Source organism: Bradyrhizobium tropiciagri, from assembly GCF_018130505.1.
In the GTDB taxonomy this organism is placed as follows: domain Bacteria; phylum Pseudomonadota; class Alphaproteobacteria; order Rhizobiales; family Xanthobacteraceae; genus Bradyrhizobium; species Bradyrhizobium tropiciagri_B.
The window spans coordinates 115,344-172,732 of the sequence record NZ_JAFCKH010000015.1 but is presented as its reverse complement, the minus strand read 5'-3'; the positions used below and the strand labels follow the sequence as shown (position 1 = coordinate 172,732).

Annotated in this window: 52 protein-coding genes (2 of these 52 cut by a window edge); 29 read left to right on the top strand and 23 right to left on the bottom strand. The window is 65.0% G+C overall.

Features of this window, described 5'->3' with window-relative positions; all coding sequences use genetic code 11:
- The 6 genes from JQ633_RS31960 to JQ633_RS31935 all read right to left on the bottom strand — a co-directional run.
- Positions 1 to 101 carry the beginning of a hypothetical protein gene (locus tag JQ633_RS31960; RefSeq protein ID WP_211989714.1) on the bottom strand. It extends 223 nt beyond the left edge of the window, so the window shows 101 of its 324 coding nt (coding positions 1-101); its start codon is at positions 99 to 101; its stop codon lies beyond the left edge, outside the window.
- Positions 102 to 351: 250 nt separating this feature from the next.
- Positions 352 to 702 carry a hypothetical protein gene (locus tag JQ633_RS31955; RefSeq protein ID WP_211989713.1) on the bottom strand — a complete coding sequence of 117 codons (351 nt, stop codon included), beginning with the start codon at positions 700 to 702 and terminating at the stop codon, positions 352 to 354.
- 235 nt (positions 703 to 937) lie between these two features.
- Positions 938 to 1,453, bottom strand: coding sequence for a YkgB family protein (locus JQ633_RS31950; RefSeq protein WP_211989712.1), 516 nt, complete (start codon positions 1,451 to 1,453; stop codon positions 938 to 940).
- Between the two features lie 64 nt (positions 1,454 to 1,517).
- On the bottom strand, positions 1,518 to 2,054 hold the full coding sequence (locus JQ633_RS31945; RefSeq protein WP_211989710.1) for a carboxymuconolactone decarboxylase family protein: 537 nt from the start codon (positions 2,052 to 2,054) through the stop codon (positions 1,518 to 1,520).
- Between the two features lie 186 nt (positions 2,055 to 2,240).
- A complete protein-coding gene (locus tag JQ633_RS31940; RefSeq protein WP_211989708.1) occupies positions 2,241 to 2,915 on the bottom strand; it encodes a peroxiredoxin-like family protein in 675 nt (224 codons plus the stop codon).
- A gap of 181 nt (positions 2,916 to 3,096) precedes the next feature.
- A complete protein-coding gene (locus JQ633_RS31935; protein ID WP_211989706.1) occupies positions 3,097 to 3,975 on the bottom strand; it encodes a LysR family transcriptional regulator in 879 nt (292 codons plus the stop codon).
- 227 nt (positions 3,976 to 4,202) lie between these two features.
- Here JQ633_RS31935 and JQ633_RS31930 point away from each other — a divergent pair, with 227 nt between their 5' ends.
- The gene (locus JQ633_RS31930) at positions 4,203 to 5,366 is read left to right on the top strand and encodes a patatin-like phospholipase family protein (protein ID WP_211989704.1); all 1,164 of its coding nucleotides are present in this window, start codon (positions 4,203 to 4,205) and stop codon (positions 5,364 to 5,366) included.
- Between the two features lie 49 nt (positions 5,367 to 5,415).
- Here the strand turns inward: JQ633_RS31930 and JQ633_RS31925 are convergent, their stop codons facing one another.
- On the bottom strand, positions 5,416 to 6,537 hold the full coding sequence (locus JQ633_RS31925) for an FUSC family protein (protein WP_211989702.1): 1,122 nt from the start codon (positions 6,535 to 6,537) through the stop codon (positions 5,416 to 5,418).
- Between the two features lie 496 nt (positions 6,538 to 7,033).
- On the opposite strand from JQ633_RS31925, the gene JQ633_RS31920 reads away from it, so the two are divergent.
- The 6 genes from JQ633_RS31920 to JQ633_RS31895 all read left to right on the top strand — a co-directional run bounded on the left by JQ633_RS31920 (position 7,034) and on the right by JQ633_RS31895 (position 12,543).
- Complete coding sequence (locus tag JQ633_RS31920) at positions 7,034 to 8,293, top strand: aromatic ring-hydroxylating oxygenase subunit alpha (RefSeq protein WP_211989701.1); 1,260 nt, start codon at positions 7,034 to 7,036, stop codon at positions 8,291 to 8,293.
- Positions 8,293 to 8,787 (top strand): aromatic-ring-hydroxylating dioxygenase subunit beta, encoded by a 495-nt coding sequence (locus tag JQ633_RS31915; RefSeq protein WP_211989699.1) that lies wholly within the window; start codon positions 8,293 to 8,295, stop codon positions 8,785 to 8,787. Before JQ633_RS31920 ends, JQ633_RS31915 begins: the two co-directional genes overlap by 1 nt.
- A 74-nt stretch (positions 8,788 to 8,861) precedes the next feature.
- Complete coding sequence (locus tag JQ633_RS31910) at positions 8,862 to 9,656, top strand: enoyl-CoA hydratase/isomerase family protein (protein WP_211989695.1); 795 nt, start codon at positions 8,862 to 8,864, stop codon at positions 9,654 to 9,656.
- Between the two features lie 3 nt (positions 9,657 to 9,659).
- Positions 9,660 to 10,418: an SDR family NAD(P)-dependent oxidoreductase gene (locus JQ633_RS31905; protein ID WP_211989694.1), complete on the top strand. Its 759-nt coding sequence runs from the start codon at positions 9,660 to 9,662 to the stop codon at positions 10,416 to 10,418.
- A gap of 143 nt (positions 10,419 to 10,561) precedes the next feature.
- Positions 10,562 to 11,353, top strand: a complete 792-nt coding sequence (locus JQ633_RS31900) for an alpha/beta hydrolase (protein WP_349631643.1) — start codon at positions 10,562 to 10,564, stop codon at positions 11,351 to 11,353.
- Positions 11,350 to 12,543, top strand: coding sequence for an acyl-CoA dehydrogenase family protein (locus tag JQ633_RS31895; RefSeq protein ID WP_211989688.1), 1,194 nt, complete (start codon positions 11,350 to 11,352; stop codon positions 12,541 to 12,543). Before JQ633_RS31900 ends, JQ633_RS31895 begins: the two co-directional genes overlap by 4 nt.
- 338 nt (positions 12,544 to 12,881) lie before the next feature.
- Here the strand turns inward: JQ633_RS31895 and JQ633_RS31890 are convergent, their stop codons facing one another.
- From JQ633_RS31890 to JQ633_RS31860, 7 genes are read right to left on the bottom strand one after another with little or no spacing between them, the layout of a single operon-like run.
- Positions 12,882 to 14,036 carry an ABC transporter substrate-binding protein gene (locus JQ633_RS31890; RefSeq protein ID WP_211989687.1) on the bottom strand — a complete coding sequence of 385 codons (1,155 nt, stop codon included), beginning with the start codon at positions 14,034 to 14,036 and terminating at the stop codon, positions 12,882 to 12,884.
- Between the two features lie 41 nt (positions 14,037 to 14,077).
- Complete coding sequence (locus JQ633_RS31885) at positions 14,078 to 15,124, bottom strand: branched-chain amino acid ABC transporter permease (RefSeq protein ID WP_211989686.1); 1,047 nt, start codon at positions 15,122 to 15,124, stop codon at positions 14,078 to 14,080.
- Positions 15,125 to 15,128: 4 nt separating this feature from the next.
- On the bottom strand, positions 15,129 to 16,001 hold the full coding sequence (locus JQ633_RS31880) for a branched-chain amino acid ABC transporter permease (RefSeq protein WP_211989685.1): 873 nt from the start codon (positions 15,999 to 16,001) through the stop codon (positions 15,129 to 15,131).
- A complete protein-coding gene (locus tag JQ633_RS31875; protein WP_211989684.1) occupies positions 16,001 to 17,932 on the bottom strand; it encodes an AMP-dependent synthetase/ligase in 1,932 nt (643 codons plus the stop codon). The genes JQ633_RS31880 and JQ633_RS31875 overlap by 1 nt, the downstream gene beginning before the upstream one ends.
- Positions 17,932 to 18,726 carry an ABC transporter ATP-binding protein gene (locus JQ633_RS31870; RefSeq protein WP_211989682.1) on the bottom strand — a complete coding sequence of 265 codons (795 nt, stop codon included), beginning with the start codon at positions 18,724 to 18,726 and terminating at the stop codon, positions 17,932 to 17,934. Before JQ633_RS31870 ends, JQ633_RS31875 begins: the two co-directional genes overlap by 1 nt.
- Positions 18,723 to 19,571 (bottom strand): ABC transporter ATP-binding protein, encoded by an 849-nt coding sequence (locus JQ633_RS31865; protein WP_211989680.1) that lies wholly within the window; start codon positions 19,569 to 19,571, stop codon positions 18,723 to 18,725. The genes JQ633_RS31870 and JQ633_RS31865 overlap by 4 nt, the downstream gene beginning before the upstream one ends.
- 5 nt (positions 19,572 to 19,576) lie before the next feature.
- Positions 19,577 to 20,887 carry a phytoene desaturase family protein gene (locus JQ633_RS31860; RefSeq protein ID WP_349631642.1) on the bottom strand — a complete coding sequence of 437 codons (1,311 nt, stop codon included), beginning with the start codon at positions 20,885 to 20,887 and terminating at the stop codon, positions 19,577 to 19,579.
- A 230-nt stretch (positions 20,888 to 21,117) separates the two neighbouring features.
- On the opposite strand from JQ633_RS31860, the gene JQ633_RS31855 reads away from it, so the two are divergent.
- From JQ633_RS31855 to JQ633_RS35550, 12 genes are all read left to right on the top strand, one after another.
- Positions 21,118 to 21,753, top strand: coding sequence for a TetR/AcrR family transcriptional regulator (locus JQ633_RS31855; protein WP_211989678.1), 636 nt, complete (start codon positions 21,118 to 21,120; stop codon positions 21,751 to 21,753).
- Positions 21,754 to 22,135: 382 nt separating this feature from the next.
- Complete coding sequence (locus tag JQ633_RS31850) at positions 22,136 to 23,221, top strand: transporter substrate-binding domain-containing protein (protein WP_249159796.1); 1,086 nt, start codon at positions 22,136 to 22,138, stop codon at positions 23,219 to 23,221.
- Positions 23,218 to 23,859, top strand: coding sequence for an ANTAR domain-containing response regulator (locus JQ633_RS31845; protein WP_211989674.1), 642 nt, complete (start codon positions 23,218 to 23,220; stop codon positions 23,857 to 23,859). Before JQ633_RS31850 ends, JQ633_RS31845 begins: the two co-directional genes overlap by 4 nt.
- Before the next feature lie 127 nt (positions 23,860 to 23,986).
- On the top strand, positions 23,987 to 25,237 hold the full coding sequence (locus tag JQ633_RS31840) for a transporter substrate-binding domain-containing protein (RefSeq protein ID WP_211989672.1): 1,251 nt from the start codon (positions 23,987 to 23,989) through the stop codon (positions 25,235 to 25,237).
- Positions 25,238 to 25,366: 129 nt separating this feature from the next.
- Entirely contained in the window at positions 25,367 to 26,236 is an 870-nt protein-coding gene (gene urtB / locus JQ633_RS31835) for an urea ABC transporter permease subunit UrtB (protein ID WP_211989670.1), read from the top strand.
- 12 nt (positions 26,237 to 26,248) lie between these two features.
- Positions 26,249 to 27,385: an urea ABC transporter permease subunit UrtC gene (urtC, locus tag JQ633_RS31830; RefSeq protein ID WP_211989668.1), complete on the top strand. Its 1,137-nt coding sequence runs from the start codon at positions 26,249 to 26,251 to the stop codon at positions 27,383 to 27,385.
- On the top strand, positions 27,382 to 28,134 hold the full coding sequence (urtD, locus tag JQ633_RS31825; protein ID WP_211989664.1) for an urea ABC transporter ATP-binding protein UrtD: 753 nt from the start codon (positions 27,382 to 27,384) through the stop codon (positions 28,132 to 28,134). Before urtC ends, urtD begins: the two co-directional genes overlap by 4 nt.
- On the top strand, positions 28,127 to 28,819 hold the full coding sequence (gene urtE, locus JQ633_RS31820; protein WP_211989662.1) for an urea ABC transporter ATP-binding subunit UrtE: 693 nt from the start codon (positions 28,127 to 28,129) through the stop codon (positions 28,817 to 28,819). Before urtD ends, urtE begins: the two co-directional genes overlap by 8 nt.
- Before the next feature lie 37 nt (positions 28,820 to 28,856).
- Positions 28,857 to 29,894 (top strand): aliphatic amidase, encoded by a 1,038-nt coding sequence (locus tag JQ633_RS31815; RefSeq protein ID WP_211989660.1) that lies wholly within the window; start codon positions 28,857 to 28,859, stop codon positions 29,892 to 29,894.
- 83 nt (positions 29,895 to 29,977) lie between these two features.
- Positions 29,978 to 30,997, top strand: a complete 1,020-nt coding sequence (locus JQ633_RS31810; RefSeq protein WP_211989659.1) for an alpha/beta fold hydrolase — start codon at positions 29,978 to 29,980, stop codon at positions 30,995 to 30,997.
- Positions 30,998 to 31,046: 49 nt separating this feature from the next.
- Positions 31,047 to 31,859, top strand: coding sequence for a CbbQ/NirQ/NorQ/GpvN family protein (locus JQ633_RS31805; protein WP_283812842.1), 813 nt, complete (start codon positions 31,047 to 31,049; stop codon positions 31,857 to 31,859).
- Positions 31,860 to 31,974: 115 nt separating this feature from the next.
- Complete coding sequence (locus JQ633_RS35550; protein ID WP_211989657.1) at positions 31,975 to 34,266, top strand: nitric oxide reductase activation protein NorD; 2,292 nt, start codon at positions 31,975 to 31,977, stop codon at positions 34,264 to 34,266.
- 85 nt (positions 34,267 to 34,351) lie between these two features.
- Here JQ633_RS35550 and JQ633_RS31795 read toward each other — a convergent pair whose 3' ends face one another.
- Both JQ633_RS31795 and JQ633_RS31790 read right to left on the bottom strand, forming a co-directional pair.
- Entirely contained in the window at positions 34,352 to 35,236 is an 885-nt protein-coding gene (locus tag JQ633_RS31795; protein ID WP_211989655.1) for an intradiol ring-cleavage dioxygenase, read from the bottom strand.
- 45 nt (positions 35,237 to 35,281) lie between these two features.
- Positions 35,282 to 36,361, bottom strand: coding sequence for a maleylacetate reductase (locus JQ633_RS31790; protein WP_211989654.1), 1,080 nt, complete (start codon positions 36,359 to 36,361; stop codon positions 35,282 to 35,284).
- Between the two features lie 197 nt (positions 36,362 to 36,558).
- On the opposite strand from JQ633_RS31790, the gene JQ633_RS31785 reads away from it, so the two are divergent.
- Positions 36,559 to 37,536 (top strand): LysR family transcriptional regulator, encoded by a 978-nt coding sequence (locus JQ633_RS31785; protein ID WP_211989653.1) that lies wholly within the window; start codon positions 36,559 to 36,561, stop codon positions 37,534 to 37,536.
- On the opposite strand, the gene pyk is transcribed toward JQ633_RS31785, so the two are convergent.
- The 5 genes from pyk to JQ633_RS31760 all read right to left on the bottom strand — a co-directional run bounded on the left by pyk (position 37,520) and on the right by JQ633_RS31760 (position 42,577).
- Complete coding sequence (gene pyk / locus JQ633_RS31780) at positions 37,520 to 38,935, bottom strand: pyruvate kinase (RefSeq protein ID WP_211989652.1); 1,416 nt, start codon at positions 38,933 to 38,935, stop codon at positions 37,520 to 37,522. The two genes, JQ633_RS31785 and pyk, sit on opposite strands and share 17 nt — an antisense overlap.
- A 3-nt stretch (positions 38,936 to 38,938) precedes the next feature.
- On the bottom strand, positions 38,939 to 40,234 hold the full coding sequence (locus JQ633_RS31775; RefSeq protein WP_211989651.1) for a glycerate kinase type-2 family protein: 1,296 nt from the start codon (positions 40,232 to 40,234) through the stop codon (positions 38,939 to 38,941).
- 42 nt (positions 40,235 to 40,276) lie between these two features.
- Positions 40,277 to 41,059 carry a fumarylacetoacetate hydrolase family protein gene (locus JQ633_RS31770; protein ID WP_211989648.1) on the bottom strand — a complete coding sequence of 261 codons (783 nt, stop codon included), beginning with the start codon at positions 41,057 to 41,059 and terminating at the stop codon, positions 40,277 to 40,279.
- 5 nt (positions 41,060 to 41,064) lie between these two features.
- A complete protein-coding gene (locus JQ633_RS31765) occupies positions 41,065 to 42,084 on the bottom strand; it encodes a 2-dehydropantoate 2-reductase (RefSeq protein WP_211989647.1) in 1,020 nt (339 codons plus the stop codon).
- 76 nt (positions 42,085 to 42,160) lie between these two features.
- Positions 42,161 to 42,577 carry a CBS domain-containing protein gene (locus JQ633_RS31760; RefSeq protein ID WP_211989646.1) on the bottom strand — a complete coding sequence of 139 codons (417 nt, stop codon included), beginning with the start codon at positions 42,575 to 42,577 and terminating at the stop codon, positions 42,161 to 42,163.
- A 235-nt stretch (positions 42,578 to 42,812) separates the two neighbouring features.
- Here JQ633_RS31760 and JQ633_RS31755 point away from each other — a divergent pair, with 235 nt between their 5' ends.
- From JQ633_RS31755 to JQ633_RS31740, 4 genes are all read left to right on the top strand, one after another.
- On the top strand, positions 42,813 to 43,664 hold the full coding sequence (locus JQ633_RS31755; RefSeq protein WP_211989639.1) for an IclR family transcriptional regulator: 852 nt from the start codon (positions 42,813 to 42,815) through the stop codon (positions 43,662 to 43,664).
- 183 nt (positions 43,665 to 43,847) lie between these two features.
- Complete coding sequence (gene gcl / locus JQ633_RS31750) at positions 43,848 to 45,635, top strand: glyoxylate carboligase (protein ID WP_211989637.1); 1,788 nt, start codon at positions 43,848 to 43,850, stop codon at positions 45,633 to 45,635.
- A 38-nt stretch (positions 45,636 to 45,673) separates the two neighbouring features.
- The gene (hyi, locus tag JQ633_RS31745) at positions 45,674 to 46,459 is read left to right on the top strand and encodes a hydroxypyruvate isomerase (protein ID WP_211989630.1); all 786 of its coding nucleotides are present in this window, start codon (positions 45,674 to 45,676) and stop codon (positions 46,457 to 46,459) included.
- A 24-nt stretch (positions 46,460 to 46,483) separates the two neighbouring features.
- A complete protein-coding gene (locus JQ633_RS31740; protein ID WP_211989628.1) occupies positions 46,484 to 47,371 on the top strand; it encodes a 2-hydroxy-3-oxopropionate reductase in 888 nt (295 codons plus the stop codon).
- A 481-nt stretch (positions 47,372 to 47,852) separates the two neighbouring features.
- On the opposite strand, the gene JQ633_RS31735 is transcribed toward JQ633_RS31740, so the two are convergent.
- On the bottom strand, positions 47,853 to 49,058 hold the full coding sequence (locus JQ633_RS31735; protein WP_211989791.1) for an ABC transporter substrate-binding protein: 1,206 nt from the start codon (positions 49,056 to 49,058) through the stop codon (positions 47,853 to 47,855).
- A gap of 59 nt (positions 49,059 to 49,117) precedes the next feature.
- Positions 49,118 to 50,257 (bottom strand): acyl-CoA dehydrogenase family protein, encoded by a 1,140-nt coding sequence (locus tag JQ633_RS31730; RefSeq protein ID WP_211989627.1) that lies wholly within the window; start codon positions 50,255 to 50,257, stop codon positions 49,118 to 49,120.
- Between the two features lie 92 nt (positions 50,258 to 50,349).
- Between JQ633_RS31730 and JQ633_RS31725 the strand changes: the two genes are divergently transcribed.
- The 5 genes from JQ633_RS31725 to JQ633_RS31705 form a co-directional block, all read left to right on the top strand.
- Positions 50,350 to 51,216 carry a FadR/GntR family transcriptional regulator gene (locus JQ633_RS31725; protein ID WP_211989626.1) on the top strand — a complete coding sequence of 289 codons (867 nt, stop codon included), beginning with the start codon at positions 50,350 to 50,352 and terminating at the stop codon, positions 51,214 to 51,216.
- Positions 51,217 to 51,274: 58 nt separating this feature from the next.
- Positions 51,275 to 52,084, top strand: a complete 810-nt coding sequence (locus JQ633_RS31720; RefSeq protein WP_211989625.1) for an enoyl-CoA hydratase/isomerase family protein — start codon at positions 51,275 to 51,277, stop codon at positions 52,082 to 52,084.
- 11 nt (positions 52,085 to 52,095) lie between these two features.
- Complete coding sequence (locus JQ633_RS31715) at positions 52,096 to 54,333, top strand: acyl-CoA dehydrogenase (protein ID WP_211989624.1); 2,238 nt, start codon at positions 52,096 to 52,098, stop codon at positions 54,331 to 54,333.
- A gap of 10 nt (positions 54,334 to 54,343) precedes the next feature.
- Entirely contained in the window at positions 54,344 to 55,540 is a 1,197-nt protein-coding gene (locus JQ633_RS31710) for a CaiB/BaiF CoA transferase family protein (RefSeq protein ID WP_211989623.1), read from the top strand.
- A gap of 342 nt (positions 55,541 to 55,882) precedes the next feature.
- Positions 55,883 to 57,389 carry the 5' portion of an AAA family ATPase gene (locus JQ633_RS31705; RefSeq protein WP_211989622.1) on the top strand. It continues 1,685 nt past the right edge of the window, so 1,507 of the gene's 3,192 nt are visible here — the first part of the coding sequence; it begins with the start codon at positions 55,883 to 55,885; the stop codon falls past the right edge of the window.

The window sequence follows — 57,389 nt, the reverse complement described above, 5'->3', positions numbered from 1 at the left end:
TCCCAGAGGCTGCCGTGAACCCATTCGTGTCCGGTTCGATCTTGGGCCTCAGCCGCGATCGCACACTCCTCGATCAGCGCATTGCGTTCTGCCTCGGTCATGCCGCGCCTCCCTTCACCGGAGAGGCGATAGGGCCGGCCGCCTTCAGATGGTTCTTCCGCGGACAGCCGGGGTTCTCACAGGTCTGTTCGCTCGTTGGCGGGCAGATGCAGCCGACCGGCGGGATGGGCCATCCGTACTGCGGCTGCGGCTGCCTCAACGGGTCCGGGTTCGGCGCATAGTAGGGGCGGGGACTGCACGCCGAGCAATTGCCGGCGGTGTCCATGTAGCAAGGGACGCGCATGCAGACGTTCATGCCCGGCCTCCCGCGCTCACCGCCACCCTCGGTTTCCACTCAGGGAGCCAGGAGAGGGTGGGGTCACGTTCCGCCAGTTCCGCCGCCTGCTGGCGCATGAGCACCACGATCGCGTAAGCGTGGTCGGCGTTGGCGGCATCGGGGAGGGTCTTGGCCAACCCCTCGAGGTTGGCGGCTCGGCCGCGCCTTCCCCTCGTTTCGTCGTCGTCCCCCTGCGCCTTGATGACGTAGCCGTGGAGGAAGGAGGCGAGATCAGACAGAGAACGGGGCTGTGCCAATCCAGTGTCAATCTGGGTGCCGTCTAGCTCCGAATCATGCCGTTCAAATGCCGCTTGGTGCCGTTTCATTGGGTTGAGCCTCTGTTTTGGTTGAGGTTCTTCTCTGTCCGACCGGAACTATGTTCACGGCCGGAGAACTACGGGCATTGCATGCATAAGCCAATGTCGCGCGAACCGGCATCGGGATCGGAACGGATTGGCAACCGCGGCGCATTCGCCATATCGGGCAATGCCTTATTCGCAACGCGCAATCGCCGGCGAGCTAGCGGGCTCGCCGGCGACGCACCGCCATTCGCAGGGCCACCTATTGCCGCGTCAGGCGAACCAGATCCTGCTTGAGGAGGTAGAGCGAGACGGCGAGCAGGACGACGTCCTTCATCAGGAACGGCACGTTGCCGGTCATCGCAGGGAAACCGCCGGCCGCGACGTCCCAGCCCTCGGGCATGAACGGGATGATCGTGACGGTCGCGATGAAGGTCCCGGTCGAGCCGAGGGCGCCGAGCACGCCGAGCCGCTTGTCGAAGAAGCCGGCGAACAGCAGCGCGCCGAAGGTCCACTCCGAGACGCCGAGGAAGTAGCTGGCGCCGGCGTGGCCGAACACCGGGTAGAGCCACCAGATCAGCGGCCCGTTGCTGATGAACGGGACCAGCCGTTCGAATTCGTAGGGAAACCACTTCTGGTAACCGAAGAAGAGAAACATGATCACCATCGCGGCGCGCACGATGTGGTAGTCGATGTCCCCGGCCAGCAGGCCCGACCTATCGAGCGCGCGGAGAAGCGGATTTTGCGGATTTTGCGTGGTGGTGGAAAGCGTGGTCATGGTCGTGTTCCTTGTGCGAGCGACATGATGCAGCGGCTTGATGGAAGCGGCTTGGCGCGGTGCTTCACGCGACCGCGGGGAAGTCGATGTCGGTGTCGTTGATGCGGTTGAAGACGTTGGTGAAGACGGTGGTCGCGAATGCGAGGCTGATCTCGACCAGTTGGGCATCGCTGTAGCCCGCGGCCCTGATCGCGGCGAAATCGGCCTCGCCGACCGTACCGCTCGACTGCGCGAGCTTGCGGACCAGTCGAACCAGCGCATCGCGCTTGGGATCGCCGGTCTGCTCACCCTCGCGGATCTGCCTGAGCACATCAGGATCGACGCCGGCGAGCTTGGCAAGATGCGAGTGCGCGGCGACACAATAGTCACAGCCGCCGGCATCGCTGATCACGAGCTTGATGATCTCCTGATCGCGCTTGGTCAGGCTGCCGCCGGCCAGCACCGCATCGGCGGCAAGCACCGACTTCAGCGCGGCGGGGCCGTGCGCGGCGATCGCCGCAAAGGTGTTCGGCACGCTGCCGATCGCCTTCTTGATCTGGGCATAGACCTGGCCCGACGGGCCGTTGTCGGTTTCGAGATTGGGGACTGCAAGACGGGACATGGTGGCTCTCCGTGTTGGGGTGGTGGACGATCACGGACAGACGATAGGTTAGGTAAATGAGACAATGAATGTCAGAAAATATCTAGTATATGCTCAATCGTCTCGTCCGCATGAGATGTCGCCGGCGCAGGTGGCGCAAGATGAAAGCGGCCGACGATGATCTTCCATCAGCCGCTTCAGACGCCGTCATGCCTTGACGGACGTTGCCTGCTGCAGAACCGGGATCATGTCGTCGGGTTCTGGGCGATGGGTGTAGTCCGGGTTCACCTCGGAGTAGAGGATCACGCCGTCCTGCCCGATCACGTAGCGGGCCGGCATCGGCAGCGTCCAACTCGGATCGTCGTTGAAAGTCGGCAGATCGTTCTTCAGCTTCTTGTAGAGCTCGACCAGATAGTCGGGCAGGTGGAAGCGCAGTCCGAAGGCCTCGCCGACCTTGCCTTTCGCGTCGGACAGGATCGGGAATGACAGCTTGTTCTGGCGCACGGATTTGCGGCTGTTCGGCGCGGTCTGCGGCGAGATCGCGACCAGCGATGCGCCGTATCTGTCGAACTCCGGCCTGGCCGCTTCCAGCGCCTGCAGCTCCATGTTGCAATAGGGACACCAGACGCCGCGATAGAAGCTGAGCACCAGCGGGCCGCGCTTGAGCAGATCGGCGGAGCTGACGATGTTGCCTTCCGGATCGGTTAGCGAGAAGGACGGGGCGACGTCGCCGGCCTTCAGGGCGCGTTGCGCGGCGCCGGATGCGATCAGCTCGGCGGTGGCGCGGTGCATGATCTCGATGACTTCGCGCGGTACGCTGTAGGGCGGCTTTCCGGCTTCGAAATCGGCTTTGAATGCGTCGAGCTTGGCTTGAAGCGACATGGCGGTTCTCCTTCTTTTTGCGTGAGGGACGGCGGCGCCGTCCGTTCGTCACGCGAAGGAAAGTAGAGGAGACCGTCACGGCGGGTAGCGAGGCCGTCGGACTAGCGATTATTCCTCGACGGAATAAATGTGGCGCGCGATCGGGAGTCGCTCAGGACGGCGCGACTGCCGGCCGGCATCGTCACATGTTGAACGTGCGCTCGAAGAAGCTGACGAAGGCGCGTGCCTTCGCCGTCGCGGCGCGTCCGGTCGGCAGCACGGCCCATAGATCGAGCGCCGGCAGGCTCCACTCCGGCAGCACCGCGCGCACTGCGCCCGATTGCAGCTCGGGGCTGAACATCCACTCGGACGCGATGGCGATGCCTGCATCGGCGAGCACCGCGGCTCGAACACCTTCCGCAGCGGTCACCCGCAGCCGGCTTTGCACGGTGACGGCCAGCTCCGTGCTCTCGCGCCGGAACGACCACACGCTGCCTTCGCGGAGATAGATCACGGCCTGGTGCCGGCTCAGCTCGCTCGGCGTGGCCGGCGTGCCGGCACGCTTGAAATAGGCCGTCGTGCCCAGCACCAGGCGCTTGCATCGGGCGATACGGCGCGCTGTCAGCGTCGAATCCGTCATCCTGCCCATCCGCAACGCCACATCGATGCCCTCCTGCACGAGGTCGATCTGGCGGTCGTCGAGCACGACCTCGAGCTCCAGCTCCGGATTCTGCGCGAGGAATTTCGGCAGCATCGGGATGAGGTGAAGGCGGGCGAAGGTGACCGCGGCGCAGATCCGCAAGCGTCCCTTGAGGTCGGCGCTCGCGCCGCGTGCGGCGAGCTCGGCTTCGGCCGCCTCCTCGAGCGCCCGTCTGGCGCGATCGAGATAGCCGAGGCCGGCCTCCGTCGGGGTCAGCCCGCGGGTCGAGCGGATCAGCAGCCTGACCCCGAGATACTCCTCGAGCTGCGCAACGGATTTCGAGACCGCGGGCTGGCCGACCCGAAGCTGCCGGGCCGCGCCAGAGAAGGAGCCGGTCTCGACAACCCGCACGAAGGTCTCCATCGCCGCCAGCCGGTCCATGCTATTCTCCGCCGGAATGAGCGTATCGCCGGGCCTGTTTGCCACGATCGGCGACAATTGGCCATGTCTCGATAGATCCGGTTGACGATGGCGTGCGGTGATGATCGCGTTCACGCCGGTATGAACAAGCGGGCCGCGCCGGGCGCTGTACGATTGACAGGACCGCGCAACGCATTCAATCAGCCACGGCGGGCGCGCAAACCGGACATCACAGCAGGAGGCCTTGAATGGAGCGACCGACGAAATCTGCCGGTATCCGGGATTTCCCGCGCAACGCGCCGGGCGCACTGCCCGGTCAGGTCGTGCTGGTGCTGCAGGGCGGCGGGGCGCTCGGATCATATCAGGCGGGTGTCTATCAGGCGCTGCATGAAGCCGGCATTGAACCCGATTGGATCGTCGGGACGTCGATCGGCGCGATCAACGCCAGCCTGATCGCCGGGAACGCGTCGCAGGACCGCCTGGCGCGGCTGAACGAATTCTGGAGCCGCATGCAGCGGCCATCCGGCTGGGATATCGGGAGCGCGTTCTCGGGAGCACATGGCAACTGGTCCTACTGGGCGACGCTTACCCAAGGCATTGCCGGTTTCTTCACACCCAATCCGTTCGCCTATGCGGGCAACGGCTTTCCGCTCGGCGCCGATCGCGCCGGCTATTATTCCACGACGCCGCTCGAAGCCACGCTCGGCGAACTCGTGAACTTCGAACGCATCAACCAGGGGCGCCCGCGCCTGACGGTCGGTACCGCGCATGTGCGGACCAGCCAGATGACCTATTTCGACAGCGGACGCTGCAAGCTCGACGCGAGGCACATCATGGCGTCGGGCGCGCTGCCTCCCGCGTTTCCTGCGGTGCGCATCGACGGCGAACTGTACTGGGACGGCGGCATCCTCTCCAACACGCCGACCGAAGTGGTATTCGACGACAATCCGCGGCGGGACTCGCTGATCTTCACGGTTCACCTGTGGAATCCGCTGGGCGGCGAGCCGGCGACCATGGCCGAGGTGCTCAACCGCTACAAGGACGTGCAGTATTCGAGCCGGATCGCCAGCCAGATCACGCGCCATCAGCAGACCCATCGCTTGCGCCACGTCATCAACGAGCTTGCGGCGAGGTTGCCGGAAGCCGACCTCGGCCTGCCCGAGGTCAGGGAATTGATGAGCTATGGCTGCCAGACGCGGATGCATGTGGTGCAACTGCTGGCGCCGCAGCTAACGCGTGAGGATCATACCAAGGACGTCGACTTCAGCGCGGCCGGCATCAGGCAGCGCTGGGACGCCGGCTACGCGCACACCAGGGCGGTGCTGGCGCGCAAGCCCTGGGTCGGCGAGTTCGACGCGCTCTCAGGCGTGATCCTGCACGAAGCCAGATACGGCGCGTTCGCGGCCGAATAGCGCGAGCATCGAGCGACGAATACAAGCCAAAGGCCGGACCGCGCCGGGATCACTCTCCCTCGTTCGTCGATGCTGCCTGCTCGCGGGGAGGTTCGCGGCTCGGCGCAACCAGATGCCAGGCCAGCAACACCGGCTCGAGCACGACGAGGCCCATCAGGATGCCGCTCAGCCGCTCCAGGGCAGGGTCGATCCGCATCTGGGCGTAGCTATCCGGGACCAGCGCGACGAGCACGACCAGCACGAACTGCGTGCCGGCATAGGCGATGGCTGTGCCTCCGTTCTCGATGTGACGGCCGACGATCACGCCGACGAGGGTGCCCAGGATCAGAATGACCACGGACGCATGGGATGACGACGCGAACAGAACGAGCGCTGCAAACAGGCATCCGGCCACGCAGCCGAGCGTGCGATAGAGCAATCGGCGGCTGACCGGCACGAGACCGCTGCGTCCGACGCTCGCAACGGGAACCAGCATCACGGCCAGGATGGTGATGCTGCTCTGCGACAGTTCGGGCAGTCCAAGAAGCGCAAGGCACGGCAATACGCCGAGGGCGATGGCACCCTGCGCGGCATGGCGAGCAGCGTCGGGATGCCAGCCGAACCGGGCGACGGCAGCCGGCGCGGGCGCCGGCCAGTATCGGCGCGCCGTCAACGTCGACAGCGCACTCACGATGACGCAGGCCGACGTCCCGGCGATCACCTCGGCCACCCGGGTCAGCGCGAAGGTCGTGACGGCGAGCTCGCGATGTTGAACCTTGTCGAGCAGGATCATCTCGAAGGTGATGCCGACGAAAAGCCATGCATAGGCCCGCCTGGCGGTGAGCGCCGCGTAGAGCATCGTGCCCCCGATCGCCGCGCTCGCCAGCATTTGGGCCGTCACGTGATCGAGGACCAGCGGCGTCAGGACGACGGCAATCCCGGCGCCGGCGCAGGTCCCGAGAATCCGCAGCACACCGCGCAGGGTGCTTTCGGCCACGTGGCCGCGCATCACCATGTAGCCGGAATAGGCAGCCCACGACACGTTGGCAACGCCAATGGCATGCGCAAACAGGATCGCCAGCAGCACGGAGAACGTGCATTCGAGCTCGTCGACGAGCCGCGCATCCAGCGAGAACAGGTTCCTCAGCTCGCGCTTGGCCAGCTCACGTATCGGCGCTTGATCGACGGCCATACCTTCCTTGCCTCCGGCACAAACGGCGCCGCTACCGCCGTCCTGGTCTCACGGTGGAGCAAGTCGCGCGGCAACCGTTCACTGGCCGGTGCGCGCGGGTGAAGGCAGGACTGTTCATGGAGTCTTGATCTCCGGCGTTGCTCATGACCGCAAACGTCATGGCATTGCTATGTACCGAGACGGAGATAGTGCTTCAACACCCGCAGCGCTGCGGATCCGGTTTGGGGCACTGACGAATAGGCATGCAGATATGTTGCAAGTTCGCGCCGGGCTTTGGTCGCGCGAAAAATGGGCGCATCGATAGGCCTGCAAAATATCTCGATGCCGCGCCAAACGTCACGGCAGAGGCGACGACGCCATAAATCGGCAGGCGCCGGAGAGCCCAAAACAGGGCTTGCGGCCGCAACCGCCTGTGCTATTATCTAAACGGCCGGTCGGATTATTATTTGATCGGTGTAGCTGAGGCTGCTTGGACCCTTAGAGGCGGGAGGAGGCGATGAACGTCGCAATGCGCGCGCCGCAGTGGGATGGCTTGATCCGGCGCGACCGGGTGCACGGCTCGCTGTACACCGATCCCGCGGTCTTCGCGGCCGAGCTCGAGCAGATCTGGTACCGCACCTGGGTCTATGTCGGGCATGAGAGCGAGGTGCCGAACGCGAACGACTACGTCGTGAAGTCGATCGGTCCGCAATCCATCATCATGACGCGCGATGAAGCCGGCAAGATCCATCTCCTGCTCAACCGCTGTTCGCATCGTGCCAATCAGGTCTGCTCGTTCGACCGAGGCAATGCGCGCTCCTTCACCTGTCCGTTCCACGCCTGGACCTTCGCCAACGATGGTCGCCTGGTCGGCTATGCCTTTCCGGACGGCTATGAGGGGCAGGACCGCGCGGGACTCTCGCTCGCGCGCGTCACGCGGATGGAGTCCTATCGCGGTTTCATCTTCGGCTCCTTCGCCGCCGAAGGCCCGACGCTGAAGCAGCATCTCGGCGGTGCGGCCGAGACGATCGACCGGCTGGTCCGCACCTCGCCGGAAGGCGAGGTCGAGATTACCGCGGGCTTTCTCAAGCACCGCGTCAAGGCGAACTGGAAGTTCATTCTGGAAAACGAATGCGACGGCTATCACCCGGCATTCGTTCACACGTCGATCTTCGGCGTCGCCGACAGCGCGATCGGCAAGCTCTATGGCGGCGCGTCGACGGCACTGACGCGCGATTACGGCAACGGCCATACCGAGATCGACCTGCGCCCGGAATTCCGCAAGCGCGATCAGCCGCTGAGCTGGTTCGGCACCGCGGAGGACCGGCTGCCGGATTATGCGGCGCGCATGAAGGCTGCCTACGGGGACAAGACCGCGCGCGAGATCATGATCGACGGCACGCCGCATGTCATGATCTTCCCGAACCTCTTCATCGCGGAAATCCAGATGTTCGTGATCCAGCCGCTCGCTGTCGACGACAGCGTGCAGCACGTCACGGCGCTGCAGTTCAAGGGCGCGCCGGACCTCAATCGGCGGCTGCGGCAGCAGACCATGGGGTCGGTCGGGCCGGCCGGCTTCCTGCTCGCCGACGATTCCGAGATGTATGAACGCTGTCACCGCGGCGTGCAGGCGCGCAATCCCGAATGGGTCTATCTCGGGCGCGGCGAGAAGCGCGAGCGGCGCGACGAGCTCGGCTTTACCGTCGGTCATGTCACCGACGAGGTTCCCTCGCGCGGCATCTGGGATCATTACCGCAAGCTGATGGAGCCGGTCTGATGCTGTCGCGCGAGAGCAGCGCCACGCTGTTGGCCGCCGTCACTGCGTTCCTCTACCGCGAGGCGCGGCTGCAGGACGAGCACCAATACGAGGCGTGGGAGAAGCTCTGGACCGAGGACGGCGTCTACTGGGTGCCGGCCAACGGGGCCGACATCGATCCCGAGAAGGAGATGTCGATCATCTACGACAACCGCTCGCGGATCGCGCTGCGCGTGCGGCAATTGATGAGCGGCAAGCATTACACCCAGACGCCGCAATCGAACCTGCGCCGGCTGATTTCGAACATTGAGCTGATGGACGAAGAGGCGGGCGAGGATATCGCCGTTGCCAGCAACAGCATGATCTTCGAGTCCAGTCTGCGCGACGACACCTTGTGGGCGGCCCGCAACGACTACCGGCTGCGTTACGTCGATGGCGAGTTGCGGATGGCCTACAAGAAGGTGACGCTCGTCAACAACGGCAAGGCCATCTACACGCTATCGTTCCTGGTCTAGCGCATGATCCGGAAAAATGGGAACCGGTTTTCCGGAAGGATCATGCGCAAACGAAGGCGAAGGAGGCTTACGCTGTGATCGACAAGGGACCGGTACTGCTCGATATCACCGACGGCATCGCGCGGCTGCGCCTCAATCGCCCGGACGCCGCGAACGGCATGAGCGTCGAGCTGCTGCGCGCGCTGTGCGATGCGATCATGGTCTGCCATGGGCATCCGGATTTGCGCGTGGTGCTGCTCTCGGGCGAGGGTGCCAATTTCTGTGCCGGTGGCGATGTCCGGGCCTTTGCGTCCAAGGGCGAGAGGCTGCCCGACTACATCCGTCAGGCCACCGCCTATCTGCAGAACGCCGTGACCGGGCTGCTGCGTCTGGAAGCGCCGGTCATCGCTTCGGTGCAGGGATTTGCCGCCGGCGGCGGCGGCTTCGGGCTGGTTTGCGCGTCTGACATCGTGATCGCCGCCGAGTCGGCGAAGTTCCTTGCCGGTGCAACGCGCGTGGCGATGGCGCCGGATGCCGGCGTCTCCGTCACGCTGTCGCGGCTGGTCGGGCTGCGCCGCGCGATGTCGATCCTGCTGACCAATCCGGTTATTCCGGCAACCGAAGCGCTGCAGCTCGGCATCGTCACCAAGGTCGTCCCTGACGACGAACTCGCCGATGCTTCGTTGGCGTTGGCGAGGGAATTGGCGGCCGGTGCGCCGAAGGCGCTTGCGGCGACCAAGCGGCTGGTGTGGGCCGGCACTGCCATATCGATCGAGCAGTGCCTTTCGGAGGAGGCGCGCACGGTCGCCGAATTGTCCGGCACGGCGGACGCCCGAGAAGGCCTTGCCGCAGTGATCGAACGGCGCAAGCCGCATTTTACCGGACGCTGAGCCGTGTCGGCGACGGGCCAACGCGCATTCGGCCGGCTCGATGGCAGGCGCGCCTTCGTCACCGGCGGCGCGCAGGGGATCGGCGCCGCCATTGCGCACGGCTTCGCGAGCGCCGGCGCGCAGGTCGTGATCGCCGATCTCGATATCGCCGCGGGCCCGCTCCTTGCCGAACGGATCGGGGCGCGCGCAATCGGGCTTGACGTCAGCGACGCCGCAACCGTGCGCGCTGCGGTCGGGCAACACGGGCCGTTCGACATTCTCGTCAACAATGCCGGCATCGACCAGCACGCCTTCTTCACCGAGACGTCGGAGACCGATTGGGCCCGACTCATCGGCGTCAACCTTGTCGGCGTGCTGGCCTGCACGCAGGCCGTGCTGCCCGCGATGCAGGCGGCGGGCTTTGGCCGCATTATCAACATCACCTCGGAGGCGGCGCGGCTCGGCTCGAAGGGCGGCGCGGTCTATTCGGCCGCCAAGGGCGGCGTGATCGCGTTCACCAAGAGCCTGGCACGTGAGAACGCCCGATTCGGCATCACCGCAAATTGCATCGCGCCGGGGCCGATCCGCACGCCGATGCTGGAGCAGGCGGTCGCGACCGGCGGCGAGCGTCTGCTGCGCGCGATGACGGAGGCAACGCTGCTGCGGCGGCTGGGCGAGCCCGAGGAGGTCGCGTCGGCCGCGCTGTTCCTTGCGTCCGACCAGGCCGGCTACATCACCGGCGAAACGCTCGGCGTGTCCGGCGGCATGGGACTGGGCGGCTGACAATGGCGGGCGAGCGCGAACCGGCGGAATCACCGGTCGATCGCGCCATCGCGCGGCTCCGCGCCGTCTATCGCGGTTGGACCCGCGATACACCGGTCGCGCAGATGCGGCGTGACTGGGACGCGGCCTTCGGCAGCCGCGCGGTGCCGGTCGCCTGCGGGCGCCTGATCGCTGATGGTGTCGAGGCGGAATGGCTGACGCCGCGCGATGCATCCGTCGGCATGGCAATCCTTTATTTCCACGGCGGCGGATTTCGAATGGGGTCCGTGACGTCGCATCGCGACCTGATCGCGCGTTTCGCCGATGCGAGCCGCTGCGCCGTGCTCGCCATCAACTATCGGCTGGCGCCGGAATATCGTTTTCCTGCTGCGCTTGATGATGCATTGGCGGCCTACGGGTTCCTGCTGGATCAGGGCTTCAAGCCGGATGGGATTGCGCTGGCCGGAGATTCCGCCGGCGGCAATCTCGCGCTTGCGTTGATGCTGGCGCTTCGCGATCGCGGTCAGCCGTTGCCAGCGGCTGCCGTGCTGATGTCGCCGTGGACTGATCTCGCCGCAACCGGCGCGAGCTATCAGAGCCGCGCGGAGGCCGATCCGATCCATCAGCGGAAGATGATCCTGGCGCTGGCGAAGGATTACTTGGGTGAAGACGGCGATCCACGCCATCCATTGGCATCGCCATTGTATGCCGACCTTGCAGGCTTGCCGCCGCTGCTGATCCAGGTGGGAGACCGCGAGACCGTGCGGGACGATTCAGTGATGTTTGCGCAGAAGGCGGAAGCCGCCGGCGTCGATGTGGCGCTCGAGGTCTTTGCCGGTATGATCCACGTGTTTCAGATGTTTCCGGAGATCCCACAGGCGCGCGATGCGATCGCATCGGCTGGCGGTTTCCTTCGCAAGCATCTCCACATCAGGGCCGGGGAGGCCGCACAATGAACCTCATGCCAGCCGATCCGCGCCAATCCGGCGAGACCGAATTCCAGTTCTCCGAGCAGCCGGGGCTCTCCGAGGAGCTCAGGATGCTGCGCGAGCAGGTGCGCCGTTTCGTCGAGCGGGAGGTGATCCCGCATGGCGAGGAATGGGAGCGGGCCGGCAAGATCCCGCGCGAGGTGTTCCGCAAGATGGGTGCGCTCGGCTTCCTCGGCATGCGTCACGAGGCCGAATACGGCGGCACCGATATGGGGCCGGTTGCCTCGATGGTGTTCGCCGAAGAGCTGGGGCGCTCGAGCTTCGGCGGCTTCACGTCGTCGACCCTGGTGCATTCCGACATGTCGGCCGTCCACATCACCTTGCGCGGTACGCCGGAGCAGAAGCGGAAATACCTGCCGGCGATCATTCGTGGCGAGACGATCTGCTCGATCGCCGTCACCGAGCCGGATGCCGGCTCCGACGTTGCCGGGCTGAAGACCCGGGCGAGGCGGGAGGGAGACTCCTGGGTGATCAATGGCGCGAAGATGTTCATCACCAACGCCGTCTATGGCGACATCCTGATCGTCGCCGCGCGCACCGATTCGCAGGCCAAGGGCAGCCGCGGCATCTCGCTGTTCATTGTCGAGCGCAACACGCCCGGCATCTCGGCGAGCAAGCTCGACAAGCATGGCTGGCTCTGCTCCGACACCGCCGAGCTCGGCTTCCAGGACGTTCGCGTCCCCGCCGAGAACCTGCTCGGCGAGGAGAACAAGGGCTTCTATGGCATCATGGAGACCTTCCAGAACGAGCGCATCTGCATCGGCGGCATCTGCGCCGGGGAATCGGCCAAGGCCATCGAGTTGACGACGGAGTATGTGAAGACCCGGCAGGCGTTCGGGGGCCCGCTATGGAACCAGCAGGCGGTGCGGCTGAAGCTGGCGCAGCTCGCGGCCAAGGCCGCGGCCGCCCGGCAGCTCGCCTACCATGCCGCCGAGCTCGCAGCGGCAGGGCAACCGTGCCTCCGCGAAGTCTCGATGGTGAAGGCGCTGTCGCCAGAGGTGCTGCACGAGGTCGTGCATGGCTGTCTGCAGCTGCACGGCGGAACCGGCTTCATGCGCGGCACGGCGATCGAACGCATGGTGCGCGATGCGCGGGTGCTCACGATCGGCGGCGGCGCGACCGAGGTGATGCTGGAAGAAGTTGCCAAGCGGATGTGAGCCGCTCAAGAGCGCTCGCAGGGGCGCGCTGCCAATATGTGGAAAACAACCCCATGCAAAGTAGCTTTCGGCCGCCGGCGTTCGACGCGGCAACTTGACATGTCGGGCAACTCAGGGGTAATATTCCAATATTCCGAAATTGTGCAGGGGCTGCGGGGCGTCGTAGACGGCCATCGGCTGCGTCCAGCAACTCGTCATGCCCGGGCTTGTCCCGGGCAGGCGTAGGCCGCCTTGGCGCCCGTGGTTGCGAACGCCAAGGCGAAGTCCTCCAAGGCGAAGAACTTCAAGGCGAAGCATCGGCCGGAACGCATCGGCCGATGCGTTCCGGGCGAGGGGACCTATTGCACCGGCTTGAAGCTGAGCGTCGCCGCATCGGCCTGCATGATCTGCAGCTTCTGGTTCGAGAAGCGTACGCCGGGACCGAAGCTGATCGGCGCCATCACGCCGGTCTCGACGTTCTTGGTTTTCTCCAGCTCTGAGATCGTGCAGGCCCAGGTCACGGCCTTGCCGCAGCGCTCGATCGCCGCGAGCAGCACCTTGGCCGCGGCATAGCCCGTCATAGTGTAGCGGTTGATGCCCTTGAACTCGGCTTCGGTGACCAGCGGCTTGGCCTTTTCCAGGAACGCCTTGCCGGCCTCACCGGCGAACGGCTCGACATAGTCGACGGCGTAGATGCCGTCGCCGGCCGGACCCATCAGCTTCAACACCGGCTCGATGCGGCCGGGCCAGAAGATGCCGGTCACCGGCTTGACGTTGAGCTTCTCGAGCTCCTTCATCATGGCGATGTTCTCGGCGATGATGCCGCCGGCAAGGAATACGTCGGCCTTGGACTCCTTGAGCTGCAGCATGTCGGACGAGAAGTCCTGCTGGCCCTTCTTGTAATTGCCGCTGTAGACCACCTTCAGCTTCTTGGCCTTGACCACGGAATCGAAGCCGTCGCGCACGGTGATGCCGTAATCGTCATCCTGGGTGATCAGGCCCCAGGTCTTGCCGGGGTTCTTGTCGGCGAGATAGTTGACGAGATGGATGATGCCTTCCTCGTAGGATTGGCCGACGACGAAGACATTCTTGCGCGCCGGCTCCCAGAGCAGCTTGACCGGCGCGACGTCGATCACCGTCGGAATGCCGGACTTCTCCAGCACCGGCATCACCGCGATCGACTGGCCGGATCCGGAGATGCCGAGCATCGCGAACACCTTGTCGACTTCGATGACCTTCTTGACGCCCTGGATGGTCCGCGCCGTGACGTAGCCGTCATCCTCCAGGACATATTTGATCTTGCGGCCGTTGATGCCGCCGGCGTTGTTGGCTTCCGCGATCGCGATCTTGTGGCCGATCGAGGCCGCGACTCCGAGCAGTGCGGGCGGGCCCGTCAGCGGCTCGACGTCGCCGATCAGGATTTCGGTGTCGGTGACGCCGGGATCGGCGGCCTGGGCGCTGCCGGACAGCAGCGCGGCTGCGAGGAGTGATACAGTCGCCAGATGGTTTCGCATTGTCCTTCCTCCCATTGATCGTGATTGTGTTGTTTGTTGTTTCAGTAACGCAGAGGCCAGTTGACCCAGGTCCGCTTCAGATCATGCCAGACGCCGACCAGGCCGCGCGGTTGAAAGCGCAGGAACAGGATGATGACGAGGCCGTAGAGCATGCTCTTGAGCTCCTGCGCGCCGGTCGTGAACATCGCGTCCATCTGGGCGCTGAACAGGCTGAACACGAGCCGGGTCGCCTCGGGCAGCAGCACGATCAGGACCGTGCCGAGCACCGCGCCGAGGGCAGAGCCCAGACCGCCGACGATCAGGATCGCCAGTGCCTCGATCGAGAGCAGGAACGGAAAGCCCTCGACGTTCACGAAGGAGAGATAGATGCCGTAGAGCGCGCCGGCGATGCCGGTGATGAAGGCGCTGGTGACGAAGGCCAGCAGCTTGTAGGCGTGCAGATTGATGCCCATCACCCGCGCCGCGGTGTCGTTGTCGCGGATCGCGACGAAGGCGCGGCCGACCCGGCTGCGGCGGATGTTGAGGGTGGCGAACAGCGTCAATATCGCCGTCGCGAGGCAGAGATACGTGAAGGCCGCGTCGCTCTCGAAGCTGAGGCCGAGGATCTCCGGCCGCGGCACCGCGATGCCGCGGGCCCCGTTGGTCAGCCAGCGCGCCTCCAGGATCACCGTGTTGATGATGAAGGAGAAGGCGAGGGTGGTGATGGCGAGATAGAGCCCCTTCAGCCGCAGCGAGGGCGCGCCGACGATCAGGCTGGCGAGCGCCGGGACGATGCCGGCGCCGAGGAAGCCGACCAGCGGCGGCAGCTGATATTTCGAGACCAGCACGGCGTAGCCATAGGCGCCGGTCAGGAGGAAGCCGACATGCCCGAGCGAGATCAGGCCGGTATAGCCGGTGAGGATATTGAGGCCGAGCGCGCCCACCATCGTGATCAGGATGATGATCAGGAACGAGAGCGCGTAGGCATTCAGAACGTAGGGCGCGACGACCAGCGCCAACACGAGCACCGCCGACCACAGCCAGACCGGCGGTGAATCGACCAGTGCGACGAGTTCGCCATAAGTCTGCTTGTAGTCGCCGGTGCGCATGGCTCTAGACCCTCTCAATGTCGCGTTCGCCGAACAGGCCGAAGGGGCGGATCATCAGCACCACGATGATCATCGCAAAGCCCGCGACCTCCTTCATGCCGGACGAGATGTAGCCGCCGGCAAGATTCTCCGTGAGGCCGATCAGGAGGCCGCCGACGCCGGAGCCGATCACGGCGTCGAGGCCGCCGAGGATCGTGGCCGGGAACGCCTTCAGCCCGAGCTGGAACATGGCCGGCGACAGGTCGTAGGACAGCGCGAAGAACACTCCGCCGATGCCTGCGATCACCGACGAGGCCGCCCAGGCGAGGGCGTGGACTTTTGTGGCGCTGATGCCCATCAGCAGCGCCGTGCGGTCGTCGGCGGCGACGGCGCGCATCGCGACGCCGGTCTTGCTGTAGCGGAAGAACGCCCAGATCGCCGCGAGCAATAGCAACAGCGTCGTGATCACGGCGATCTGCCCGGTGCGGACGCCGATGCCGCCGACCCGGACGATGCCGCGGCCGACGCCGACGTCGAGGCCGTGCGGATAGGCGTCCCAGATGAAATTGATCGAGGAGCGCAGGATCACCGCAAGGCCGATCGTCACCATCACGGTGGCGAAGACCGGTTCGCCGAGCATCGGCCGCATCACGACACGCTCGATCACGAGGCCGAGAACGACGGCCGCGAGGATGGCGGCCAGTGAAACGACGAAGATATTGCCGCTGACCGTCGTGGACACGGTCCATGCGATATAGGCCACGATCATGGTCATCTCGCCCTGGGCGAAATTGACCAGTCCGGTCGACTTGTAGATCACGGCAAAACCCATCGCGATCAGGCCATAGATAGCACCGATCGCGAGCCCGGATATCAGCAGCTGCACGAAATACTGCATCAGGCCTCCGCGGGATAGATGAGGGCGAGCTCGCGCGCGAACTTCTTCTCGATCATGGCGCGCCGGACCTTCTGGGTGGCAGTCAGCTCGCCGTCGTCGTGATCGAGCTCCTTCTCCAGGATCGCAAAGCGCCTGATGTTCTCGACGCGTGCGAAGCGCTTGTTGGTGTCATTGACCACGCGCTCGACCAGCTCATGGACCTCGGCGAGTTGCGACAGCGATTTGTAGTTGGTGTAGGGCAAGGCGCGGTCGCGTGCCCAGCGGCCGACGCTCTCATAGTCGACCTGGACGATCGCGCCGAGATATTTCCTGGCCTCGCCGACCACGATCGCTTCCTTGATGTACTCGGAGTCCTTCAGCGCGTTCTCGATCTCCGACGGCGCGATGTTCTTGCCGCCGGCAGTGATGATGATGGCCTTCTTGCGGTCGACCACCGCGATCTCGCCGTTCTCGAGCACCTCGACGATGTCTCCGGTGCGCAGCCAGCCGTCCGGCTCGATCGATGCAGTGGAGGCTTTCTCGTCGAGGAAGTAGCCCTTGAAGACCCCGGGGTTGCGCAGCAGGATCTCGCCGTCGTTGTCGAGCTTCCACTCGGTCTCCGCCATCGGGACGCCGCAGCCGCCGAGCCGGTGATGACTGCCGGTCTGGACGAAGGCGACGCCGCCGGACTCGGTGAGGCCGTAGCCCTGCGAGACCGGCCGGCCGACGATGTCGAAGAAGCGCAGCGTCTCCGGTGAGATCGACGCGCCGGCGCACAGCCGGTGCCGGCTATAGGCGAAGCCGAGATGACGCTGGATGTTGCGGAACATCAGGAGGTAGAGCGCCGCGTAGGCGAGGCGGTCGGTCCAGCGCGTCGTTCCGTCCTGCCGGCGGTCCGACAGCTTGCGGCCCCAGGCGAGGCAGGCCCGGGTGAAATTCTGCCGCAGCTTGCCGCTTTCGCCGAGCCGGAACAGGAAGCCCTGCTGCAGCTTCTCATAGATGCGCGGCACGCCGACGAAGAAGGTCGGCGCGATCTCGCGGATGTTGATCGCGACCGTGTCGATCGATTCCGCGAAGCTGACGGTGCCGCCGAGCACGAGATGCGTGACCTCGCCGTAGCAGCGCTCGGCGACGTGGCAGAGCGGCAGGTAGCTGACGGCCTCGAACGGCTTGTCGGCGATGCCGACCGTCTCGGCATAGGTGTAGGCTGCGTAGACCAGGTTGCGGTGCGTGAGCATCGCGCCCTTGGGCGGACCCGTGGTGCCCGACGTGTAGACCATGATGCTGACATCGTCGGGCGAGGCCTGCGTGATCAGGCGGTCTAGCGTCGCTTCGGCGTCCGCCACCTCGCGCGCATGCGCGCTGCCGAGTTCGCAGAGCTTCTCGAACGACATCAGGTTCGGCTGCTCGTAGTGCCGCATGCCCTTCATGTCGACGCAGACGATCGCCTCGAGGGCGGGCAGGCCGCCATTGTTGGCCATTGCATCGAGCACCTTGTCGGTCTGCTCCTGGTCGCCGGTGACGACGATTCGGGCGCCGCTGTGCCTGACGATGTATTGCAGCTCGACCCAGGGATTGGTCGGGTAGATGCCGACTGCGACGGCGCCGATCATTTGCGCGCCGAGATCGGCATAGAACCATTCGGGCGTGTTCTCGCCGGCAATGGCGACGCGGTCGCCCGGCTTGATGCCGAGCGCGAGCAGGCCGAGCGCGACGGCGCGCGCCGTCTGGTAGTAGTGGCTCCACGAGTATGGATTCCAGATACCGAAATCCTTCTCGCGCAAGGCGAGCTTGTTGCCATGCATCGCCGCACGGCGGCGCAGCAGCTGCGGGACGGTGATCGCGGCGTCCTTCAGCGCATCTCGCAACGGATCCGCGTCAGCGCGCGTTACCGACGCAGTCTCCGCCTGCGCCGATGGATGGACGGTCCGCAGCGTGTCGAGGGTCGACATCAGGCGCTCATCCCCTCGGCTTGATCGGCCCGCTGACGCCCGAGATAGGCCTCGGCGACCGCAGGACTGGTGCGGATTTCGGCGGGCGTGCCCTCGGCAATCTTGCGGCCGAAGTTCAGGACATGGACGCGATCGGAGATGTCCATCACGATCCGCATCTCGTGCTCGATCATCAGCACGGTGATGCCGAGCTCGTCCCTGATATCGAGCACGAAGCGGGCGATGTCCTCGGTCTCCTCCTGGTTCATGCCGGAGACCATCTCGTCGAGCAGCAGCAGTTTCGGCTCGCAGGCGAGCGCGCGGGCAAGCTCGACGCGCTTTTGCTGGCCGTAGGACAGCGTGCCGACGACGGCGTCGCGGATCTGCTCGATCTCGAGAAATTCGATGATGCGCTCGACATGCCGGCGCGCGGCGATTTCCTCGGTGCGGGTGCGGCCGAAGTGAATGACGGCATCCAGCACGGTCGAGCGCAGATGGGTGTGGCGGCCGGTCAGGATGTTCTCGACCACCGTGCCGTGCTTGAACAGCGCCAGGTTCTGGAAGGTGCGGCCGATGCCGATGGCCGCGAAACGCCACGGCGAGACGGTGCCGAGGTCGATCCCATCGAAACTGATGCGTCCGCTGCTCGGACGCAGCACGCCCGAGATCATGTTGAACAGGGTGGTCTTGCCGGCGCCGTTCGGGCCGATCACGCTGCAGATCTCGCCGGCGGCCACGGTCAGGCTGACGTCGGCAACCGCCTGCAGGCCACCAAACCGTTTGCTCAGATTGTCGACGGTGAGCAAGGCGGTCATGACAGCCACCGCTTGCGCCGCTTGTAGTGCTTGACCTCGCGCAGGCTTTTGCGGCCGGTGGCGGAGATGCCGAGATAGAATTCCTGGACGTCCTCGTTGGCGGTGAGCTTGCCGGCCGTGCCGTCGAGCACGACGCGGCCGGTTTCGAGAATGTAGCCATAATCGGCGATATCGAGCGCGCGCTGCGCGTTCTGCTCGACCAGCAGCACGGTCATCTTCATTTCGTCGCGGAGACGAAGGATGACCTCGTAGATGCGGTCGATGATCAGCGGCGCGAGCCCGAGCGAGGGTTCGTCCAGCGCAAGCAGCACCGGATCGGTCATCAACGCGCGGCCGATCGCGAGCATCTGCTGCTCGCCGCCGGACATGTAGCCGGCAATCTGGTCGCGGCGCTCGAACAGGCGTGGGAACAGCGCGAAGACCTTGTCGCGGCGCTCGCGCGCCTCTGCCGCCGTCCTGGTGTAGCCGCCCATCTGCAGGTTTTCGTCGATGGTCAGGGCCGGGAAGACGCGGCGGCCTTCCGGCACCTGCACGAGGCCGCGCCGCACCAGCACGTCGGGCGGCAGATGGTGGACGTCCTCGTTCTGGAAACGGATCGCGCCGCTCTCGATCTCGCCTTCTTCGGTATAGAGGATGCCGGACATCGCTTTCAGAAGGGTCGACTTGCCGGCACCGTTGGAGCCGAGCAGGGCGACGATGCCGCCTTCGGGCACCGCGATCGAGACGTCGCGGATGGCTTCGATTGCATTGTCATAGACGATGCGGACGTTGCGGAATTCGAGCAAGGGAGCGTGACCCGGCGTCGCCGCGGCATCCGCTGTGTTCTCGCGGTCTGCGGTCAGCATCGCGCTCACACCCTGCCGGCTTGCTGGCGCGGGCGTGCCGCCAGAATTGCGTCGGTGACGAGCTTCGCGGTTTCGGCGCAGGCTTGCGTGCCGCCATTGCCGTATTGCTTCACGGCGTCGCCGACGCACCACAATCCCTCGACCCCGGTCTCCCGCGGCAGATCGTAGCCGGCGCAGCTACGCTGGGCCGGCCAGTCGTCGCGCATCACGCGGGTCGAAAGGATCCTCGCCTGGTCGAAATTGGCGAACTGCTCGCGCAAATCGGCGAGCGCCAGCGCGACCTCCGCATCCGAATCGAAATCGCCGAGCGCGGGCACCGGCACGGCGTAGGCGACATAGAGATGCCAGCCGGGAGGGGCGAGCTCGGGACAGGTCGCCGTCAGGTTGGCCATGTTGCACAGCCGCCGCGTCTTGCCGAACGTGACGATGCCGGGATGGCTGATCAGCGGCTCGCGGCTCGCGATATTGATGACGATGTTGGCTGCGGGGCGCAGCGTGTGCCTGACCTTTTCGACATAGTCGGCCGGGAACGCAGCTTCTCCGCCGAGAGCAACGGTGGCCTTTGGCCCGGCATTGCTGATGACGAGATTGGTGTCGATACGGATCTCCTCGCCGCCGCGTCGCACCGTGACGCCCTGGACGCGGCCATCGGCAATGTGGATCTGCGTCGCCGGCGTGCCGAGCCAGATCTCGCCGTTGCGCTGGACGGCGGTCCCCAGCGCATTCCATACGCCGATCGTGCCCTGCGGGCAGAAGCCGAAGCGCTTGAAGGCGCCCTTGCTGGTGAAGTAGGTCAGGAACGCGCGCGCCGGCAGCTCGGCGGCGTTGCAGGCGAAGATCGCGGCGCAAAGATTGCGGAACAGGGCGTGGACCGTCGCGTTGCTGGTGTAGCCCTTGAGCCAGTCCTCGGTGGACTGCCGGCCATCCGGCAGATTGCCGGAGCGCGCGTCGGCGAATTTCTCCAGGATGCGGGAGGCCTGCTTGGTCAGTTGACCGAGAAGCAGCGACCAGCCGCCGCGGCCGACGTCGACCAGCTTGCCGTCGATCAGGAATGAGCTCGCCGGCTCCGGCGCGCGGATGTCGAGCGGCACGCCGACCGTATGAAATGTCTCCTCGAAGACGCCGCCGAATTCGATTGCGATGGCGCCGATATTCACGGTGAAGCCATCGATCTGTTCGCTCGAGGCGCGGCCGCCGAGCCGGTCCTTGTCATCCACCACGAGCGTGTGCAGCCCGCCATGGGCAAGCCGCGCCGCCGCGCACAGCCCGCCTGCGCCGGCCCCGATGACGACAGCATCAACCCGTTGATCAGCCACCAGAAACCCTCCCATGAGCCGCCGGTTGATCCGGTCCGTTGTTGCGTTCTCGTGGATCATGATATTATAATCCGACTGTCCGTTCAAATTATTTTTGAGGATCGGACCGGCCGATGTCGCACCACCGGACGCACAGGCGGCTTCGGCATGCGCGCTTCGGCGCTGACGCTGGTATAGAGAATTCCTGCGACGCGGCGGATTCGACGGCCGCCGGGAATGAGAGACGTTGGATGGCGCGGACGCGTTCAGAGAACTACGACGACATTCAGCAGGGCATCCTGCGCGCCGCCTGCGACCTGTTTGCCGGGCAGGGATATATGCGGGCCTCGATCGGTGAACTCGCCGACGCCTGCAAGCTGTCGCGCGGCGCGCTCTATCATTACTTCGATTCCAAGGAAGCCATCCTGTTTGCGATCCTCGATGCCCATGTGCGGCGGATGATCGCCGACGTGGAGGCCGCGATCGCCGGAAAACCGGCGATGCTGGATCAATTCCGCGGCGCGATCCGCGCCATCGTCGAGCTCAACGCCCGCTCGCCGCAGGAGCAGCGCCTGATCCTCAACGATCTGTCCTTCCTCGGCGAGGCCGATCAACAAACCATCAAGTCGCTCGAGCGTCAGATCGTCGAGATCATCTCCGATCTCCTGGTGCGGCTGGACGCGCAGGGCAAGATCGTCAAGCGGACCAAGAAGGTCTACACGATGATGCTGTTCGGCATCCTGAACTTCAGCCACACCTGGTACGATCCGAAGGGTGGCATCGGGCCGGGCGACTTCGCGGACATGATCGTCGATCAATTCCTGTACGGGCTGATTGCGCCGGGCCCCGCGAAGGAGCATGCGGGCGCGCAGCGCCAGCGGGCATGACCTGACGCTGCTCACGCTGTTCACGCGGCGGGCCGGATGTGCCGTCTCAATCGTTATCCCGGTTACCAGCGGGTATGCACCCCGGCACGCGAAATGATCGGCTCGTCTACCGGAGATAGATGGCGCGCTGTGCATTGCGACATTGATTGCGGCCAGCCGACATTTCGTTTGCCTCTGTTTTCGCCACCAACGCACATTGTTCGGTCCTTGTCTGGCGGCGGACGGCATGCAATTGTCCCCGCCCGGCAATCCTGTCGAGAGCAACAAGAACAATAATCACTCTCGTCCCTCCTGCGCTGTTGAGGGCTTGATCATGTCGAACCTTACGCAAACGACGTCCGCGCCATGGCGGATCGGAGTGCTGTTCTCGCGGACAGGCTTCATGTCGGTCATCGAGGAAACCCAGTTTCAGGGAACACAGCTCGCGATCGAGGAGGTCAACGACGCCGGTGGGGTCTGCGGCCGCGAGCTGGTTCCGGTCGCCTATGACCCGGGTTCGGATTCATCGGCTTACGGGCATTACGCCAAGCGATTGATGATCGAGGATCAGGTCAACACCATCTTCGGCTGCTACACCTCGTCGAGCCGCAAGGCGGTGCTGCCGGTCGTCGAACGGCTGAACGGACTGCTCTGGTATCCGACGCTGTACGAGGGCTTCGAGGCCTCGCCGAACGTCATCTACACCGGCGCATCGCCGAACCAGAACAGCCTCGCGCTGTGCCGCTATCTGATGGATACGTTCGGGAAGCGGTTCTACTTCGTCGGCTCGGATTACATCTATCCGCGCGAGTCGAACCGCGTGATGCGGGAGTTGCTCAAGGCCAATGGCGGCTCGGTGGTCGGCGAACGGTACGTCAATGTCTATGCGCGCTGGCAGGATTTCCTGCCGATCATCCAGGACATCAAGCGGGTCAGGCCCGACGTGATCTTCTCCACCGTCGTCGGAGAGGGGACCGTCTTCCTCTATCAGGCCTATGCCAATGTCGGGCTCGATCCGAAGCAGACGCCGATCGCGAGCCTGACGACGACGGAAGCCGAAATCGCAGCGATGGGCTTCGACGTCGGCGAAGGGCACATCACCGCGGCGTCCTATTTCCAGGGCATCGAGGGCACCGCCAACCAGGCCTTCGTGCAGCGCTTCAAGAAGCGGTTCGGCGCGGACGCCTCGACCAACATGTGCGCCGAGGCGTCGTACTTCCAGCTGCGTCTGTTCGCCAAGGCGCTCGAGCAGGTCAACACGCTCGATACCGAGGTGTTGCGCTCGATGGTGTTCGGCTCGAGCTTCGAGGCACCGCAGGGCGCCGTCACCGTCAATCCGATGTCGGGCCATACCGACTTGTGGACCCGCATCGGGCGTGCCAACAATCATGGACAGTTCGATGTCGTGCGCCAGTCGAAGGAGGCGGTGCACGCTGATCCGTTCCTGATCGGGTATGGCCGCGCAACGCAAACGGGAAGCGTCCAATGAACGAGATGTCGCGTAAGGCGTCCGCGAGCCGGGAGATGGGCGGACGAAAGACCATGGTGCAGGAGCTCGCCGATCTCTCCGCTGTGGTGGTCGCGCCGGTCGACGATCAGATCGGCATGCTGCTGCGCGAGCTGCAGCGCTTCAGGATGCGCGTCCGCCAGGTGTGGCCGATGCCGGAGAGCGTGCCGGCCGATGCCGATGTGGTGTACTGCGAATACTCTCCCGATCTGGCGCGGCGCCTGCCGTGGATTCCGGGCGATGCGCGCTCGGCGCTGGTCGTGATCCTGCCGGCGACGGAAGCCATTCATGCCGACGCGCTGTGTCATGCGACGCCGAACGCGATCCTGCCGCGGCCGTTCACCCAGAACGCAGTGCTGTCGAGCCTCGTGCTGGCGCGCAGCCAGTACGGCTATGAGCGCCGGTTGCGCAGCAAGATCGAGAAGCTCGACGACAACCTGCGCTCGATGCGCACGGTGGAACGCGCCAAGGCGATCCTGATGGCGACGCGGCAGATGCCGGAAACCGAAGCCTATGGCTTCATCCGGCGCCAGGCGATGGATCGTCGCGTGTCGGCGAGCGCCGTCGCTGCAGCGATTGTTGACTCGTTCGAACTGCTTGGCTACGATCATCAACAGTAAGCCCCAATAGCGGGGCCGGCGGCGACAGCGCCGCCTTCGACACAACCGGCAACAAAGCCCTCCCAATGCTCGCGTCAGCGCGCATCGGGAGGGCTTTTTGTTTTTTCAGTCCTGAAGGGAGCGAGGGATGAGCATTTCGAGGCGGAGGTTACTGCGAAATACTGCGGCATTCGGCGCGCTGGCCGGCGCCGGTTTCCCGCACATCTGGATCAAGAACGCCGATCTTGCCCACGCCGCCGGCGGCGAGATCAAGGTCGGCGTGCTGTTCTCGCTGACGGGAACGACGGCGATCATCGAGGAATCCCTCAACAAGGCGACGCTGCTGGCGATCGAGGAGATCAACGCGGCTGGCGGCATCAAGGGCAGCAAGATCGTGCCCGTCGTGGAGGACCCCGCGTCAGATCCTGCCACTTTCTCCGAGAAAGCACGCAAGCTTGTCGTCGGCGACAAATGCGTCAGCGTGTTTGGTTCCTACACGTCGGCGAGCCGCAAGGCGGTGCTGCCGGTGTTCGAGCGGCAGAACAATCTCTATTGGTATCCGACGCTCTACGAAGGCCGCGAGTGTTCGAAGAACGTGATCTATACCGGCGCGGTGCCGAACCAGCAGCAGGACGAGTTCGTGCCGTGGCTGATCAAGAAATTCGGCAAGAAGTTCTACCTGATCGGCTCGAACTACATCTATCCGAAGGAAGAAAATAACTACTGCAAGAAGCTGCTGGAGAAATACGGCGGTGAGGTCGTCGCGGAGGAATACGTGCCGCTCGGCCATTCCGAATTCTCGTCCGTCATCAACAAGATCCGCTCGACCCAGCCGAACGTGATCTTCTCCACCGTGGTCGGCGATTCCGTGGTCGCGCTGCATCGCCAGTACCGCGCCGCCGGTCTCGATCCCGAGAAGATGCCGATGGCGAGCCTGACCACCTCGGAGAACGAGGTCGCGGCGATGGGCGGCGAGGCGGCCGCTGGCCACTTCACCTCGGCGCCGTACTTCATGGTGCATAAATCGCCGGAGAACCAGAAGTTCGTCGAGGCCTACAAGAAGCGCTGGGGCGCCGACAAGGTCACGCACTTCGTGTCGGAGGCCTGCTACTTCCAGGCCTATCTGTTCAAGCAGGCGGTCGAGAAGCTTGCGACCAGCGACCTGACGCCGCCGAACATTCGCGACGCGGTGAAGGGACAGGAGACCATCGCGCCGCAAGGCAAGGTCCGGCTCGAGCCGGAGAATCTCCACACCTGGCTGTGGCCGAAGATCGCCCAGGCGAAATCGAACGGCCAGTTCGAGATCCTCGTCGAGGCCAAGGAGTGGCTGAAGCCGGTGCCGTACGCGGCCTATCCCGGGCAGTCCTGCACCGAGAAGGGCCTGGTCGAGAAGAGCTGACGGCAGGTCGATCAAGGCCGTCGGCGCGCGGCGCCGGCGGCCGGCATCTGGCGACACTGACTGACTCGCTCCTTGCTGATCTGCAAGGAGCGGGCACGGCGAGACTTACCCTGAAGGACGGACTCTGGCGTGGACCAATTCATCGAACAGATCATCACAGGCCTCAGCATCGGATCGATCCTGCTGCTGGTGGCGCTGGGACTCTCGATCATCTACGGCTCGATGGGCATCATCAATCTCGCCCACGGCGAGTTCGTGATGCTCGGCGCCTATGCGGCCTGGGTGTTTCACAGCTATCTCGGGCTCGGCCTGCTGGCGAGCCTGGTGCCGATCTTCCTCGTGGTTGCGGCGTTCGGTTGGGTGATCGAGCGCTACGTGCTCAGCCTGCTCAACAACCGGCCGCTCGATACGATCCTCGCGACCTGGGGCGTCGGCATCATGCTGCAGCAGGCGGTGCGGTTGATGGTCGGCAGCGAGCTGCGCTACGTGCAACTGCCGCCGGCGCTGTCCGGCAGCATGGACGTGTTCGGCCTGTCGGTGTCGTCGTATCGCGTGTTCCTGTTCGTCGTGTCGCTGGCGCTGTTCGCGGCGACCTGGCTGCTGATGAACCGCACCACGGTCGGCATGAAGCTGCGCGCCATCATCCAGGATCGCTCGGTCGCGGCCTCGTTCGGCGTCAACGCCAAGCGGGTCTATGCGCTGACGTTTGCCTACGGTGCAGGGCTCGCGGGACTTGCCGGTGCGCTGGTCTCGCCGCTGAAGAGCGTGTCGCCCGACATGGGCACCGGCTACGTGGTCGATGCCTTCATGGTCGTCGTGCTCGGCGGCGTCCAGAGCCTCGCCGGCACGGTGGCGAGCGCCTTCATCCTCGGCGAACTCTCCGGCGGCATCGCCTTCCTGCAAAACGACACGGTGGCCAAGGCCCTGGTGCTGCTCGCCATCGTCGTCCTCATCCGCTTCCGCCCCGAAGGGCTGTTCACCGCACGCGTGCGGGCCTGAGATCGCTTGTCCATGTCATCGAACGTCTCCACCTCGAACGGATTGCAGCGCCTGACGGCGCAGCTGGCACCGCTGCTGATCGTCTGCGCCGTCGTGTTCGCGCTGCCGGTGCTGCTCAACAACGACTTCCTGCTCAACAAGGTCGCGCGCTATCTGGTGCTCGGCATCCTCACCATCTCGCTCGGCCTGTCCTGGGGCTTTGGCGGCATCCTCAACCTCGGCCAGGCCATGAGCTTCGGGCTCGGCTCCTACGCGATGGCGATGGCGCTGAAGCTCAAGACCATCCCCGTGCATACCGGAGCGAGCGGCCTGCCGGACTTCATGGTGTGGAACAACGTCCAGCAGTTGCCCTGGTTCTGGGTGCCGTTCCGCTCGCTGCCCTTCGCGATTGCCGCGGGCATGATCGTGCCGGCGCTGGTCGCGGCGGCGCTGGGCTGGTTCATGTTCCGCGGCCGCGTCACCGGCGTCTATGTCTCGATCATCACGCTCGCCACCATGGTGGTGATCAATCTCGTGATCATCGATCAGCAGAGCTATACCGGCGGCTTCAACGGCATCACCGATCTTGCCCAGCTCGAGATCTTCGGTGTCGCCTTCGATGCCTATGGCCGCGCCACCTATTACCTCGTCGCCGGATGCGTCCTGCTCAGCCTGCTGGTCGCCTTTGCCTTCACCCGGTCGCGCGCCGGCCTGATCGTGCAGGCGATCCGCGATCACGAGAGCCGGGTGCGCTATTTCGGCTACGACGTCGCGCTGTACCAGATCTTCGTATTCGCGCTGTCGGCGGCGATCGCCGGGCTCGCCGGCATGCTCTACACGGTGGTGATGGAGTTTGCCTCGCCGACCTTCCTCGGCGTGCAGCTGTCGCTGTCTGTCGTGGTGTGGTGCGCGGTCGGCGGCCGGCAGAGCCTGGTCGGTGCGTTCCTCGGCGCCGTGCTGGTCGCGGGCATGCAGGGCGCCCTGTCGGAGTCCGCAGCGTTCCTCGAAACCTGGACGCTGGTGATGGGTGCGCTGTTCGTGCTCGTCGTGCTGTTCCTGCCGAAGGGACTGGCCGGACTTGCCCAGGTGATCTGGCGCTGGATCGTACAGCGCCGACACGCCTCCGGGAGCGTTGCGCAGGGCGTCGGCCAGACGGAGGGCAGCACATGACCGCCCATCTCGACCTCCACGACGTCTCCGTCAGCTTCAACGGCTTCAAGGCGATCAACGGCCTCAACATGAGCGTCGGCAAGGGTGAGCTGCGTTGCCTGATCGGGCCGAACGGCGCCGGCAAGACCACGGCGCTCGATATCATCTGCGGCAAGGTCAAGCCGAGCGGCGGCACCGTGACCTTTGCCGGCACCGCGCTGCAGGACCTCGAGGAATACGAGATCGCGCGCGCCGGCGTCGGCCGCAAGTTCCAGGTGCCGAGCGTGTTCCGCGAGCTTGCGGTCAGCGAAAATCTCGAAGTGGCGCGGGCACGTCGTACCAGCGTGATCGGCAATCTGCGCTGGGACATCAGGAACGCCGGACGAGAGCATGTCGAGCGGCTCGCCGAACTGGTCGGGCTCACCGAGCAGCTCGACCGGCCGGCTGCCTATCTCTCGCACGGCCAGACCCAGTGGCTCGAGATCGGCATGCTGGTCGCACAGGATGCCGAGCTGATCCTGATGGATGAGCCCACCGCCGGCATGACGGCGCAGGAGACCCGCAAGACCGCCGAACTGTTCGCCCGGCTGAAGGGCAAGCACACGCTGATCGTCGTCGAGCACGACATGGGCTTCGTGAAGGCGATCGGCGACGTGATTTCCGTGATGCATATGGGCCAGATGCTCGCCGAAGGCACTGCGGCCGAAGTAGAGGCGCATCCCGAAGTGCGCCGCGCCTATCTCGGATCGGGAGGCATCAGCCATGCTTGAGCTCTCCGACATCGACGCCTTCTACGGCAACAGCCGCGCCCTGCAGGGCATCAACCTGATGGTCGGCAGCGGCGAATTCATCTCCGTGCTCGGCCGCAACGGCGTCGGCAAGACGACGCTGATGCGTAGCATCCTCGGCCTGATGGACCGCGTTACCGGACGGCTGTCGCTGGACGGCACCGACATTTCGGCACTGCGCACCCACCAGCGCGCGAAGGCCGGCATCGCCTACGTGCCGCAAGGACGCGGCATTCTGCCGCGCTTCACGGTGCGCGAGAACCTGACGCTCGGAACTTTCGCCGCACGCTCGGCGAACGGCATTGAGGACTGGGTGCTCGAGCTGTTTCCGGTGCTCAAGGAATTCCTCAACCGCTACGGCGGCAATCTCTCCGGCGGCCAGCAGCAGCAGCTTGCGATCGCGCGGGCGCTGCTGGCGCAGCCCAAGGTCATCCTGCTGGACGAGCCGACCGAGGGCATTCAGCCGAATATCGTCGAGCAGATCGAGAACGTGATCGTGAAGCTCAACCGCGAGCACAAGATCACCGTCGTGCTCGTCGAGCAGAATGTCGCCTTTGCCCGCCGCGCGTCGCACCGCTTCGCGCTGCTGGAAAAGGGGCGCGTCGTCGCCAAGGGCGCGATCGGCGAGCTCACCGACGATCTCATCCAGCTGCACATGGCGGTGTAGCCGGCACTATCGTTCACTTGAAAGGGAGTCGAGACACATGTTGCATGGAGACATATCGAGCAGCAAGGACACGGTCGGCGTTGCCGTGGTCAACTACAAGATGCCGCGCCTGCACACCAAGGCCGAGGTGCTGGATAACGCGCGCAACATCGCCAAGATGGTCGAGGGCATGAAGCTCGGCCTGCCGGGCATGGACCTCGTGATCTTCCCGGAATATTCGACCCACGGCATCATGTACGACTCCAAGGAGATGTACGAGACGGCGTCGTCGGTGCCGGGCGAGGAGACCCGGATCTTCGCCGATGCCTGCCGCAAGGCGAAGGTCTGGGGCGTGTTTTCGCTGACCGGCGAGCGTCACGAGGAGCACCCCAACAAGGCGCCCTACAACACGCTGATCCTGATGAACGACAAGGGCGAGATCGTGCAGAAGTATCGCAAGATCATGCCCTGGGTGCCGATCGAGGGCTGGTATCCCGGCGATTGCACCTACGTCTCGGACGGGCCGAAGGGGCTGAAGATCAGCCTGATCATCTGCGACGACGGCAACTATCCGGAGATCTGGCGGGACTGCGCGATGCGCGGCGCCGAGCTGATCATCCGCTGCCAAGGCTATATGTACCCGGCCAAGGAGCAGCAGATCCAGATCTCGAAGTCGATGGCCTGGGCCAACAATTGCTATGTGGCGGTGGCCAACGCCTCCGGCTTCGACGGCGTCTACTCATATTTCGGCCATTCGGCGCTGATCGGCTTCGACGGCCGGACGCTCGGCGAGTGCGGCACTGAGGAGAACGGAATCCAGTATGCCCAGATGTCGGTGTCGCTGATCCGCGATGCGCGCCGCAACATGCAGTCGCAGAACCATCTCTTCAAGCTGATGCATCGCGGCTATACCGGCCTGATCAACTCCGGCGACGGAGACCGCGGCCATGCCGTGTGCCCGTATACGTTCTACAAGAACTGGATCACCGATCCCGAAGGTACGCGGGAAATGGTGGAAGCCATGACCCGACCGACGGTCGGCACTGATGAATGTCCGATCGAGGGCATTCCGAACCAGAAGGTCGCGCATCGCTGAGGCATGCGTTGCGAACTGCGCCGGCGCGGTGTTCGCGCCGGCGCTCTTTGATCGATGGAATAAGAAATGGGAAGGGCGCGGCGATGAGCGTCGACTATCAGATCCATGACCTCGGCAATTTGACGCTGCAACGCGGCGCGACGCTTCGCGACTGCAAGCTCGCTTACAAGACCTTCGGGCAGCTCAATGCCGCCAAGGACAATGTGATTGTCTATCCGACCTGGTATTCCGGCCAGCATTACGACAATGAATGGCTGATCGGCGCGGGGATGGCGCTGGATCCGGCGAAATACTTCGTCATCATTCCCAACATGCTCGGCAACGGCCTGTCGTCGTCGCCAAGCAATACGCCGGAGCCGTATAACGGGCCGCGCTTCCCGCAGGTGACGGCTTACGACAATGTCCGGGCCCAGCACCGGCTGGTGACCGAGAAATTCGGCATCAAGCACATCCGCATGGTGGTCGGATGGTCGATGGGTGCGCTGCAGACCTTCCATTGGGGCGCGCTCTATCCTGACATGATGGACCTGCTGGCGCCGTTCTGCGGCTCGGCGAAATGCTCGCGCCACAACTTCGTGTTCCTCGAGGGCGTCAAGGCCGCGCTCACCGCGGATGCCGCCTGGAAGGAGGGCTGGTACACCGAGAAGCCGGCGCGCGGCCTGCGCGCCGCGGCGCGCGTCTATGCCGGCTGGGGTTTCTCGCAAGCCTTCTACCGCGAGCAGCTCGACATCAAGACGCTGGGCTATTCCTCGCTGGAGGATTTTCTGGTGGCGTTCTGGGAGGGCTTCTTCCTGCCGAAGGACCCCAACAATCTGCTCGCCATGCTGTGGACCTGGCAGAACGGCGACATCAGCGACAACGAGATCTACAAGCGCGATTTCAAGGCCGCGCTCGGCGCCATCAAGGCGAAGACCTATGTGATGCCCGGGCAGACCGATCTTTACTTCCCGCCGGAGGATAGCGAGTTCGAAGTCGCCAACATGCCGAACGCCAAGTTCGTGCCGGTGCCGTCGATCTGGGGACATTTCGCGGGCGGTCCCGGGACCAATCCGGTCGACGTTTCCTTCATCGATGCCAAGCTGAAGGAGCTGCTCGCGTCGTGACGGTGGACGATTGCGAACGGCCGGCTGCGCGATCATGGGAGGCGTGAGCTTGTCCAACCCCGGACTGCTGCTCGATCAGTACCGCATCCGCGACGAGCCGTACTACCGGCCGCTCAGGGACGAGGTCGAGCTGTTCAGCGCGGCCTATGCGAGCCGCATGCCTGTGATGCTGAAAGGGCCCACCGGCTGCGGCAAGACTAGGTTCATCGAATACATGGCCTGGCGGCTCGGCCGTCCATTGATCACGGTCGCCTGCCACGAGGACATGACGGCGGCGGACCTGGTGGGGCGCTGGCTGCTCGATGCCCAAGGCACCGTGTGGAGCGACGGGCCGTTGACGACAGCCGTGCGGCTCGGTGCGATCTGCTATCTCGACGAGATCGTCGAGGCGCGGCAGGACACCACGGTGGTGATCCATCCGCTGACCGACGACCGCCGTGTCCTGCCGCTGGAAAAGCGCGGCGAATTGATCCACGCCCATTCCGACTTCCAGCTCGTGATCTCTTACAACCCCGGCTATCAGAGCGCGATCAAGGACCTCAAGGAATCCACCAAGCAGCGCTTCGCCGCGCTCGATTTCGGTTACCCCGAGCACGCGGTCGAGATCGAGGTGGTCTCGCGCGAAGCCGGTATCGCACCCGAGATCGCCGACCTTCTGGTGAAGATCGCCGCGCACAGCCGCAATCTGAAGGGCCAGGGCCTGGACGAGGGCGCATCGACCCGGATGCTGGTCAATGCCGGCCGGATGATCGGATACGGCATCAGCCTCGACAAGGCGTGCGAGACCACGATCGTCGTTCCCTTGACCGATGATGCGGACACCAGGAACACGTTGCGCGACGTGATCTCGGCCTGTGCGTAAGCATGATCCGGAAAAGTGTGAAGCGGTTTTCCGAAGAGATCATGCTCAAACAGAGAGCCAAAGCGCGATGACGATACAACCCGATCTCATCGTGCTTTAGGACGGAAGCGGGCAGGTGGCGATCGCGCAAATCAGTTCCCTCGAAAACGTCCGATCCGGCCGCAGGCTGGCCGCGCTGCTGCGCGGCCATGACGATGTCGGCTCGGCGGTGCAGGCGACACGGGCGACGCTGGAACGGCGCCCCGAGCTGGTCGGCCGTCTCGTGATCTGGGATGTCGCGGTACGCGACCTGTTCGAGGCCAATCTCGGCGAGGCCGTGGTTCTGAACTTTCTGCGATTGTCGGAGCACTGGCCGGCGCAGCATTCCGTCCACGATCTGCTCGCCATCGGGCGCGCCGTAGCCGACATCGGCCGCGGTGCCGGAAGCCGCGTCGCCCATGCAACGCTGACCGAATTGTCAAAGGTGCTGCCTCGGCTCGCCGGGGCAGGTGAGGTGACGACGGTCCTCGCCGCGCTTTGCCAGCTGGCAGATGCCGGACCGGAATCCGTGGGTCTTGCGGTTAGTCGGCTGGAGCAGTTGCTGGGCCACGCGGGCGCCGAGGGTTTTTCCGCCTGGGTGTCGGCCGGCTTGCGTGCGAGCGGCGGTCGCGCGGCGCGGCGGCGGGCGTATTTCGGGCTCGAGGACGCTCTCTCGGCGCGCGTGCTGGCGCTGGGCCGAACCGGCGATGATTTTGCGCGGCTGGAGAAACGCCTTGCCGCGACCATGGTCGCGCTGTGGAACAGGAAGCCGCGCTTCCGCAAGCTGGCGATTCCGCCGACGCCGGTACCGCGACGGACCTCGCTGGCGGCAGGTTTAGTCGGACTGCCGGAGACTTTTGCCGGCTTCGAGGGCGAGCGTGCGGAGTCGATCTATCTCGCAGCCGTTGCTCATGCCGGCGCGCATCTCGTTCATTCCACCGTGCGCTTCCCCGTCGGCCGGTTGAAGGCGCTGCAGATCGCGCTGGTGTCGCTGATCGAGGATGCCAGGGTCGAGACATTGGCGCTGCGCGAGATGCCGGGATTACGGCGGCTCTGGCTGCCATTCCACACGGCTGCACCGTCCGGCCAGGCGACCGCCGCGGGACTGATGACGCGGCTGGCGCGGGCGCTGATCGATCCCGACTATCAGGATCCGGATGCGTGGGTAGCCAAGGGGCGGGCGCTGTTCGCCGCCGCCTCCGATCGCTGGGTCGATCCGGCGATCAGCCGCGAGATCGGCGGGCTGCTCGGCAACGATATCGGACAGATGCGGCTGCAGTTCAACGCCAAGAGCTATGTCGTCGAGCCCTCGTATCGCGACGACAATCTTGCGCTTTGGGATTTCGGCGACCAGCCGGATGCTCCGTCCGAGACGATCGATCTTGCCGTCGATTCCGTTCGGATCGAGCGGCGGGAGGATGCGAACGGCCATTCCACCGACGATACGGCGAAGCCCGATGAAACACTGCGCGCACGCGCCAGCGCGGTGGCGCTGCCGGACGGGCTTCCGGTCGCAACCTATCCCGAATGGGACTATGCCGCGGGCATCGAGCGGATGGACTGGACGACCGTGCTTGAAGCGGATGCCGCGCCGTCGGGAAGAGCACTTGACCTGCCGACCGACGGTGATGCGATGCGCAGGATTACGCGATTGACGCGCGATGCCTCGATCGGTCGGCGGCTCCGTCACAAGGCGCAGCGCGAGGGCGATGCGCTCGACATCGATGCTACTATCGCCCACATGATCGCGCGGCGCGCCGGGCAGGCCGGCGAGCCCCGGGTCTACCAGCGTGACGCACCCGGGCCGCGCGACCTCGCCATCCTGCTGCTGCTGGACCTGTCGCAGTCGACCGCCGATCGCGATCGTGCCGGCCGCACCGTGCTCGATGTCGAGCGCAAGGCGGCCGCGATCATGGCGGCGGCGGTCGAGACGGCCAATGACGCGATCGCGGTGCACGGCTTCAATTCGGACGGCCGGGAACGCGTGCGTTACTTGCGCATCAAGGGCTTTGACGAGCCGATGGATGCAGTGGTGCGCGCGCGCTTTGCCGGCATCAGCAGCAGCCATTCGACGCGGCTCGGCACCGCGCTGCGCCACGCCGGCAGCTACCTCGGCGAGCGCCGCGCATTCAGGAAGGTGCTACTGGTTCTTTCCGACGGGGAGCCATCTGATATTGACGCGCCGGACCCGCAATATCTCACCGAGGACGCGCGCCGCGCGGTCCAGCAACTGCGCCGGCGCGGCATCGACATCTTCGCGTTCGGCATCGGCAGCGGACGCTTCGCCCGGCTCGACCGCATCTTCGGTGAGCGCCGCGCATTTCGCGTACCGCGGATCGAGGTGCTGCCGCAGCGGGTAATGCAGCTCTACACGGAACTGAAGAAATAGCTGGGTGCAGTGTTGTCAGGCGTGCTTGCAGATCGGACTGCGCGACGGGCGACAGCTCGCCGATCAGTGCAATCGCCACTCCTGCCTATGCGGCCATGCCACGACGCGCGTCATGCTTGAGCCCGAAATCATAGTGCAGATAGAAATAAGGCTGTTCCGCCGTCCGGCCGTCGGGCGCGCGGCCTGGTGAACGTTGCAGAAATTCGCGGATAAGGCTGTCCTTGACGCCGAACACCACATCGGAATCGAGGTACTTGTCGCCGGCGACGAACACATGCGTCACGAGTTGCTCGAACCCCGGCGCGGAAATCATGAAATGCACATGCGCGGGACGCCACGGATGCCGGCCCTGTGCCTCCAGCATGTCGCCGACCGGACCGTCATGCGGGATCGGATAGGCCGCAGGCTTGATCGACCAGAAATGAAAGCGGCCATCGGCATCGGCATGAAACCGCGCCCGCATCGAAAGATCGCCGATCTTGTCGAGCTGCTGCACGTCGTAATAGCCGTCCTCGTCGGAGTGCCAGACGTCGATCACCGCACCGGCAAGAGGCCGGCCGTCGTCAGCGGAGACTGATCCGGTCACGAGCAGCGGATCGCCTTTCATGCCGCCGGAGATGTCGTCGCCGACTTGCTTCTCGGGCGCTGCCTGCACGAAGAACGGGCCGAGCACGGTGGTCTCCGTGGCGCCTTCCGGAACCGGATGATTGATCGCGTCGACCAGCATCGAGACGCCAAGCGTATCCGAGAGCAGGATGAATTCCTGGCGCTTGTCATCGCACATCTGGCCGGTGCGGGTCAGGAAATCGATGCCGTATTCCCATTCCTTCTGGGTCGGACGCACTTCGCGCACGAAGGCGTGGAGATGGCGAACCAGCGCCTCGCTGATCTCCCTGACCCGCGGATCGCCGGCGCCGCCGACCCGCGCAAGCACCGCATCGGTGATCGTGTGTTCGTTGAAGTTGCGCATGGGATCTCCACACAGGGGCAGGCGGAATACGGGGATGTCTGTGGTTCAGGCGGCAGTCTTGGTCACCACCGGCGGCTCGCCGGACCAGGCGCGCGCGATCAGGTCGCGGATGGCGCTGCGCTCGAGCGGGCGCGGATTCCAGTAGGCGTTGGTCACCGCGAGGTCGGCTGCCTTTTCGATGCCGTCGGCCGGCATGCCGATGTCGCGAAGCGCCAATTTTGCATTGAGCCTCCGCGCCAGATCGTAGAGCCCGCCGGCCGCGTCGGTGGCGCCGATTGCGCGCGAAATCCGCGCCATCGCATCCGGCACCTCGGCTGCGTTGTAGGCGAGCGCATGCGGCAGGACGATGGTGTGGGTCTCGGCGTGCGGCAGGTCGAATGTGCCGCCGAGCGTATGGCAGAGCTTGTGATGCAGGGCCATGCCGACGGTGCCGAGGCACACGCCGCAGAGCCAGGCGCCATAGAGCGCCTGGCTGCGGGCGCCGCGATCGTCCGGCTTGTCCACGATCGCGGGCAGGGCATGGGCGAGGGCGCGGATGGCTTCTTCCGCCATCAGCGAGATCACCGGGTTGCGCTCCCGCGCATACAGCGCCTCCACCGCATGCGCGATCGCATTGATGCCGGAGGTCACCGTCAAGGCGACCGGCAGCGACAGCGTGAGGTCGACGTCGTAGATCACGGTTTCCGGCAGCACCGCATCGTCGCGCACCGTGGTCTTCAGCCCGTCCCTGGTCTCGCCGAGGATCGGCGTCATCTCGGACCCCGCATAAGTGGTGGGGATGCAGAGCTGGTTGACACCGGTGCGCAAGGCGAGCGCCTTGCCCAGTCCGGTCGTCGAACCGCCGCCGAGCGCGACCACGCAATCGGCGCCGCATGCCTTCATCGCCGCGAGCGCACGATCGGTCACCTCGACCGGCGTATGCATGGTGGCGCCAGGGAAGATGCCGGCGTAGAGCGGTCCGAGATCGGCGCCGAGTCTGGCACCTTCCGCTTCCTGCTGCGGCGTGGTCAGCACCAGTGCACGCGTTCCGCCGAGACGCTCGATCTCGGATCTGGCCGCGCCGAGCGTGCCGCTGCCGAACACGACGCGGCAAGGCAGGTTTTCGAAGGTGAATGGTCCGATCATGCGCCGGCCTGTGTGAAGAGATAAACGGCTTGGAAGCGGGCCGATCCGCAGATCGCCCGGCTCCTCATGCAGCCTGACCGGCCCCGACATTATTCATTCGGATTTCCGCGCCGCGGCCGATTTTTTGCGCATTTTGCCTTGCGATCAGCGGAAATAAAGGCCAGAAATTGGAAGTCTCTTTTCCACCTAGCGAAAAAATGGACCGCCTTCTGCAACTCGAAGTCTTCGCCAGGACGGCCGAACTCGGCAGCCTGTCCAAGGCTGCCGACAGCCTGCGCATGTCGAACGCGGCGGCGAGCAGGCATCTCAGCGCGCTCGAGGAACGGCTCGCGGTCCGGCTCATCGAGCGCAACACGCGGCGGCTATGGCTGACTGAAGCGGGGCAGGAATTGTTGCAGCGCTGCGGCACCATCCTGAGTGAACTCGCGGAAGCCGAGGACGCCGTGTCGGACCGCGCGTTGTCGCCCAAGGGCACGCTCCGCGTCACGAGCTCGCTGTCCTTTGCGATGATCTATCTGGCGCCGATGCTGCCGTCGTTCCGCGCACTTTATCCAAAGCTGAACGTCCAGATCATCACTTCCAACCGCTACCCTGATTTCATCGAGGCCGGTATCGATGTCGCCATCCGCACCCGCGAGCACGAGCCGGATTCCAACATCGTCGTCCGCCGCATCGGCCAGATGCGGCGCGTGCTGGCTGCGGCCCCCGCCTATCTCGCAAAGCAGGGGCAGCCCGAGCATCCGGCCGATCTCGCCCGCCACGACATGCTGATCTACAACCTCGCCAACGATCCGTATTCGCTACGCCTCACGAAGGGCAGCGCAATCCAGACCGTCCGCATCGCACCGGCGCTCGACAGCAATGACGGTCAGGTGATCCGCGGCGCGGCGCTCGCCGGTCTCGGCATCCTGATCCAGCCGCTCTACATCGTGCAGGGCGACATTCTGGCCGGACACCTCGTGCCGGTCCTGATGGATTGGGAGCTGCCCTTGCTGACGATGAACGTCGCCTACCAGAACCGCGTCAGGCTGCCGGCCAAGATCCGGGTGTTCTCCGACTTCCTCGTCGACCACATCCGCGCGCATTCGCATGCGGGGATCTGGATCGACGCAACGAAGCAGTCGACGCACACTGCTTCCACGAAATTAAGCCGTTCCGTCAGGGCAGCGAAATGACGCGCAGATTGTTGGTCGTTCCCGCCTGCGCGAAGGGAATGCCGGCGACGACGACCAGGAGATCGCGGCTCGCTGCGAACTGCTCCGCAAGCGCGAACGAGGTCGCGCGCTCGACCATCTCCTCATAGCTCAGCACATCCTCGGAGAGCACGCTGTGCGCGCCCCAGAGCAGGCACAGGCGGCGGGACACTTCACGGCTCGGCGTGATCGCGAGGATCGGCAGGCTCGGCCGCTTGCGCGCCACGCGTGCCGCTGTGGTCCCGCTCGACGTATAGGCCACGATCGCTGCGGCGTGGATCACGGAGGCGAGGTCGGCCGCCGCGGTGGCGACGGCATGCGGGGCTGTCTGCTCTTCGCCGGGCTGGGTTGCCTCGACGATCGAACGATACATCTTGTGCTGCTCGGTGCTGCGGATGATGCGGTCCATCATCTCGACCGCCTCGCACGGATAGCGGCCCGTCGCCGATTCCGCCGACAACATCACCGCATCGGCGCCGTCATAGATAGCCGTCGCGACGTCGGAGACCTCGGCGCGGGTCGGTGTCGGCGCGGCGACCATGGAATCCAGCATCTGCGTCGCGACGATCACCGGCTTCACGGCGAGGCGGCACGCCCGCACCAGCTCCTTTTGACGGCCCGGCACGTCCTCGTGAGGAATCTCGACGCCGAGATCGCCGCGCGCCACCATGATGGCGTCGCAGAGCTGAATGATATCGTCGATCCGCTCCAGCGCTGCGGGCTTCTCGATCTTCGCCATCACGCCGGCGCGGTCGCCGATCAGGCTGCGCGCCTCGATGATATCCGACGGCTTCTGGACGAAAGACAGCGCGACCCAGTCCACGCCGAGCTTCAGACCGAAGTCGAGATCCTCGCGGTCCTTCGCGGTGAGCGGCGAAAGATCAAGCACCGTTCCCGGCAGATTGACGCCCTTGTGGTTCGAGATGGTGCCGCCGACCATCACCTTGGCCTCGATGAAATCGTCACCGAGCGAGGAGACGCGGACGCGGACCCTGCCGTCGTCGATCAAGAGATCGTGTCCCGGCGCAACGGCCGCAAAGATCTCCCGGTGCGGCAGCGGAATTGCCGAACGGTCGCCTTCCGACCCTGACAGCACGAACCGGATGGTCTCGCCGGCCTGCACGACGATCTTTCCATCGCGCAGATTGCCGACGCGAATCTTCGGACCCTGCAGATCCATCAGGATGCCGATCGGCCGGTCGACCTCCTGTTCCAGCTTGCGGATCGCCGCGTGAACCCTGGCGTGATCGCTCTGCGTTCCGTGACTGAAGTTCAGGCGGAAGGTGTCGACACCTGCCAGCAGCAGCGCCTTCAGCATTTCGGGCGAATTGCTGGCGGGGCCGACGGTTGCAACGATCTTGGCCCGTCGATGACGATGCATGGGTTACCTCACTCTTGGCGCGCTACCTGCGATCAGCACGGCACGAATATCATTGACATTCGTCAGCGTCGGCCCGGTGCGCACGAGATCTCCAAGATAATCGAAAAATGTGTAGCTATCATGGGCGGCCAGGAATGCGCGCGGGTCGAGACCCCTCGCGGCGGCACGGCGCAGCGTATCCGGACCAATCAAAGCACCAGCGGCATCTTCCGTTCCATCGATACCGTCGCTGTCCCCGGCGATCGCCCAGATATCGGGCGTGCCGGACAGGGCGACGGCAAGCCCCAGCAGGAACTCGGTATTCCGGCCGCCGCGGCCCGCCGGCCCTCGGCCGATCGTGACCGTCGTCTCGCCGCCGGACAGCAGAACGGCCGGGGCGGGGCCGGGCTGCGCCCGCGTCGCGACCGATCGGGCGATGCCGGCCATCACGGTTCCAAGCTCTCGTGATTCGCCTTCGATCGCATCGCCAAGGATGATCGGCGTCAGGCCTTCCTCCCGTGCGATGCGGGCGGCCGCGTCAAGCGCGAGAAACGGCGCGGCAATGATGCGAACGTCTGCGTCGATCTCGCCAGGTTTCGGCGTCTCGTCGGCCTGCGCAAGCACGCGCCGCGCCGTTTCCGGCAGGTCGATCGCAAACCGGCGGACGATCTCCTGCGCCTCGGCTCTCGTGCTGCCGTCGGGAAGCGTGGGCCCCGAGGCAATGGCCGCGGGATCGTCGCCGGGAATGTCCGATATCACCAGCGTCGTGACACGGGCCGGACGGGCCGCGAGCGCCAGCCGTCCGCCCTTGATCGCGGACAGATGCTTGCGGACGACGTTCATCTCGGCAATCGTCGCGCCGCTCGCCAGCAGGGCGCGATTGACCATCTGCTTGTCGGCGAGCGTCATCGGCGGTGCCGGGAGCGTCATCAGCGCCGAGCCGCCGCCGGACATCAGCGCGATCACGAGATCATCGGCCGACAGCCCGTGAACGGCACGCAACATGCGAAGCGCTGCGGCCTCGCTCGATTCGTCCGGTACGGGGTGAGACGCCTCCAGCACCTCGATGCGGCCCGCCGGGACGGCGTGTCCATGGCGCGTCACGACGACACCCGAAAGGTCGACGTCAGGCCACGCCGCGTCGAGGCCGGCCGCCATCGCCGCCGAGGCCTTGCCCGCGCCGATGACGACGCATCTGCCCTTTGGCTTCGCCGGCAGGGCGCCTGCGATCGTAAGCCTCGGATCGGCGCTGGCGATTGCGGCGTCGAAGATTCTGCGAAGGGCAGTCCGGGCGCGCTGGTCGGTCCATTCCGCGTTCAATTGCTCGACCCCGGACAGCTCATTGGCGCATTCCTGCCAGCGCTACTGGCGGAATTGGTTGGTCAGCTCGCCGATCCCGTCGATGGCAATGGTGACCGTGTTGACCGGCTCCTTCATCACGCCGACGCCGATCGACGTCCCGCAACAGATCAGGTCGCCCGGCAGCAGCGTCATGTCGTGCGAGATCTTGCTGACCAGCTCCTGCGCGCTGAAAATCATGTCCGCGATCGGGTAATTCTGCCGCTCCACGCCGTTGAGAACGGTGCGAACGACCAGGCTCGCCGGATCGAGGCCGACGGCAATGGCGGGACCGAACGGGCCATAACCATCAAAACCCTTGGCCCGCGCCCATTGCGGAAAGGTTGGATCGCGGTTGAGGATATCCGCGGCGGTGACGTCGTTGGTGCAGGTGTAGCCGAAGATGTAGTCATCGGCTTCTTCGGGGGTGACCGCGGTGCAGGTCTTGCCGATGACAATGCCGAGCTCGCCCTCATAGGTGGTCTTGCCGTCGTAGCTTGAAGGGCGGCTGATGATGGCGCCGGGTGCGGTGACGCTGGTCAGTGCCTTCAACAGGTACAATGGCTCGGGCGGTTCGGGAGATTTCAGCTTCGCGGCAAGCGCGTGAAAATTATTCCAGAGCGCGATGATCTTGCTCGGCTCCGCCGGGGGCAGCAATTCGACATCGTCGAGCGCAAGCGTTCGACCGGTCGGCCGTGTGTCGCCGAACATCTCTCCGGCATGCACGGAGATGCCGGAGGGCGTGAGTTGGCCGAAGCCGGTTTCGGTGTCGTGGCGGAAGCGGACCCAGTGCGTGATATTGGCCATCTGCGTTACGCCACCTCGAGCGATTTGGCTTCGGCGGCGCCGGCGGTGCCGTCGTAGAGTCCCGCCAGCCTGGTGCGCTGCGCGACCAGCGCCAGCACCGCATCGAGGGCAGGGGTCGCAATCCCGGTCATCCGGCCCATCTCCTGGACCACCGTGATCAGCGGATCGATCTCGACGGGACGTCCGCGTTCGAGGTCCTGCAGCATCGAGGTCTTGTGCGCGCCGACCTTGCGGGCGCCTTCGATGCGGCGTTCGACATCGACGCGGAATTTGACGCCAAGGCTCTCCGCGATCGTCTGGGATTCGAGCATGATCGCCCGCGACAGCGCGCGGGTGCCGGGATTGCTGCAGATCACGTCGAGAGTCGCGTGGGTCAGCGCGCTGATCGGGTTGAAGCAGACATTGCCCCACAGCTTGAGCCAGATCTCGTCGCGGATGCGATCGAGAACCGGGGCCTTCATGCCCGCCGCCGTGAACAGCTTGGCAAGGTTCTCGACGTCGGACGTGATTTCGCCGGACGGCTCGCCCAGCGGAAAATTGTTGCCGTAGACGTGACGGATCACGCCAGGCGCTTCAATCTCAGTCGCGGGATACACCACGCAGCCGATGGCGCGCTCCGGGCCGAGCTCGCGCCACTGCCGGCCGCCGGGATCGATGCTTTCGAGCGCCGATCCTTCGTGGCGGCCGCCGTGCTTGTAGAAATACCAATAGGGAATGCCGTTGACGGCGGTGACGATGCGGGTGTTCCGGCCGAGCAGGGGCTGCATGCGCTCGATGACGCCGGTGATTGAATGCGCCTTGAGGCAGATGATGACGACATCCTGCTCGCCGAGTTCGGCGGGGTCGTCGGTGCAGCGCGGATGCACCACGCGCTCCTCGTCGCCGATCAAGAGCTTCAGCCCGTTCTGCCGCATCGCGGCGAGGTGGGCGCCGCGCGCGACCAGGCTGACATCGGCGCCAGCACGCATGAACTCGACACCGAGATAACCGCCGATCGCGCCGGCGCCGTAGATGCAGATCCTCATGAAATCCTCGCAAGCAGAGTGAAGACACAGCACGAGCCGCGCCGGTGGTTATCGTGATGGCGTTGGAAGAGGGGCCTCAGGCCGCCGCGCCGGCGGCTTCCTCGAAGGCGAGCGCGATGTCCCGCATGCTTACGACACCGACAAGCCGGCCGTTGTCGATGACCGGGACATGGCGGATCCGGTGACGGTTCATCAGATGCTCGACGTCCGCCAGCGAGTCCTGCGAATTGCAGCACAACAGCGGCTGCGGCGAGATGAACTGCGCGACCTTCATGGCAAGGCCGCTGACGCCGCGCTCGGCGATCACGGCGACGACGTCCCGCTCGCAGAACATTCCGACCACCGCGGCGTCCTTGCTACGCGAGGCCTTCCGGACAACGAGTGCATCGGCATTGCTCGCGTACATCAGGTTCGCCGCGATGCTCACGGTCTCATTCGAGCCGATTGTCACCAAATGCGGGCTGGTGGTGCGAAGGATGTCTCCGACGTACATCGCGGCGTTCTCCCAGTCGTGTGATAGCAGTTATGAGAGAATGGTGGTATACATTATCCCAGAAGTCAAACAAAAGAATCGAGGTGATTTACCAAAGAAATGGCAAAATTACTGACCTATTGGCCAACCCCGTCGCCTTGACTTCAAGCCTATTTGGCATGCCATATGCCAATATTGACGCTATCCTCCGCGAGCAATTCCGTTTTGAACCGCAACTGGTTAGGGGCAGGTCGTGATGAAAAGAGAGCCGATCCGGCGAAAGCCGTCCGATCCCGATCTCCGCGCGCAGCCGGATCCGGACGCGCGCGACGGCGGCGTTCAATCCGTGGATCGCGCACTGCAGATCATGGAGACGCTTGCCGAGGATGATGAAGGCTACCGGCTGACCGATCTTGCGATCCGTACCGGCCTGTCGCCGTCGACCGTGCATCGGTTGCTGACGACGCTCGAGAATCGTCGGTTCGTGCAGTTCGACCGCGAGGAATCCAAATGGCATATCGGCGCGCAAAGCTTCGTGGTCGGCTCGACCTTCATGCGCCGGCGCAATTTTGCGGCGCGGGCATTGCCCTATCTGCGCAAGCTGCGTGACCAGACCAGGGAGACCGCCAACCTTGCCGTGGTCGACGATGAATCCATCATCATCGTGTCGCGCATCGAAAGCCGCGAGATCATGCGCTCGGTGACCAAGGTGGGCGGCCGCGTTGCGATGATCGCTTCAGGACTCGGCAAGGCGGTGCTCGCGTCCTATTCCGATGCCGACGTCAACGCGATCATTCGCCGTCAGGGCATGCCGCGCCTCACGGAAAAATCGATCGTGCGGCCGGGCGAGCTGTTCAAGGAACTGGAGATCGTGCGGCGCCAGGGCTATGCGGTGGACGATGAAGAGGCGCGGCTCGGCCTGCGCTGCATCGCCGCGGTGGTCTTCAACGATTGCAGCGAGCCGTTTGCCGCGATTTCGGTGTCCGGCATGACGGATCGGCTGACCGATGCGCGCCTGCCGGAGATCGGCACTGTCGTGCACCGGATCGCGGCCGAGCTGACGGCCGAGCTTCGCGGCGGCAACCTTGCGCAGCAGGAACCCGCGTAGGGACTTGCCGCGTTTCTCGTCCGTGCGCGATTTCCATTTTTCTGTCGCGGCTAATCAATTGGAGACATGCGAGAAATCACGAGCGCTGCCATAGCGCGGAAAATTGCATCGACAGCGTTGAGATCGATGCGCGCGGACCGGATGATCCTGCCACGCCAACTCGTAACGAAGCGGGGTCATCAGATGAAAATGCGAGCAGTGGATGCAGCGGTGCGGATTCTCCAGCGCGAGGGAATCACGTGCGCCTTCGGTGTTCCCGGCGCGGCGATCAACCCGCTTTACTCCGCCTTGAAGCGCAACGGCTCGATCAAGCACATCCTGGCGCGGCACGTCGAAGGCGCCTCGCACATGGCGGAAGGCTATACGCGGGCGACGGCGGGCAATATCGGCGTGTGCATCGGCACATCCGGGCCCGCCGGAACCGACATGATCACCGGCCTCTATTCGGCGATCGCGGATTCGATTCCGATCCTCTGCATCACCGGCCAGGCGCCGCGGGCGCGGCTCTATAAGGAGGATTTCCAGGCCGTCGACATCGAGTCGATCGCCAAGCCGGTGACCAAATGGGCGGTCACCGTGCGCGAGCCGGCGCTGGTGCCGCGCGTGTTCAGCCAGGCGTTCCACATCATGCGATCGGGGCGGCCGGGGCCGGTCCTGATCGATCTTCCGCTCGACGTGCAGCTGGCCGAAATCGAGTTCGACGACGAGACCTATTCGCCGCTGGCGGTCTACAAGCCGACGGCGACCCGCAAGCAGATCGAGAAGGCGCTCGAGATGCTCAACGCGGCGGAGCGGCCGCTGATCGTGGCCGGCGGCGGCGTCGTCAACGCCGATGCATCCGAGCTGCTGGTCGCCTTCGCGGAGGCGGTCAACGTTCCGGTGGTGCCGACGCTGATGGCGTGGGGCGCCATTCCCGACGATCATCCGCTGATGGCGGGCATGGTCGGCCTGCAGACCAGCCACCGCTACGCCAACGCCACCATGCTGGAATCCGATTTCGTGCTCGGTATCGGAAACCGCTGGGCCAACCGCCACACCGGCTCGATCGAGACCTACACCAAGGGCCGCAAGTTCGTCCATGTCGACATCGAGCCGACGCAGATCGGGCGGGTCTTCAACCCGGATCTCGGCATCGTGTCGGACGCGAAGGCGGCGCTGGAGATGTTCGTCGGCGTCGCCAAGGAGTGGCGCAAGTCCGGCAAGCTGCGCGACCGGCAGGCCTGGCCCGCCGCCTGCCGCGACCGCAAGCGCACGATGCTCCGTAAGAGCCACTTCGACAACATCCCGATCAAGCCGCAGCGCGTCTATGAGGAGATGAACAAGGCCTTCGGCCGCGACACCTGCTATGTGACGGTGATCGGCTTGTCACAGATCGCGGGCGCCCAGTTCCTCAACGTCTATCGCCCGCGCAACTGGATCAATGCTGGGCAGGCCGGTCCGCTCGGCTGGACGTTGCCGGCCGCGCTCGGCGTGCGCGCCGCCGATCCCGATCGGGAGATCGTCGCGCTGTCGGGCGACTACGACTTCCAGTTCCTGATCGAGGAGCTCGCGGTCGGGGCCCAGTTCAATCTACCCTACATCCACGTCGTCGTGAACAATTCCTATCTCGGGCTGATCCGGCAGGCGCAGCGCGGCTTCGACATGGACTATCACGTCCAGCTGTCGTTCGAGAACATCAATGCGCCCGAGATCGGCGTCTACGGCGTCGACCACGTGACCGTCGCGGAAGGGCTCGGCTGCAAGGCGATCCGCGTCACCGATCCGAACGACGCCCAGGCGGCGTTCGCGACCGCGCGCGAGCTGATGGCCAAGCACCGCGTGCCTGTCGTGGTGGAGTTCATCCTCGAGCGGGTCACCAACATCGCGATGGGGACGGAGATCGACAACATCGTCGAGTTCGAGGAGGTGCTCGATCTGCCGCTCGATGAGGTGCCGAGCGCGCAACGATCCGGCACGCTGCTGCCGGCCTGACGCAATCCATCTGCCTGTCTCAAGCGGAGATCCGACCCGTGCCGCAATTTGCCGCCAACCTCACCATGCTCTTCAATGAGCTGCCGTTCACCGACCGCTTCGCGGCCGCCAAGGCCGCCGGCTTCAGCGGCGTCGAGTATCTGTTCCCCTACGACTACGACAAGGCGCAGTTGCGGGAAGAGCTGGCGCGTTGTGACCTGACCCAGGTGCTGCACAACCTTCCGGCCGGCAACTGGGCCGGCGGCGAGCGCGGCATCGCGATCCTGCGCGACCGCGTCGACGAGTTTCGCGACGGCGTGGCGCGCGCCATCGACTATGCCAAGGCGCTGGACTGCCGGCAGCTCAATTGCCTGGTCGGCATTGCGCCCGCCGGTGCGGATGCGGCTGATCTCAACGAGACCCTCGTCTCCAACCTGCGCTACGCGGCGGGCCGGCTTTCCGAGCACGGCATCAAGCTGCTCGTCGAGCCGATCAACACGCTGGATATTCCGGGCTTCTTCCTGAACAGGACGGAGCAGGCGGTGCAGCTGATCTCCGAGGTGCGCTCACCCAATCTGTACATTCAATACGACATCTATCACATGCAGATCATGGAGGGCGATCTCGCCCGGACCATGCAGAAGCATCTCGACCGGATCGCGCATGTCCAGCTCGCCGACAATCCGGGGCGCCACGAGCCGGGCACCGGCGAGATCAACTATTCCTATCTGTTCAAGCATCTCGACAGCATCGGCTATCGCGGCTGGGTCGGCTGCGAATACAAGCCGCGCACAAGCACTGTCGAGAGCCTCGGCTGGCACGCCGCGCATACGTTCGAGACCTGACATCCGCTGACGGAGAAACAGCAAATGAAAGACATTGGATTCATCGGGCTGGGCACCATGGGACGCCCGATGGCCGCCCACATTCTGGCTGCCGGATATCGCGTGTTCCTTCACGACGTCGCGCTGCTTCCACCGGATCTGATTGCGGCCGGCGGCATTGCCTGCGAGTCTGCCAAGCAGGTCGCGGAGGAGGCCGATGCCGTCATCATCATGGTGCCGGATACGCCGCATGTGGAGGCGGTACTGTTCGGCAAGGGCGGCGTCGCGGAGGGAGTCTCCAAGGGCATGATCGTGGTCGACATGTCCTCGATCTCGCCGCTGGCGACCAAGGAGTTCGCGCGCAAGATCGAGGCGCTGGGCGCCGACTATCTCGACGCGCCGGTCTCAGGTGGCGAGGTCGGTGCCAAGGCCGCGAGCCTGACCATCATGGTCGGCGGCAAGGAGCGGGCCTTCGGCGCGATGAAGCCGGTGTTCGATACGATGGGCAAGAACGTCACCCATGTCGGCGGCAATGGCGATGGCCAGACCACCAAGGTTGCCAACCAGATCATCGTGGCGCTGACCATCGAGGCGGTGAGCGAGGCCCTGCTGTTCGCGTCCAAGGCGGGCGCCGATCCGGCGCTGGTGCGTCAGGCGTTGATGGGCGGCTTTGCGTCGTCGCGGATCCTCGAAGTGCACGGCGAGCGGATGCTGAAGCGCAACTTCGATCCGGGCTTCCGCATCGAGCTGCACCAGAAGGACCTCAACCTCGCGCTGGAGGGCGCACGGGCGCTTGGGCTCTCTTTGCCGGGTACCGCCGCCGCGCAGCAGCTGTTCAATGCCTGCACCGCCCTCGGCGGCAAGGCGTGGGACCATTCCGGTATCTTGCGGGCACTGGAAGTCATGGCCGGCCACGAGGTCGCGGCGGCGTAGGCAGCGCTTCTGGCCGGCCTGCTCGTCAGTTCACTGCAACCCGGCGAGCTTCCGCATGTAGGGTGGGCACGCTGTGCTCGCATCTCTTGCCAAATACGCGGTGTCGTCACCCGGCTTGACCGGGTGATCCAGTATTCCAGAGGCAGTTGTGCTTGAGCCGATAGGCCGCGGCGTACTGGATCGCCCGGTCAAGCCGGGCGATGACGGTTGTGGATGTGGACGCAGCTTCGCATTCCCGCGACATGAATCGGCCACGGCTTGCGCCGCCTGGTCGGCGCACGCTGTGCTCGCATCTCTTGCCAAATACGCGGTGTCGTCACCCGGCTTGACCGGGTGATCCAGTATTCCAGAGGCAGTTGTTATAGAGCCGATAAGCCGCGGCGTACTGGATCGCCCGGTCAAGCCGGGCGATGACGGTTGTGGATGTGGACGCAGCTTCGCATTTCCGCGCTCCGGCCGGTCTGGGGCATCGCCGCGCCGTCTAGTCGGCCGAGACCGGATCGCCCGACAGCGTCCAGCTGGCGCCGTCGAAGGTGGCGATGCGGAGCACCTTGAACGGCGTGTAGTCACCGGGTGACGTGCTGATCGAGATGCCCGGCAGCATCAGCGGCATTCGTTCGCCACGCAGCGAGGTGGCCTGGCGGATCAGGTTCTCGCGCGTCAGCTGATCACCGCACTTTTTCAGCACCGTCGTCAACGCGTTCACGTTCATGTAGGCGACCAGTACCGAATAATCGTCCGGGTTGGCTGACGGCGCGTATTTCTTCAGGAAGTCGTGATAGGCCTTCACCTCGGCGTCGTCAGCCCATGCGGGATCGCCGGGCTGCTTGAGGAACAGCGTGGTCACGAGGCCCTTCGATGCCTCGAGGCCGGCGGGCCGCAGCACGGTCTCGACGGAGGCGGTCGAGCCGCCGATCACGTGCAGGGGTGTCCAGTTGAGTTCGCGCACCTTGCGGATCGATTGTGCGGCCGCCTTCGCCGAGGATTGCTCGATCAGCGTATCGACACCCGCAGCCTTGAGCTGCACGATCTGGGAGTCGATGGTGGGATCGGCGAGCTCATAGGATGCTTCGGCGATGATCTGCGATGCCTTTTCCCCAAGGCCGGCGCGCAATCCCTTCATGTAGTCGCGGCCGAAATCGTCGTTTTGGAACAGGATGCCGATCTTGGCGTCCGGCCTGGTGTTGCGGATGTAGTGCGCGACGACGCGACCTTCCGTTTCGAAGTCCGGATAGAGCGGAACCGTCCAGGGGAAGGTCTTCGGGTCGTTGAAGCGGCGGCCACCGGCCGTGATGAGCAGTTGCGGCACCTGCTTGGTGTTCAGATATTTCTGAATCGCGACGTTTGGAACCGTACCGATGGTGCCGACTTCGGCGAGCACGCCGACATCCTCGACCAGCTTGCGCGATTGCTCGATCGCCTTCGGCGCGCTGTAGGCGTTATCGAGCTGCGTGAAGTTGATCTTGCGGCCGTTGATGCCGCCCTGTTCGTTGATCATCTGGAAATAGCCGACCACCGCGCGTCCGGCGCCGGCACCGAACGCCGATGCGGGACCGCTCAGCGGCGTCGACTGGCCGAGCTTGATTTCGGTGTCGCTGGCGCCTGGACCATAAGCGTTCTGCGCGGCGGCCGGCGTGGCGATGAGCGCCGCCGATACCGCAACGCTTCCCAAAATCCGGCAAAGCATCTCGTTCAAGGCATTTCCTCCCGTTGATTGTGTTTTGTTGGTCGTCGAAAAGGATCTCGTTATCGAAGCAGCTCGCGCGCGATCACCATGCGCTGGATCTGGTTGGTGCCTTCGAAGATCTGCGTCAGCTTGGCGTCGCGCATCATGCGCTCGACCGGATAGTCCATGGTGTAGCCGTAGCCGCCGAAAATCTGCACCGCGTCGGTCGTCACCTTCATCGCCATGTCGCTGCCGATGCATTTGGCCATGCTGGCGAGGACATTGAGGCGCTTCCAGTCGCCGGCATCGCCGGCGCGGGCGCATTCGTAGACGAGGGCGCGCGCCGCCTCGATCTGCATGGCCATGTCGGCGAGCATGAACTGCACGCCCTGGAACTCGGAGATCGATTTCTTGAACTGCTTGCGTTCCTTGGCGTAGGCCACGCAGGCATCCAGCGCACCCTGCGCCAGCCCGACGGATTGGGCGCCGATGGTCGGACGGTTGAGGTCGAGCGCCCGCATCGACGCCCGAAATCCCTTGCCTTCCTCACCGACGAGGTTCTCGACCGGCACCCGGACGTTGTCGAAGAAGATCGGGGTGTTGGGCGCGCCGCGGAAGCCCATCTTGCGCTCGTGCCGGCCGAAGGTGATGCCCGGCATCGTCTTCGGCTCGACGATGAAGGCGCTGATGCCGTCCGCGCCCGGACTGTCGCTGGTCCGCGCCATCACCACGATGTAGTCGGCGACGACGCCGTAACTGCACCATTGCTTGCGCCCGTTGAGGACGTAGCAGTCGCCATCGCGCTTAGCGCGGGTGTTGATGGCGGTGACATCCGACCCGGCCTGCGGCTCGGAGATCGCGATCGCGGTCACGATGCCGCCCTTGGCGATGATCGGCAGGTATTTGCGGCGCTGCTCCTCGGAGCCGAAATGCAGCAGCGGCATGATGAACATGGTGTTGAGCGCGGCGATCGACGCGCAGGCCGGCGAGACCTTCGAGATCTCCTCGCGCGCGATGCAGGCGAGGGTCAGATTGCCGTTGGGTCCGCCATATTGCTCGGGGACCCAGAGCTGCATCAGCCCCATCTCGCCGAACAGCTTGACGAGCTCGAGCGGGAACCGGTCGGTCTCGTCGATCTCGGCGGCGATCGGCGCCACGTGCCTGGCGGCCATCCGCCGCACGTTGTCGCGAAACGCGATCTGCTCCTCGGTGAAGCTCATGGACGACCTCCGCTGATCGTTGTGCTGATTTTTCTGTTGGAGCCCAAAAAGGGGCTTCCATTGAATGGGTGATCCATTTAATAATTCACCGCATGCCGACCAAGTCAAGCCCCCACCCATCCACCCGCGCGCGGCCGCTCCCGGCGGCCCGGCGCGAGCGCGCCTCCGACGTCAGGACGGCGGGCGCGCCTGCCGCGGTGACGTTCCGGCCGATTCACACCCGGCGGGCCTTCGAGGAGATCTGCGCGCGGATCCGCGAGCAGCTGGCGCTCGGCGTGCTCAAGCCCGGCGACAAGTTGCCTGCCGAGCGCGATCTCGCGCAGCAGCTCGGCGTCAGCCGCAACGTGCTGCGCGAGGCGCTGCGCAGCCTCGAGATGGCCGGCGTGCTTCGCCTGCAGAAAGGGGTCAAGGGCGGCGCCTTCGTGCAGGCGGGCGACACCAGCCGCATGAACGTCGTGATGCGCGACATGCTCAGTCTCGGCACGATCTCGGTGCGCGAATTGTCGGAGGCGCGCGTCCACGTGCTTGAGCTCGGCGTGCGGCTCGCCTGCGCCAATGCGCGGCAGTCCGACATCGAGGCGCTGGAGGCCAATGTCGAGCGGACCGACCTCGCCACCCGCGAAGGGCGGCTGCTCGATCGTGTGGAGTGCGCGCGGGAATTCTACAAGCTGCTTGCGGAAGCGAGCGGCAACAAGGTGATCGCCATGATCATGGACTCGGTCACCGAGATCCACATGCGGTTCGTCTACGCCAAGGTCGCATCGAGCGGGGTCGCGATGGCCGGGCTGGTCGAGCGCCGCCGCAAGTTTCTGGCGGCATTGCGCGAGCGCGACGTGTCGGCCGCGACGCGGCTGATGCGCGGCCATCTCGGCGCCGTGCAACGCATGCTGGAGCAGGACCCCGGTGCGATGTCGCTGCAGGTTGCGCTGGCCGAGATGCAGCCCGGCATGCGGCCATGAGGCCGCATACACCAACAACATAGCTCGCGTTTGAACCAGAAAAACAACGGAGGAAGTCGTGTCCAACTACGCCAAGTATGAATGTCTGAAGGTCGACGTTGCCGACAAGGTCGCGACCGTCACCCTGAACCGCCCGCAGGCGCGCAACGCCATCAACCAGAAGCTGATCCGCGAGCTGCGGACGATCTGGGACGATCTGGCCGACGATCACGCCGTCAACGTCGTCGTGCTGACCGGCGCCGGCGAGTTCTTCAGTGTCGGCGGCGACGTCAAGGCGATGTCCGAACGTCCCGGCGGCGACGTCCTCGAAGAAGGCGAGGTGCACGATCCCATGATCAGCCGCCGCGGCGTCACCCGGCAGCTCGAGCTCGACAAGCCGATCATCGCCGCGATCAACGGCGATGCCATCGGGCTTGCGGCGACGCATGCGCTGTTGTGCGATATCACCGTCATGGCGGATGACGCCCGGATCGGTGATACGCATGTGTCGCGCGTCGGGCTGGTCGCGGGTGACGGCGGCACGGTGATCTGGCCGCTGCTCGTCGGCATCAACAAGGCCAAGGAGTTCCTCATCCGCGGAACGCTGCTGAAGGGCGTCGAGGCTGAGCGGATCGGACTGGTCAATCACATCGCACCGCGCGCGGAGGTGCTCAACAAGGCGCGCGAGATCGCCATCGAACTCGCCAACGGTCCGACCTGGGCGATCCGCTGGACCAAGCTGTCGATCAACCAGATCGTCAAGGACCGCGTCAACATGTTGCTCGAGGCGTCGATGGCGCTCGAGCAGGTGACGTTCGAGACCGCCGACCACAAGGAGGCGACGATGTCCTTCAAGGAGAAGCGCAAGCCCCGGTTCGGCCAGGGCTAGGCGCGTCCCCGATGGAGGCGGAGCCGGCAGGCGACGACGTCAGGAACATGCTGCGGGATTCCCTGCGCGGCTTTCTCGCCGCGCAGTGGAATGCCGATTGCATCAGGCATGGTCCCGCGGCGCCGGAGATCGCGGCCGTTTGGGGCAAGCTGGTCGGGCAGGGCGTTGCGGGAATTGGCAGCCATCCCGATGAGGGCGGGCTGCGCGAGGCGGCGGTCGTGCTCGCCGAGCTCGGCCGCGCAGCGTGCCCGGCTCCGATGTGGTCCGCCGCTCTCGCCAATCTCGCGCTCTCCGCCGCTCAGTCCGACGCGGCCGCCGAGCTGCCGAAGGCCCTGCACGCCGGCAGCGCACGCGTGGCTTTTTCGTTTGGGGCACTCGATCCGGATTCCGGCACCGGCACGATCCGCGCCGTCGGCGGCCATGCGGATGGGCTGCTTCGCTTTGTCGAGGCGGCGGCGAGTTGCACGCACCTGCTGGTCGCAGTCGACCGCTCGACCCTCTGCGTCATCGCGCTGGATGGAGCAGGGGTGGAGGTCATCCCGACCCGCGCCATGGGTGCGTGGGGGCTTTATGAGGTTCGGCTGAATGCAGCGTCCATCGCGCGCATTGCGTTGAACGAAGGCGTGCTCGACGATCTCCTGATCAAGGCGAAGCTGGCGCTGACGGCGCGGGCGCATGGCGCCGCCCGCCGCGCCTTCGAACTGGTGACCGACTACGCGCGCGAACGTCACCAATTCGGCCAGCCGATCGGACGCTTCCAGGCGATCCAGCACAAGCTCGCCAACGGCCTGATCGCCCTCGAAGGCGTTCGGCTGATGGTCGATCATGCGGCCAGGCTGCACGATCTCGACGACCGTCACTGGCGGCACTTCGCCAACTGCACCGTGGTGTTTGCAGGCGAGGCGCTGCGGCGGGTATCGCTCGAGACCCATCACGCCTTCGGCGCGATCGGCTACGCCGACGAGCATGAGGCGCCGCTGCATTTCAAGCGGGTGCATCTCGACACGATCGCGCTCGGCGGCGCGCAGCCGGCGAAACGGTCGTTGGCGGCGTCCTTGCTGGATCCGGCAAGTGCGGGGCTTCCCGAATACGATCTCGGCCCCGCCGGCAACGCGCTGCGCGACCAGGTGAGGGGCTGGCTGGCGCAGAACTGGACCGGCGAACGCAAGGCGGCGTTCGACCACAGGCCGTTCTCCAAGCGGGAGTTCGATGCCGGTTTCGCCCGCGATATCGGCAAGACCGGCTGGATCGGCCTCGGCTGGGCCAAGGAATTCGGCGGCCAGGCGCGGTCGCCGCTCGAGCAGATCGCCTTCATGGAGACGATGGAGCAGGGCGAAGCGCCGCGGATCGGCGCGGCGATCCAGGCCAATGCGCTGATGATGTTCGGCACATCGGAGCAGCAGCGGAAATATCTGCCGGAGATCCTCGCCGGCGAAGCCATGCACGGCATGGGCTACAGCGAACCGCAGGCCGGCTCCGACCTCGCGGCGTTGCGCACAAGTGCGGTGCGCGACGGCGATCATTGGGTGATCAACGGCCAGAAGATCTGGACCACGACCTGGTGGGGCAAATACATGTTCCTGGCGGCGCGGACCGACAGGGACGCCAAGCCGCCGCACGCCGGCATCAGCATGTTCATCGTGCCGATGGATGCCGAGGGGATCACGATCCGGCCGGCAACCACGATGTATGACGGCAGCTTCGCCAACATCTTCTACGACGACGTCCGCATTCCCCTGGAAAATCTGGTCGGCGAGGTCAACGGCGGCTGGAAGGTCCTGACCGGCGCGCTCGCCTTCGAGCGCGGCCTGGTCGGCGGCGGCATCGTCCTGAAGGTCGCCCACGCCTTCGAGCAGTTGCGCCGCCATGTCATGGCAAAGGACGATACCGGCGCGGCGCTCAGCGACGATCCGATGGTCCGCGACAGGATGGCGACGCTTGCGGCCGAGATCGAGGTCGGGCGCCAATTGATGATGCACTGCGCGGAGCTTGCCGCCGACGGCGTGACGCCGCCGGAATATGGCGCGATCAGCAAGGTGTACTCGGGCGAACTGATGGAGCGGTTCGGCGAGGCCGCGCTCGAGATGCTCGGCATGCGCGCAACGCTGTCGGAGCAGATGGTAGGCGCGATCGACAACGGCCGGTTCGAGCAGAACCTGCGCCATTCGCTGATGTGGGTCATCAGCATCGGCACCAACGAAATCCAGCGCAGCCTGATCGCCCAGCGGGCGCTCGGACTGCCAAGATAGGAGCACCCGCATGCAGGCGCAGCAAACGGCGAGCCGGCCCCTCGAAGGCGTCCGCGTGCTCGACTTTTCGATCATGCTCGCGGGTCCCTACTGCGCCCGACTGCTCGCCGACGTCGGTGCAGAGGTGATCAAGATCGAGCCGCCGGAGGGCGACGACATGCGGCTGCGGACGCCGCTCCGCGACGGCCACAGCGCCTATTTCGGCCAGCTCAATGCCGGCAAGCGTAGCCTCGCGCTCGACCTGAAGAGTTCAGAGGCGATCGCGCTGGTGCACCGCCTGGTGGCGGAGGCGGATGTCCTGGTCGAGAATTTCCGGCCGGGCGTGATGGACCGCCTCGGCCTCGGCTATGAAACGCTGCGTGCGATCAATCCGCGCCTGATCTATTGCTCGATCTCTGGATATGGACAGTCCGGCCCCGCTGCCGAGCGCGCGGCCTATGCCATGATCGTCCATGCCGAGAGCGGTTTCGATCGCTCGTTGATGCGCTATGCCGGCGACCGCGATCGCCCGGCCTCCGGCGCCATCTTCGTCGCTGACGTGCTCGGCGGCATTTTCGGCTATGCCGCGATCCAGACTGCGCTGGTCCAGCGTGCGCGAACCGGGGAGGGGCAGCGGATCGACGTCGCGCTGATGGACTGCATGCTCAACCTGCTGGTCTACGAATTGCAGGAAGCGCAATTCTCAGGTCCCGCCCAGCGCGCGGCTTACGGCCCGGTGCGCGCCCTCGACGGCGACATCCTGATCGCCCCAATCACGCCGCGAAATTTTGCGGCACTCTGCGAGGTGACCGGGCAGCGCGAGCTTGCCGACGATGTCCGCTTCAAGACCGTGCCGGGCCGCGGCGCCAATTGGACCGCGATGATGCAGGTCGTCGAGAAGTGGACCGAGCGGCATCCGGTGCAGGAATGCATGGCCGCCCTCGGCAAGGCTGGCGTGCCCTGCGCCGAATACCGAGATCCCGGTGCGGCATTGACCGATCCGCATCTGTTGCAGCGCGGCGCATTCGCCGCGATTGCCGACAGTGCCGGGCAGTTCATGGGCGTCAATGCGCCGTGGAAAATGTCCGCGGCGGAGACGCAGATGCAGCGCGCGATCCCGGCCGTCGGCGCGCATCGGGACGAGATTCTGTCGCGAGTGCTCGGTCTGTCCCCGGATGCGATCGCCGAACTCGGTGCAGCGGGCGCGTTTGGCGAAACGACAGGCTAGGCCTGAGCTTATTGTTAGCGCCCATCTTCAATGCTGCCTCGGCCGACCGGCCGCACCTTCGGGACAGGGGCTCGCATGGCTCAGCCATCGGAGGTTGAGTTGGATTCTTGCCTATACTTTTGCGAGTTTTTTCAAGGGCCTGTCGTGAAAAGCCACCTTCCGCGGCAGGATTCAACCTTTGCTCGCAAGCTGGATCAAATGTTAGGATTGGACGGCGGGACATTTCGGTTCAAGTCTATTTGGAAGCGGCCTCGCGGGCCGGAGCGCAACAACAGCCTCGCTTGCCGCCGGTCGCGGCTATGAACAGGTCGGGCGCGCGTCATGCGATGCGTAGAGTGCGGTGTGGCAGGCCAACCAGGGAAGCGCTTTTGCGCCGACTGCGGCGCCTCGTTGCCGGTTTGGTCTGAGCCGATTCAGCGCAGCGCAGCCAATTCCGACGTCATCCTGCCAACCGGACGGGTTTACCGCGAGCGACGTCATCTGACCGTGCTTTTTGGTGATCTGGTCAATTCGACCCGCCTTGCGGCCGAGCGCGATCCGGAAGATTGGCGCGATATCGTCACCGAGTGCCTCGGAGCCGCGGGGACCGCCATCACGGACCTGGGCGGTTACGTGGCCCGCTACATGGGCGACGGTGTGCTGGCCTATTTCGGATGGCCAAACGCCAGCGAGGATGCCGCCGAACGTGCCGTCAGGGCCGGGTTGATGATCGTCAACGCCTTCGCGTCCCTCAACCGAAGGCTGATGGGGACCACAGGCTCCGAGCTTGCCGTACGCGTCGGAATTCACAGCGGATGGGTGGTCATCGACAAGTTGGGCACCAACAAGGTCGAGATATTCGGTGACACGCCGAATGTCGCATCGCGCGTGCAGGCGAAGTGCGAGCCGAATGCCGTATTGATCACGAGCGCCGTGCACGATCTCGTCGCCGGTCAATTCGTCGTCGAGGATTACGGCACGCATCCGCTTCCCGGCATTGCACGCCCGATACGACTCTACCGGCCGATAGCGCCGAGCGGCGTCCGGCGGAGCTGGCGGCGCAAGGGCGTTCGCGGCCCGACGCCGTTCGTCAACCGCAAGCGCGAAATCGCTTCCCTGTTGGCGAGCTGGCTCAGCGTGCGCAACGGCGCCGCGCAATACGTCTTCCTGACTGGTGAACCGGGGATCGGAAAGTCGCGTCTCGTCGAGGAGCTCCGCGCGAGGCTGACGGATACCTACACCTGGATGGAATGTGCCGGCGAGCGCTTCTCCGAGAGCATTCCGTTCTACGCGATCACCAAACTGCTTGAACAGGTCCTGGAGGGGGAGCGGAGCGAGAGCGCCGAAAGCCGGGTCCTTCAGCTCAAGCGCGCAATCAGGTTCAGCGGACTCGATCCGTCGGAGGTGCTGCCGCTGATCGAGGAGGCGCCGAGTCTTCCATTGCCGCAGGAAGACCTCCCTTCGGAAATCGGGCCGGAGCGGGCCCGGGCTCGCTTGCTCGCCAGCCTCGCGGATTGGGTGCTGAACCTTGCAAGACGTCAGCCGCTCGTCCTTGTGATCGAGGATCTGCATTGGGTCGATCCGTCCAGCATCGAATTGATCGGAATGCTGATCGACCAGAGCGTCGATGTCCCGCTGATGCTGATCGCGACGGCGCGCCCGGAATATAGCCCGCCCGCGGAATGGCGGACTGCCGACAAGTGGATCGTGCTCGAACGTCTCAGCCATTCCGAGATCGGCGAGCTGATTGCCGGCTCGCTGGAGTCCAATGATCTCGCCGAAGACGTCCTCGATGGAGTCGTCAAGCGGTCCGACGGCGTTCCGCTGTTCGCGGAAGAACTGCTGTCGTTCGTGGTCGAAGGCGAGGGAG

Bases quoted from the DNA above. Each gene is read 5' to 3' on its own strand.
- JQ633_RS31880 (WP_211989685.1), bottom strand. From the start codon at position 16,001: ATGCAGTATTTCGTGCAGCTGCTGATATCCGGGCTCGCGATCGGTGCT.
- JQ633_RS31755 (WP_211989639.1), top strand. From the start codon at position 42,813: ATGAAAAGAGAGCCGATCCGGCGAAAGCCGTCCGATCCCGATCTCCGC.
- JQ633_RS31940 (WP_211989708.1), bottom strand. From the start codon at position 2,915: ATGTCGCTTCAAGCCAAGCTCGACGCATTCAAAGCCGATTTCGAAGCC.
- JQ633_RS31955 (WP_211989713.1), bottom strand. From the start codon at position 702: ATGAAACGGCACCAAGCGGCATTTGAACGGCATGATTCGGAGCTAGAC.
- urtC (WP_211989668.1), top strand. From the start codon at position 26,249: ATGTCATCGAACGTCTCCACCTCGAACGGATTGCAGCGCCTGACGGCG.
- gcl (WP_211989637.1), top strand. From the start codon at position 43,848: ATGAAAATGCGAGCAGTGGATGCAGCGGTGCGGATTCTCCAGCGCGAG.
- JQ633_RS31735 (WP_211989791.1), bottom strand. From the start codon at position 49,058: ATGCTTTGCCGGATTTTGGGAAGCGTTGCGGTATCGGCGGCGCTCATC.
- JQ633_RS31715 (WP_211989624.1), top strand. From the start codon at position 52,096: ATGGAGGCGGAGCCGGCAGGCGACGACGTCAGGAACATGCTGCGGGAT.
- JQ633_RS31765 (WP_211989647.1), bottom strand. From the start codon at position 42,084: ATGAGGATCTGCATCTACGGCGCCGGCGCGATCGGCGGTTATCTCGGT.
- JQ633_RS31760 (WP_211989646.1), bottom strand. From the start codon at position 42,577: ATGTACGTCGGAGACATCCTTCGCACCACCAGCCCGCATTTGGTGACA.
- JQ633_RS31930 (WP_211989704.1), top strand. From the start codon at position 4,203: ATGGAGCGACCGACGAAATCTGCCGGTATCCGGGATTTCCCGCGCAAC.
- JQ633_RS31950 (WP_211989712.1), bottom strand. From the start codon at position 1,453: ATGACCACGCTTTCCACCACCACGCAAAATCCGCAAAATCCGCTTCTC.
- JQ633_RS31815 (WP_211989660.1), top strand. From the start codon at position 28,857: ATGTTGCATGGAGACATATCGAGCAGCAAGGACACGGTCGGCGTTGCC.
- JQ633_RS31770 (WP_211989648.1), bottom strand. From the start codon at position 41,059: ATGGCCAATATCACGCACTGGGTCCGCTTCCGCCACGACACCGAAACC.
- JQ633_RS31870 (WP_211989682.1), bottom strand. From the start codon at position 18,726: ATGACCGCCTTGCTCACCGTCGACAATCTGAGCAAACGGTTTGGTGGC.
- JQ633_RS31790 (WP_211989654.1), bottom strand. From the start codon at position 36,361: ATGATCGGACCATTCACCTTCGAAAACCTGCCTTGCCGCGTCGTGTTC.
- JQ633_RS31895 (WP_211989688.1), top strand. From the start codon at position 11,350: ATGAACCTCATGCCAGCCGATCCGCGCCAATCCGGCGAGACCGAATTC.
- JQ633_RS31850 (WP_249159796.1), top strand. From the start codon at position 22,136: ATGTCGGTCATCGAGGAAACCCAGTTTCAGGGAACACAGCTCGCGATC.
- JQ633_RS31920 (WP_211989701.1), top strand. From the start codon at position 7,034: ATGAACGTCGCAATGCGCGCGCCGCAGTGGGATGGCTTGATCCGGCGC.
- JQ633_RS31855 (WP_211989678.1), top strand. From the start codon at position 21,118: ATGGCGCGGACGCGTTCAGAGAACTACGACGACATTCAGCAGGGCATC.
- JQ633_RS31730 (WP_211989627.1), bottom strand. From the start codon at position 50,257: ATGAGCTTCACCGAGGAGCAGATCGCGTTTCGCGACAACGTGCGGCGG.
- JQ633_RS31710 (WP_211989623.1), top strand. From the start codon at position 54,344: ATGCAGGCGCAGCAAACGGCGAGCCGGCCCCTCGAAGGCGTCCGCGTG.
- JQ633_RS31885 (WP_211989686.1), bottom strand. From the start codon at position 15,124: ATGCGCACCGGCGACTACAAGCAGACTTATGGCGAACTCGTCGCACTG.
- JQ633_RS31915 (WP_211989699.1), top strand. From the start codon at position 8,293: ATGCTGTCGCGCGAGAGCAGCGCCACGCTGTTGGCCGCCGTCACTGCG.
- urtD (WP_211989664.1), top strand. From the start codon at position 27,382: ATGACCGCCCATCTCGACCTCCACGACGTCTCCGTCAGCTTCAACGGC.
- JQ633_RS31795 (WP_211989655.1), bottom strand. From the start codon at position 35,236: ATGCGCAACTTCAACGAACACACGATCACCGATGCGGTGCTTGCGCGG.
- JQ633_RS31725 (WP_211989626.1), top strand. From the start codon at position 50,350: ATGCCGACCAAGTCAAGCCCCCACCCATCCACCCGCGCGCGGCCGCTC.
- JQ633_RS31740 (WP_211989628.1), top strand. From the start codon at position 46,484: ATGAAAGACATTGGATTCATCGGGCTGGGCACCATGGGACGCCCGATG.
- JQ633_RS31925 (WP_211989702.1), bottom strand. From the start codon at position 6,537: ATGGCCGTCGATCAAGCGCCGATACGTGAGCTGGCCAAGCGCGAGCTG.
- JQ633_RS31935 (WP_211989706.1), bottom strand. From the start codon at position 3,975: ATGGACCGGCTGGCGGCGATGGAGACCTTCGTGCGGGTTGTCGAGACC.
- urtE (WP_211989662.1), top strand. From the start codon at position 28,127: ATGCTTGAGCTCTCCGACATCGACGCCTTCTACGGCAACAGCCGCGCC.
- JQ633_RS31890 (WP_211989687.1), bottom strand. From the start codon at position 14,036: ATGCGAAACCATCTGGCGACTGTATCACTCCTCGCAGCCGCGCTGCTG.
- JQ633_RS31945 (WP_211989710.1), bottom strand. From the start codon at position 2,054: ATGTCCCGTCTTGCAGTCCCCAATCTCGAAACCGACAACGGCCCGTCG.
- JQ633_RS31875 (WP_211989684.1), bottom strand. From the start codon at position 17,932: ATGTCGACCCTCGACACGCTGCGGACCGTCCATCCATCGGCGCAGGCG.
- JQ633_RS31785 (WP_211989653.1), top strand. From the start codon at position 36,559: ATGGACCGCCTTCTGCAACTCGAAGTCTTCGCCAGGACGGCCGAACTC.
- JQ633_RS31845 (WP_211989674.1), top strand. From the start codon at position 23,218: ATGAACGAGATGTCGCGTAAGGCGTCCGCGAGCCGGGAGATGGGCGGA.
- JQ633_RS31865 (WP_211989680.1), bottom strand. From the start codon at position 19,571: ATGCTGACCGCAGACCGCGAGAACACAGCGGATGCCGCGGCGACGCCG.
- JQ633_RS31810 (WP_211989659.1), top strand. From the start codon at position 29,978: ATGAGCGTCGACTATCAGATCCATGACCTCGGCAATTTGACGCTGCAA.
- pyk (WP_211989652.1), bottom strand. From the start codon at position 38,935: ATGCATCGTCATCGACGGGCCAAGATCGTTGCAACCGTCGGCCCCGCC.
- JQ633_RS31840 (WP_211989672.1), top strand. From the start codon at position 23,987: ATGAGCATTTCGAGGCGGAGGTTACTGCGAAATACTGCGGCATTCGGC.